The 41,256-nt window shown below is 41.8% G+C and carries 54 protein-coding genes, 1 tRNA gene and 1 pseudogene (1 of these 56 cut by a window edge); 50 read left to right on the forward strand and 6 right to left on the reverse strand.

Annotated elements, in window-relative coordinates:
- Together ODU55_RS03660 and ODU55_RS03665 are read right to left on the reverse strand one after the other, a co-directional pair.
- Positions 1 to 103, reverse strand: a pseudogene (locus ODU55_RS03660) (XRE family transcriptional regulator) (it extends 681 nt beyond the left edge of the window).
- 481 nt (positions 104 to 584) lie between these two features.
- The gene (locus ODU55_RS03665) at positions 585 to 1,199 is read right to left on the reverse strand and encodes a hypothetical protein (RefSeq protein ID WP_029188637.1); all 615 of its coding nucleotides are present in this window, start codon (positions 1,197 to 1,199) and stop codon (positions 585 to 587) included.
- Between the two features lie 58 nt (positions 1,200 to 1,257).
- Between ODU55_RS03665 and ODU55_RS03670 the strand changes: the two genes are divergently transcribed.
- On the forward strand, positions 1,258 to 1,398 hold the full coding sequence (locus ODU55_RS03670; RefSeq protein ID WP_100881860.1) for a hypothetical protein: 141 nt from the start codon (positions 1,258 to 1,260) through the stop codon (positions 1,396 to 1,398).
- On the opposite strand, the gene ODU55_RS03675 is transcribed toward ODU55_RS03670, so the two are convergent.
- Positions 1,395 to 1,619, reverse strand: a complete 225-nt coding sequence (locus ODU55_RS03675; protein ID WP_029188636.1) for a DUF2188 domain-containing protein — start codon at positions 1,617 to 1,619, stop codon at positions 1,395 to 1,397. The two genes, ODU55_RS03670 and ODU55_RS03675, sit on opposite strands and share 4 nt — an antisense overlap.
- 138 nt (positions 1,620 to 1,757) lie before the next feature.
- Here ODU55_RS03675 and ODU55_RS03680 point away from each other — a divergent pair, with 138 nt between their 5' ends.
- Positions 1,758 to 1,940: a helix-turn-helix domain-containing protein gene (locus ODU55_RS03680; RefSeq protein ID WP_029188635.1), complete on the forward strand. Its 183-nt coding sequence runs from the start codon at positions 1,758 to 1,760 to the stop codon at positions 1,938 to 1,940.
- Between the two features lie 6 nt (positions 1,941 to 1,946).
- Positions 1,947 to 2,168 carry a helix-turn-helix transcriptional regulator gene (locus ODU55_RS03685; RefSeq protein WP_029188634.1) on the forward strand — a complete coding sequence of 74 codons (222 nt, stop codon included), beginning with the start codon at positions 1,947 to 1,949 and terminating at the stop codon, positions 2,166 to 2,168.
- A gap of 119 nt (positions 2,169 to 2,287) precedes the next feature.
- Here ODU55_RS03685 and ODU55_RS03690 read toward each other — a convergent pair whose 3' ends face one another.
- The gene (locus tag ODU55_RS03690) at positions 2,288 to 2,542 is read right to left on the reverse strand and encodes a hypothetical protein (protein WP_029188633.1); all 255 of its coding nucleotides are present in this window, start codon (positions 2,540 to 2,542) and stop codon (positions 2,288 to 2,290) included.
- Positions 2,543 to 2,723: 181 nt separating this feature from the next.
- Here ODU55_RS03690 and ODU55_RS03695 point away from each other — a divergent pair, with 181 nt between their 5' ends.
- Entirely contained in the window at positions 2,724 to 2,924 is a 201-nt protein-coding gene (locus tag ODU55_RS03695) for a helix-turn-helix transcriptional regulator (RefSeq protein WP_029188632.1), read from the forward strand.
- A gap of 125 nt (positions 2,925 to 3,049) precedes the next feature.
- Here the strand turns inward: ODU55_RS03695 and ODU55_RS03700 are convergent, their stop codons facing one another.
- Positions 3,050 to 3,271 carry a hypothetical protein gene (locus tag ODU55_RS03700; RefSeq protein WP_029188631.1) on the reverse strand — a complete coding sequence of 74 codons (222 nt, stop codon included), beginning with the start codon at positions 3,269 to 3,271 and terminating at the stop codon, positions 3,050 to 3,052.
- 513 nt (positions 3,272 to 3,784) lie between these two features.
- Between ODU55_RS03700 and ODU55_RS03705 the strand changes: the two genes are divergently transcribed.
- From ODU55_RS03705 to ODU55_RS03930, 46 genes are all read left to right on the forward strand, one after another.
- Positions 3,785 to 3,949, forward strand: coding sequence for a hypothetical protein (locus ODU55_RS03705; RefSeq protein ID WP_153308834.1), 165 nt, complete (start codon positions 3,785 to 3,787; stop codon positions 3,947 to 3,949).
- Positions 3,949 to 4,092 (forward strand): hypothetical protein, encoded by a 144-nt coding sequence (locus tag ODU55_RS03710; RefSeq protein WP_398581910.1) that lies wholly within the window; start codon positions 3,949 to 3,951, stop codon positions 4,090 to 4,092. The genes ODU55_RS03705 and ODU55_RS03710 overlap by 1 nt, the downstream gene beginning before the upstream one ends.
- Positions 4,092 to 4,418 (forward strand): hypothetical protein, encoded by a 327-nt coding sequence (locus ODU55_RS03715; RefSeq protein ID WP_398581911.1) that lies wholly within the window; start codon positions 4,092 to 4,094, stop codon positions 4,416 to 4,418. The genes ODU55_RS03710 and ODU55_RS03715 overlap by 1 nt, the downstream gene beginning before the upstream one ends.
- Positions 4,418 to 4,651, forward strand: a complete 234-nt coding sequence (locus ODU55_RS03720; RefSeq protein ID WP_398581912.1) for a hypothetical protein — start codon at positions 4,418 to 4,420, stop codon at positions 4,649 to 4,651. The genes ODU55_RS03715 and ODU55_RS03720 overlap by 1 nt, the downstream gene beginning before the upstream one ends.
- Positions 4,652 to 4,736: 85 nt before the next feature.
- Complete coding sequence (locus tag ODU55_RS03725) at positions 4,737 to 5,042, forward strand: hypothetical protein (protein WP_398581913.1); 306 nt, start codon at positions 4,737 to 4,739, stop codon at positions 5,040 to 5,042.
- Positions 5,042 to 6,199, forward strand: a complete 1,158-nt coding sequence (locus ODU55_RS03730; RefSeq protein WP_398581914.1) for a DUF2800 domain-containing protein — start codon at positions 5,042 to 5,044, stop codon at positions 6,197 to 6,199. The genes ODU55_RS03725 and ODU55_RS03730 overlap by 1 nt, the downstream gene beginning before the upstream one ends.
- Positions 6,200 to 6,210: 11 nt before the next feature.
- Entirely contained in the window at positions 6,211 to 6,771 is a 561-nt protein-coding gene (locus ODU55_RS03735; RefSeq protein ID WP_024390779.1) for a DUF2815 family protein, read from the forward strand.
- A 353-nt stretch (positions 6,772 to 7,124) separates the two neighbouring features.
- Positions 7,125 to 7,292: a hypothetical protein gene (locus ODU55_RS03740; protein ID WP_398581915.1), complete on the forward strand. Its 168-nt coding sequence runs from the start codon at positions 7,125 to 7,127 to the stop codon at positions 7,290 to 7,292.
- A complete protein-coding gene (locus ODU55_RS03745; RefSeq protein ID WP_398581916.1) occupies positions 7,292 to 7,462 on the forward strand; it encodes a CopG family transcriptional regulator in 171 nt (56 codons plus the stop codon). Before ODU55_RS03740 ends, ODU55_RS03745 begins: the two co-directional genes overlap by 1 nt.
- A gap of 175 nt (positions 7,463 to 7,637) precedes the next feature.
- Positions 7,638 to 7,868 carry a hypothetical protein gene (locus ODU55_RS03750; RefSeq protein WP_398581917.1) on the forward strand — a complete coding sequence of 77 codons (231 nt, stop codon included), beginning with the start codon at positions 7,638 to 7,640 and terminating at the stop codon, positions 7,866 to 7,868.
- The gene (locus ODU55_RS03755) at positions 7,868 to 8,227 is read left to right on the forward strand and encodes a hypothetical protein (RefSeq protein WP_398581918.1); all 360 of its coding nucleotides are present in this window, start codon (positions 7,868 to 7,870) and stop codon (positions 8,225 to 8,227) included. The genes ODU55_RS03750 and ODU55_RS03755 overlap by 1 nt, the downstream gene beginning before the upstream one ends.
- Entirely contained in the window at positions 8,224 to 10,146 is a 1,923-nt protein-coding gene (locus ODU55_RS03760; protein WP_398581919.1) for a DNA polymerase, read from the forward strand. The genes ODU55_RS03755 and ODU55_RS03760 overlap by 4 nt, the downstream gene beginning before the upstream one ends.
- Before the next feature lie 3 nt (positions 10,147 to 10,149).
- Entirely contained in the window at positions 10,150 to 12,528 is a 2,379-nt protein-coding gene (locus ODU55_RS03765; RefSeq protein ID WP_398581920.1) for a phage/plasmid primase, P4 family, read from the forward strand.
- 385 nt (positions 12,529 to 12,913) lie between these two features.
- Positions 12,914 to 13,171 (forward strand): VRR-NUC domain-containing protein, encoded by a 258-nt coding sequence (locus ODU55_RS03770; RefSeq protein WP_398581948.1) that lies wholly within the window; start codon positions 12,914 to 12,916, stop codon positions 13,169 to 13,171.
- On the forward strand, positions 13,158 to 14,507 hold the full coding sequence (locus tag ODU55_RS03775; RefSeq protein WP_398581921.1) for an SNF2-related protein: 1,350 nt from the start codon (positions 13,158 to 13,160) through the stop codon (positions 14,505 to 14,507). The genes ODU55_RS03770 and ODU55_RS03775 overlap by 14 nt, the downstream gene beginning before the upstream one ends.
- 278 nt (positions 14,508 to 14,785) lie before the next feature.
- Positions 14,786 to 15,118, forward strand: coding sequence for a hypothetical protein (locus ODU55_RS03780; protein ID WP_398581922.1), 333 nt, complete (start codon positions 14,786 to 14,788; stop codon positions 15,116 to 15,118).
- Entirely contained in the window at positions 15,111 to 15,623 is a 513-nt protein-coding gene (locus ODU55_RS03785) for a DUF1642 domain-containing protein (RefSeq protein WP_398581923.1), read from the forward strand. The genes ODU55_RS03780 and ODU55_RS03785 overlap by 8 nt, the downstream gene beginning before the upstream one ends.
- Positions 15,624 to 15,833: 210 nt before the next feature.
- On the forward strand, positions 15,834 to 16,022 hold the full coding sequence (locus tag ODU55_RS03790; protein ID WP_398581924.1) for a hypothetical protein: 189 nt from the start codon (positions 15,834 to 15,836) through the stop codon (positions 16,020 to 16,022).
- Positions 16,019 to 16,282, forward strand: a complete 264-nt coding sequence (locus ODU55_RS03795) for a helix-turn-helix domain-containing protein (RefSeq protein WP_398581925.1) — start codon at positions 16,019 to 16,021, stop codon at positions 16,280 to 16,282. Before ODU55_RS03790 ends, ODU55_RS03795 begins: the two co-directional genes overlap by 4 nt.
- Before the next feature lies 1 nt (position 16,283).
- Entirely contained in the window at positions 16,284 to 16,703 is a 420-nt protein-coding gene (locus tag ODU55_RS03800; protein WP_398581926.1) for a DUF1492 domain-containing protein, read from the forward strand.
- Positions 16,704 to 16,824: 121 nt separating this feature from the next.
- A tRNA-Arg gene (locus tag ODU55_RS03805) sits at positions 16,825 to 16,898 on the forward strand.
- An 84-nt stretch (positions 16,899 to 16,982) separates the two neighbouring features.
- Positions 16,983 to 17,417 (forward strand): terminase small subunit, encoded by a 435-nt coding sequence (locus ODU55_RS03810; RefSeq protein ID WP_398581927.1) that lies wholly within the window; start codon positions 16,983 to 16,985, stop codon positions 17,415 to 17,417.
- Complete coding sequence (locus tag ODU55_RS03815; protein WP_398581928.1) at positions 17,401 to 18,687, forward strand: PBSX family phage terminase large subunit; 1,287 nt, start codon at positions 17,401 to 17,403, stop codon at positions 18,685 to 18,687. Before ODU55_RS03810 ends, ODU55_RS03815 begins: the two co-directional genes overlap by 17 nt.
- Positions 18,688 to 18,697: 10 nt before the next feature.
- Complete coding sequence (locus tag ODU55_RS03820) at positions 18,698 to 20,206, forward strand: phage portal protein (protein WP_398581929.1); 1,509 nt, start codon at positions 18,698 to 18,700, stop codon at positions 20,204 to 20,206.
- Complete coding sequence (locus ODU55_RS03825; RefSeq protein ID WP_398581930.1) at positions 20,187 to 21,698, forward strand: minor capsid protein; 1,512 nt, start codon at positions 20,187 to 20,189, stop codon at positions 21,696 to 21,698. The genes ODU55_RS03820 and ODU55_RS03825 overlap by 20 nt, the downstream gene beginning before the upstream one ends.
- Positions 21,685 to 21,831, forward strand: coding sequence for a hypothetical protein (locus ODU55_RS03830; RefSeq protein ID WP_238715949.1), 147 nt, complete (start codon positions 21,685 to 21,687; stop codon positions 21,829 to 21,831). The genes ODU55_RS03825 and ODU55_RS03830 overlap by 14 nt, the downstream gene beginning before the upstream one ends.
- 216 nt (positions 21,832 to 22,047) lie before the next feature.
- Entirely contained in the window at positions 22,048 to 22,251 is a 204-nt protein-coding gene (locus ODU55_RS03835; RefSeq protein WP_228377546.1) for a CopG family transcriptional regulator, read from the forward strand.
- A 115-nt stretch (positions 22,252 to 22,366) separates the two neighbouring features.
- Complete coding sequence (locus ODU55_RS03840) at positions 22,367 to 22,597, forward strand: hypothetical protein (RefSeq protein ID WP_024395064.1); 231 nt, start codon at positions 22,367 to 22,369, stop codon at positions 22,595 to 22,597.
- Position 22,598: 1 nt separating this feature from the next.
- On the forward strand, positions 22,599 to 23,360 hold the full coding sequence (locus ODU55_RS03845; RefSeq protein WP_398581931.1) for a BRO family protein: 762 nt from the start codon (positions 22,599 to 22,601) through the stop codon (positions 23,358 to 23,360).
- Between the two features lie 140 nt (positions 23,361 to 23,500).
- A complete protein-coding gene (locus ODU55_RS03850; protein WP_398581932.1) occupies positions 23,501 to 24,076 on the forward strand; it encodes a DUF4355 domain-containing protein in 576 nt (191 codons plus the stop codon).
- Position 24,077: 1 nt separating this feature from the next.
- Entirely contained in the window at positions 24,078 to 24,962 is an 885-nt protein-coding gene (locus ODU55_RS03855; protein WP_398581933.1) for a phage capsid protein, read from the forward strand.
- A gap of 19 nt (positions 24,963 to 24,981) precedes the next feature.
- Positions 24,982 to 25,338 carry a phage head-tail connector protein gene (locus ODU55_RS03860; protein WP_398581934.1) on the forward strand — a complete coding sequence of 119 codons (357 nt, stop codon included), beginning with the start codon at positions 24,982 to 24,984 and terminating at the stop codon, positions 25,336 to 25,338.
- 9 nt (positions 25,339 to 25,347) lie between these two features.
- Complete coding sequence (locus ODU55_RS03865) at positions 25,348 to 25,626, forward strand: hypothetical protein (protein ID WP_398581935.1); 279 nt, start codon at positions 25,348 to 25,350, stop codon at positions 25,624 to 25,626.
- Positions 25,623 to 25,967 (forward strand): HK97 gp10 family phage protein, encoded by a 345-nt coding sequence (locus ODU55_RS03870; RefSeq protein ID WP_170244246.1) that lies wholly within the window; start codon positions 25,623 to 25,625, stop codon positions 25,965 to 25,967. Before ODU55_RS03865 ends, ODU55_RS03870 begins: the two co-directional genes overlap by 4 nt.
- 6 nt (positions 25,968 to 25,973) lie before the next feature.
- The gene (locus ODU55_RS03875; protein ID WP_398581936.1) at positions 25,974 to 26,333 is read left to right on the forward strand and encodes a hypothetical protein; all 360 of its coding nucleotides are present in this window, start codon (positions 25,974 to 25,976) and stop codon (positions 26,331 to 26,333) included.
- Between the two features lie 12 nt (positions 26,334 to 26,345).
- On the forward strand, positions 26,346 to 26,948 hold the full coding sequence (locus ODU55_RS03880) for a phage major tail protein, TP901-1 family (RefSeq protein ID WP_248050628.1): 603 nt from the start codon (positions 26,346 to 26,348) through the stop codon (positions 26,946 to 26,948).
- 59 nt (positions 26,949 to 27,007) lie between these two features.
- Complete coding sequence (locus tag ODU55_RS03885; RefSeq protein WP_248050630.1) at positions 27,008 to 27,487, forward strand: hypothetical protein; 480 nt, start codon at positions 27,008 to 27,010, stop codon at positions 27,485 to 27,487.
- A gap of 98 nt (positions 27,488 to 27,585) precedes the next feature.
- Positions 27,586 to 27,795, forward strand: a complete 210-nt coding sequence (locus ODU55_RS03890; RefSeq protein ID WP_238715959.1) for a hypothetical protein — start codon at positions 27,586 to 27,588, stop codon at positions 27,793 to 27,795.
- Between the two features lie 9 nt (positions 27,796 to 27,804).
- The gene (locus ODU55_RS03895; RefSeq protein ID WP_398581937.1) at positions 27,805 to 32,760 is read left to right on the forward strand and encodes a phage tail tape measure protein; all 4,956 of its coding nucleotides are present in this window, start codon (positions 27,805 to 27,807) and stop codon (positions 32,758 to 32,760) included.
- 11 nt (positions 32,761 to 32,771) lie between these two features.
- Positions 32,772 to 33,614, forward strand: a complete 843-nt coding sequence (locus ODU55_RS03900; protein WP_398581938.1) for a phage tail protein — start codon at positions 32,772 to 32,774, stop codon at positions 33,612 to 33,614.
- Between the two features lie 9 nt (positions 33,615 to 33,623).
- Positions 33,624 to 38,315, forward strand: a complete 4,692-nt coding sequence (locus ODU55_RS03905) for a phage tail protein (protein ID WP_398581939.1) — start codon at positions 33,624 to 33,626, stop codon at positions 38,313 to 38,315.
- Positions 38,316 to 38,331: 16 nt separating this feature from the next.
- Positions 38,332 to 38,562 (forward strand): hypothetical protein, encoded by a 231-nt coding sequence (locus tag ODU55_RS03910; protein ID WP_398581940.1) that lies wholly within the window; start codon positions 38,332 to 38,334, stop codon positions 38,560 to 38,562.
- 2 nt (positions 38,563 to 38,564) lie between these two features.
- On the forward strand, positions 38,565 to 38,915 hold the full coding sequence (locus tag ODU55_RS03915; protein ID WP_398581941.1) for a hypothetical protein: 351 nt from the start codon (positions 38,565 to 38,567) through the stop codon (positions 38,913 to 38,915).
- Between the two features lie 3 nt (positions 38,916 to 38,918).
- Positions 38,919 to 39,347, forward strand: coding sequence for a hypothetical protein (locus ODU55_RS03920; RefSeq protein ID WP_398581942.1), 429 nt, complete (start codon positions 38,919 to 38,921; stop codon positions 39,345 to 39,347).
- 1 nt (position 39,348) lies between these two features.
- Positions 39,349 to 39,699, forward strand: a complete 351-nt coding sequence (locus ODU55_RS03925) for a phage holin (RefSeq protein ID WP_398581943.1) — start codon at positions 39,349 to 39,351, stop codon at positions 39,697 to 39,699.
- Complete coding sequence (locus ODU55_RS03930; protein ID WP_398581944.1) at positions 39,683 to 40,402, forward strand: CHAP domain-containing protein; 720 nt, start codon at positions 39,683 to 39,685, stop codon at positions 40,400 to 40,402. Before ODU55_RS03925 ends, ODU55_RS03930 begins: the two co-directional genes overlap by 17 nt.
- Positions 40,403 to 40,814: 412 nt before the next feature.
- Here the strand turns inward: ODU55_RS03930 and ODU55_RS03935 are convergent.
- Positions 40,815 to 41,256, reverse strand: a 442-nt coding sequence (locus ODU55_RS03935) for a transposase (RefSeq protein ID WP_398581945.1), incomplete at its 5' end; no start/stop codon positions are given.

Here is a 41,256-nt window from a genome sequence, read left to right on the forward strand (position 1 = left end):
TAATTCCGACCTCTTTAGCAAGTTCTTTTTGAGTGATACCACGCTGTTTTCTATAATAGGTAATATTTTCAGCGATAATTTGCATTCGCTTTTTTTCATCCATATTAATTACCTCTCTATCATTTTATAACCGTATTATATATCATTTTTGATAGCTTATCAAACAAAAATACGAAAAAAACTTATTTTTTTGATATTTGGGGTTGACAATACGAAATTTTCGTATTATAATTAAGTCAAGGTTAAGGAATTAACCGAATCAAAACAAGGAGGAACAGCAAATGGTGGACATACTAAAAAGCCTAAAACCAGAAGAACTCGGCACAGTTCTAATAGTCCTAGGCTTAGTAAGAGAAGCTCGCTTATGGCACAAACAAGTGCTTGAGCACAAGCGGAACTTACAAAATAAAGATTAAGAGCTAGGGGCGAAAGCCCCAACCTCTTATTTGAGTATACCACCATTTGCCAAAGAATGCAATGATCTATTGGTTAGCTGGTTTGTTGGTTTTGTCGTTTGTGATACGGCAGATTGTGAAGTGGAGGAAGAAGAAATAAAGGTGGAAAGGGGGAGAGTAATGTGAGTTTTACAAACTTTCTTCTGGCAATGGTTCTATTTGAACTTTCAGGGGTTTGCTATGCGTTTCTAGTGATAGGTATCTGGGACCGATATAGTTTTTCATATCCTCATCAAAATTTTTCAAAGTGGCTGATGATATGTCTGGCAAGTTTAGCTCTTTTGATAATTTGGCTCCTTCTTGCAATAGCTCTCGTATGATGTATTCGTAGAGTTCTGACGCTCTTTGGGCGAAATGTTCGTAATCGCGATCATACTCTTCGCCGACATACATCATAGTAGCAGTCACTGAATTGTGAGTATAATCAGAATAACACATAGCAACTCGCACTGGTAATTTCTCAAAATTTTCCATCAATAAATCTGACAAAGGGTCTCTTCCGCCCTGAGTGTACGCAGGGAATGCGACTTGCCAATAATAACTTTTTTCCATAAAGTTAGATGCGTGAAACCATTTTAACAGCGGAACGTATAATGAGAGATAAATTTCTTTCTTGTGTTCATAGTTAGCTTGTTTTAACTGAGTTTTCCTACCTAACCAGTTAGATATAAAGATGGAAGTAATTGAGACAACAGCTGATATCCCAGCTGCAATTAGAGGGATTACGAGAGTTAAGTTATTCATATTTTTCTCCAATCGTTTTTACAAACATTATACCAAATTTAGAAAGGGGGGTGGGAAGGTGAATGAAATCCTGAATGCCGAAAAATATACCTCATTGGTCGTAGAGACGGAAGAAGGTAAAAAAATAGCAGAAATCACTTTAACGGAAGCGATTCCTGCTGAAGGCTATGTAGTTCGACTAACGCCAAAATATGATTAACCTTTAGGTGGGTATGGGTCGTTACCATATGAATTGCGTTCACGTATTTGTCCATTTGGACGATGGATAAACAGTTCTGAACCTTGGTTCTTAGCGATGTCACGGGCAATCTTTGCGGCTTCTGCTTGCGTGGCTACGTGTTTGGTTGCACGACTATTGCCAGCGCCTTTGACATCCCAACCACCGTTTTTATTCGGAACGACGTGTTGGTTTTTCGCCATATCTTTCTCCTTTCTATCAAAATTTTATGAATAAAAGATGTTGGGTTATTCATATCAGTATTATACAACAAATGCACAATATGTAGTGTTACAATTTTATTTCATTTCTATATATTGTGCATTACAGAAAGGAAGTTTATGTGGGAAGTGTTAAAAATACATCTGAAAAAAAGGCAGATGACGATAATTGACTTGTCAAAATTGACAGGTATACATAGAAATACAATCCAAAATATCCGAAATGAGCGAATTTCATTTCGGAATATGGTTAAAATCGCTGACGCTTTGGATGTCAGCCTGGATGAATTTAGAAAGGGGTGAGGGGTATTGCAATGGACATTGGAAGCGATGCGAATTAACAAAGGATTGACACAGCTTGAGCTTGCTGAAAAATTCGAAGTCTCAAGTCAGACCATTGCGAGATTGGAAAAAGATAGCTCAGATATTGGCTATCAACTTCTAAAAAAATACATGGATTACTTTAATGTGAAATTTGATGATATTTTTTTAGGTAAAAAATACGAAAATTTCGTAAACCAACCGAACTAGGAAGGAGGAAGACATGAGACCGAAACGGTATCCGTATAGACAAAAATTAAAAGAACCTGCTAATAAGCAAGTTCTGAGTTCCAAGAACGGAAAGCTATCTGTACTTCTGAATCAGGCTGTTATTCAGTTTCAAAAGTAAAAACTTGTTTACCGTTTTCTGTAATTAGAATTGGTTTACGATTTGACCATAACTCTCTTGTTTCAGAGTTTGAAAGCACTACTAAACCATTTTTACAAAAATTTATTGCTTGAACCATACTGTTTTCATCCTCGCCTGCAACGATTGTGTAATCAATTTCAGACCTAAATTCTACTGTTGCTTGACCTGTGATGATTGTACGGTGTTTCAGAAATGTGACTAAGTGTTCAGACATATTATTCTCCTTTCTTTAATATTTGACGCACAGGAGAAAATCACTTGATTTGGTAGTTAAAGTTGGATTTATTTTCCTGATTGTCATGGGTAGATGGTATCAAATATATATAGAAAGGTCTATATATAGAAAAAATATCAGTCTAAAGACGGATATAAGACTATATGTAGTGGTTGTTTAAGTGTGGGGAAAAATTGAAGAGTTGGCCAATCGCAAAGGATTAACTATTTATGCTTTAGCTAAGAAAGCAGGTATCAATTATACGATGCTAGCTGAGTTGAAATCAGGAAGAAAGAAGGACATGATGTTTAGCAATGTTGTTAAAATCGCTGATGCATTGGGTGTCAGCACAGAGGAATTTAAAAAGCAGGAAAAGGGCTGAACAAACTTACCAGCTCTGCTATAGAAAGGGGAATGACATGAGACCAAAACGGTATCCGTATAGACAAAAAGAGCCTACCAAGTTGATGGTAGACCCTAAGTTGAAAGCAAGACTTCTTCGTGATTCTAGTCTTGTAGAGCGTTTACTAGCTGAGCCAGTAATGCGACTGTGGTGTCAACGCTGAACTTGTGTCCAGCAATGACGCTGTTTAGGATAGCTTGTTTGATTTCTCTGTCAATTGGGGAATCTTTCAGAATATCATTCAAGCTATCTTCGATATGAGGAATGCTGTCTTTGAATGTTTCTTTAGCAATTCTAGAAGTGTCCTCAATAGTTAATTTTGCCATACTATTCTCCTTTCCGTGTTGATATGTCAATTATATCACGGAGAGGAGCCCATCCAGTTGCCTTGGGCTTGCCAGGCAACACCAGTTGATTGATGCCTTATACCTCCTAATTTTATTTTATTAACCAAAAAGACCTGGCAGGTCTTGGGGAGCTGGATGGGTGAAAAAAAGCCACTGCGGGAACAGTGGATTACAAAATTATTCGCATAAATTATACCATACGAAAGCGAGGTTTGACAAGATGGATGACATTGCCGAAAGCCTCATATCACGATTTATCAGTCAGCTAAAGGTTCGACTGGTAGAGGTATTTGAGGTATTTAACCTAGAACTAGCAATGCCTTTGCTGCTTAACAGTAAGCAATGTAAGAAGTTGCTAGGGATTATAAACGAATCGGAATTCCAGAGAGTGTCACACTTAAAGGATTTTCCACGAATTGAGAAGAAAGGTTCGCACCCGCGATTTCCACGAGATGCAGTTGTGGCGTGGATGCGGGAGAATTGGAGATTATTATGACAGAACTATTTATTATCGGCTTTATTGCCATGACAATGGTAGCTTTTACAGCTATCGGATATGGGTTTTATTTGACTTATAAACTCAACACATTCAGATATAGTCAAAAGGACGCATATAACTTTCTGAAAGAACAACGTAGAAAGGCAGGATTCATGTAATGAAAGAAACAATGGAAATCAGTGTTGAAGAATATATTCAACTTCGAAACAAGGTAAATGACTTACAGACAGAGAATCGATTTTTAAGAACGATTGTTGATTCTGTGGCAATTGTGATGAAGAATAGTGGGATGGTGAGGTAATGAATAAGTTAGAAGAGGTAAGAAAGTATTTTATTGAACACCCACAGTCGACAATGTCTGACTGTGCTAGGGAGACGGGGCTTGACTATGACACTGTCAAAACTTATGTTTGGCGAGATACCAACAGAGGTGTCCTATTCAAGGATGAAGGTGGAAAAATTAGCTACGCTTATGAATTTCCTGAGAAAGCAACAGACACTCCTGCTAAACAGGTCGCATGGGCTATGGTTGAGATTCTACAAGACCGTGCGAAATCGGCAATTGATGATGAAACGCTTTTGAGATTTTCAAAAGAGATTAGATTATACATTCCGGAGTTGAAGTAATGGAAGAGATGTTGAAGTGTGCAGAAAAGTACCTAGTAGATCAACTCTACATTATTGATAATGAATATCTTAATTATGATCTTGACTTAATTGAACATCCGGATTGGGAAAATCTTAGAGATTGGGTGGTCGTTGATAATCCTCGATATGTAAAAGGGGTTCATGATAACCCATACTATCGGGCAGAGATTGCCAATGATTTAGATTATGTAAGGAAACTTTTAGGGAGGTGATGACATTGCAGGCATTAAAAAAGACGGCCTGAGATAGACCGTCACACACTTACAAACAAATTATAACATAGATAGGAGTAAAAGAATGATTGAATTAACATTTAAGGGCAATTCCCTAGCAGAAGTATTTGAAAGTATGAAGGCGGCACTTGCTGGAGAGCGAGTCGCTGAAAAAGCTGAGAGCGTCCAGCAGACTGAAGTGGTAGAAGAAGTGGTTGAATCAAAGCCCTCAGTTACGCTTGCTGAAATCCAGTCTCTGACCAAGGCTAAGTTGGAAGAAAAGAAATCTGGTGCCATCAAAAAGCTTTTGGGTGAGTTTGGCGTTTCTAAAGTTGGACAAGTGGCTGAAGAGGATTACGCTAGCTTCTATGAACGATTGGGGGAACTGTAATGCCTGTAGAAAATCACGCACTACTTTCCGCATCGAGTGCACATAGGTGGCTTCATTGCCCTATGTTGCCACGATTAGAAGCGGATGAGCCTAGCAGGGACACTGTATATACGCAAGAGGGAACAAGTGCCCATGAGCTTTCAGAAATCAAGCTCAAGTACAAGTCTGGAAAAATCAAGAAACGTGAGTATAACAAGCTCGTCAAAGAGTTTAAGAAAACTGCCAGCTTCTACGATGAAGAGATGGAAGAGATGACAGAATACTACACAGATTTGGTTATGGAGCGGTTCAACGCTTATCCGAACGCTGACATGGAGCTTGAGAAGCGAGTTGATTTCTCGGACTGGGTGCCGAATGGTTTTGGTACATCGGATGTCGTTATTTTAGCGGACGGTGTAATTGAAATCATTGATTTGAAGTATGGCAAGGGCGTTCCTGTTTCTGCCAAGCTCAATCCACAGATGAGCCTGTACGCCTTAGGAGCTTATGCGACTTATGACATGGTATATGATTTTGACAAGATTGTCATGACCATTGTCCAACCACGCTTAGACTCTGTCAGTACGACAGAAATCTTCGTCGAAGAACTGCTTTACTGGGCAGACAACTACGTACTTCCAAGAGCCTCACAGGCGGAGATTGGGATTGGTGATTGGGACCTGAACGCTGAAATCATTAAGTGGTCGCCAGTAGCCGCTAAGCTAGTCCCGTGGGCACAGCAGAACTGGGAGATTATTGATAAGCACGACTTCCAAGAGCCTGTCTATCTGTCTGATGAAGCCTTAAAAGAAATTCTGGATAAGGCTAGCGACATCAAGAAATGGATTGAATCAGTAGAGGCCTACGCCCTCAAACAAGCCCTAGATGGCAAAGAGGTATTGGGCTACAAGCTTGTAGAAGGTCGAAGCAATCGAATGATCACGGATAAAGATAAAGCTGCAGACATCCTACATGACAACGGATTTGACGATGAAATTTATAAACCAAAAGAACTGCTCGCCATGGGAGCACTTGAGAAGCTCATTGGCAAATCGCTCTTCACGGAGCTTCTAGCTGAGGTGATTGATAAACCTCAAGGTAAACCCGTCCTTGTCGCAGAGAGCGATAAGAGACCAGCATTAAATAGTTTAGAACAAGCAATTAAAGATTTTGAATAGGAGAAACAATTATGACAGTAACACCAGCAACTACAAAAATTATCACAGGTAAAGTCCGCCTTAGCTACGTAGCTCTTTTGGAAGCAAAAGCATTCGAAGGACAAGAAGCGAAATACTCAACTGTGATTCTCATTCCGAAAGAAGATACAGAAACAATCAATCGTATTAAGAAGGCTCAAAAGGCAGCCTATGAAGCGGCTAAAAATGACAAGCTCAAGGGCATCAAGTGGGAAAAAGTGAAAACTACTCTTCGTGATGGTGATGAAGAGATGGACACGGACGAACACCCAGAGTATGCAGGGCACATGTTTATGTCTGTATCAAGTCGTACGAAACCACAGATCATTGACAAGTATAAGAACCCTGTTGACTCTGCCGATGAAGTCTACTCGGGGGTATACGCTCGTGTATCTTTGAACGCTTATGCTTACAACACCGCAGGAAACAAGGGTATCTCTTGTGGTCTGAATAACGTTCAAATCTTGGCAAAAGGTGATTACCTCGGAGGTCGTTCGTCTGCGGATGCTGACTTCGATGAGTGGGAAGATGACGAAGACGACGATATCTTGTAAGAAGTAAAATATAGTCCTTTGAAAATTGAATATGGGTGCGTTGGAAAAAGTTTTTTCAAAAAAATAAAAAATGCATTGCAAAACTATTGACAAAAGCAATGCAAAAGTATATAATGAGTATGTAAGGTTGAGATAACCTAACAAATCCAACGGAAAGGAAACGGAGCTATGCGACGTCAGAAGAAGGAACGGAAAAAGCCCTCGTTAACAGATATTATCGCAATTATCACTGTGGTCATTGAGATAATCAAACTGTTAAGAGAGCTGTTCTAAAACAACAACGAAGCCAAGGGGCGAAAGCCCCTGACGGTTTCGTCTACTCTGATTATAGCATAGCTCCAAGAGACTAGCAAATGAAGTTATTGCAAAAGATAGCTATCGCACTGATAGTGTTAGCGACGCTGAATGTCCTGCTTGCTTTTTTCAAGGGCAGAGAAGATATTTGGTATTTTGTAGACCGTATTGCTGATATTGGTATCTACTTCACTTTATTCTTGCTTGCTGGTAAGGACAAGGAGTGATGTCAGCAAAAATGGGGCGACCTGTCAAAGGTTCTGAACCAATGGACAAACAATTAGTTGTCCGAATGACCGAAACAATGCACAACAACATTACTGAATACGCTGAAAAAAATGGTATTGGTAAAATGGAAGTTGTAAGAAAAGCGGTCGAAGAATTTTTTGGCAAATAAAAATAGCCCTAACGTGCTTTAGTTTGGCGACCGAACACGTTAGAGCGAACAACGCACCCATATTCATACGAAAATAGGCACGTTTTGATTATATCATAGCGTACCTGTTTTCAGCAACCCAAAAAAACAACAGGTACGCTTTTTGTGTACTCTCAATTCAAAGGAGTATTTTATTATGACCATTCGGGAAGAATTAGAGATTTACGAACAACTGGACTATCAAGGACACTACGAAGAAGAATACTTTCTATCAATACATCATAACCTTTCGGCAAATGAAAAGCGTGATTTATATTGCTATCTATGCCATGCCATGTCCGAAGGTTTTTCATTGATAGATGCTTGCTCTAGAATTTTCCTTGTTGGGCGAACAGTTGGAATTAGATTGGAAAGGGGGAAACGCTGATGAGTAAGAAAGCATTTGATTTAGTAGACTACTTAGCAGAACATCCGTCTGTTTCAGCAGAAGATATTGAGAAACAGTTTGGGTGGGCGAAGGGGTCTGGGAAGACTGCCCTGCACCGTATGAAGCGAAAAGGTTTTATCGCCTATACTTGCAAGAAAGGCTTGTATGAAGTAGAGATTTTGAAAATGCCTGATACTTCTACGCTTGATTTAGAAAGTCTTCGCAAGGAACAGCAAGACGCTTATTGGGAAATTTATCACTATATGCGAGATTTATTGCTGGCCGATATTGATGCCAACCTGTTGAGGGCTAAAACAGATGCTGCTAGGGTTGCGATGAAGGCGTTAAGTAGAACATGAGACATCTCAACATAGATATTGAAACTTATTCCTCAAATGACATTAAGGACGGTGTCTACAAATACGTAGACGCCCCCGATTTTGAGGTCTTACTCTTTGCCTATTCGCTGGACGGTGGTCCTGTTGAGTGCATTGACTTGACAAGGCAAAACCTGCCAGAAGAAATTAAAAAGGCTATCTTCTCTGATGATGTGCGTAAGTCTGCTTTTAACGCCCAGTTTGAAAGAGTCTGTCTAAGTAAGCACTTTGATGCACCCTACTACCTAGACCCTAGCCAATGGCGGTGTACGATGGTACACGCTCAAGAGTTGGGATTGCCTTCAAGTCTTGAGAAATGTGCCAGCTATCTCAATCTAGCCCAGGAAAAAGATACAGCGGGTAAGAATCTGATTAAGTATTTCTCAGTACCCTGTAAACCTACCAAGGCGAATGGCGGAAGAACTAGGAACCTACCCGAACACGATCCAGAGAAATGGCAGATGTTTATTGACTACTGTAAGCAGGACGTTGTCGTTGAGATGGCGATTGCAGAACGGTTGTCGGTCCTGCCTGTCGCTGATAGAGAATGGGCTTACTACACAGCTGATCAGCGTATTAATGATAGAGGTGTGGCACTTGATACGGAATTGGTAGAGTCGGCTCTCTACTGTAAGGATGTCAAGATGGACATGCTCTTTGAAGAGCTAAGGTCCACAACAGGTCTTGGCAATCCAAACAGTAGGGCCCAGCTTCTACCGTGGTTAAAAACTCACGGATACACTGCTGATGGTCTAACCAAGGCAGATGTGCAGAAAGAGCTTAAAACCGCAAGCGGAGAGCTGAAGCGGGTCTTAGAGCTGAAACTACAAACAGCTATGTCTAGTCTAAAGAAATACGAAGCCATGAAACGTGCCATGTGTTCAGATGGTCGAGTCCATGGGTTACTACAGTTCTACGGCGCAAGCCGAACTGGTCGCTGGGCTGGTCGAGTGGTGCAGGCCCAAAACCTCGCTAGAAACTATCTCAAGGACCTAGATGACGCTAGGAACTATGTCAAGGCTAGGGATATAGACGCTGTTGAAATTCTATACGACAGTCTGAATGATACGTTGAAACAGCTTGTCCGCACGGCTTTTGTGGCAGAAGGAGATAAAGAGTTTTATGTTTCTGACTTCTCTGCTATTGAAGCCCGTGTTATCGCTTGGTATGCAAAGGAACAGTGGCGTTTGGAAGTATTCTCTACCCACGGAAAAATATACGAGGCATCAGCTAGTCAGATGTTTCATATCCCGATAGAAGATGTGGATAAGGAACTGAGGCAGAAAGGAAAAATCGCTGAACTCGCTTTGGGTTACCAAGGTGGTCCTGGGGCCCTTAAACAGATGGGAGCTCTTGAGATGGGAGTGGCTGAGGAAGAACTTCAAAGCTTGGTAGATGACTGGCGAAGAGCTAACCCTGGTATCGTCCAATTTTGGAAGGATGTGCAGACAGCTGCAATCAAAGCCCTTCGGACTAGAGCGGTGATAAAGCTCGGTAGATTACGATTTAAGTATTCAAAAGGCTTTCTACTGATCCAGCTCCCAAGCGGAAGGCAGTTAGCTTACGCTAGGGCGAAGTTAGAAGAAGGGGACTATGGACCTAAGTTAACCTACGAGGGTCAGGGAGATAAGGCTTACTTCACAAAACAGGAAACCTATGGCGGAAAGCTGGTCGAAAACATTGTACAGGCAACCGCAAGAGATATTTTAGCTGAGGCTATCATACGATTAGAGAAGAACGGATATCCAGTTGTCTTTCACGTACACGATGAGTGTATTGTGGAGGCAAGAGATACAACGATTGAAACTATAAATGAACTAATGGCACAGGCTCCTGACTGGGCAGACGGATTACCGCTGAACAGTGAGGGCTACGTGACCAAATACTATAAGAAGGATTGATGAATGGAACAACCAAAAATTAGACATGCCCCGCGAAAAGAACTCCATTTGTCTGTGGGGGCATCACGAACAGCTAAGTCGTGGAAGAATATCACTCTGACATGGGAAGAGCTAATTGAAAGATTAGGCAATCCGACTGTGACACAGGAAACTTTTTCGGACTACCAGAAGATGTCACGTACTGAGAAAGGACGTGTGAAAGATGTCGGTGGCTTTGTTGGCGGCTGGCTCAAGCAAGGAAGACGCAAAAATGAGAACGTGCAAAGCCGTTCACTAGTTGCCCTTGATGCAGATAGTCCCAGTGATGATTTTCTGGATAGATTGGACCTGCTGGCTGACTACGGTTATGTGCTGTATAGCACACATAGCCATAGCCCCAAAGCTCCCAAATACCGTATAATCATTCCGACCGATAGGTTGATGTTGCCAGATGAATATGAGCCAGTAGCTCGCTATTTAGCTAATCAGCTGGGCATGAAAAACTTTGATGACACGACCTATCAAGGTGTGCGACTCATGTACTGGTCTAGTCATGCAAGAGATGCGGACTTTGTTTTTAAGGTCAATGATGAGAAGTTTGCTAGCGTTGATGACATTCTGGCTACTTTTCCAGACTGGAAGGATTCAAGCTTTTGGCCAGAAAGTCCTACTCATGCAGTCCGAAGAAGTAGAGAGGCTAAGAAGCAAGGCGACCCCTTATCTAAGAAAGGGCTTGTCGGTGCATTCTGTAGGACCTACGATATTAAGCAAGCTATTGCTGAGTTCTTGCCAGAGGTTTATGCCGAAGGGTCAACTCCTGACCGATATACCTACATAGAGGGCTCTACCGCAAATGGCCTTGTGTTATATGACGATGTCTTTGCCTATAGCCACCACGGGACTGACCCTGTGGGAGATACTCTGGTTAACAGTTATGACTTGGTAAGAATTCATAAGTTTGGGGACTTGGACGGAGATGCCAAAGACGGCACTCCGACTAACAAACTTCCTTCTAGCAAGGCCATGAATGAGTGGGTGGCAGACTTGCCAAACATCAAAGCTGATTTGATGTCAGAGGCTATCGGAGACTTTGATGAGGAATTGCCTGTAGAAGATGATAGGAGCTGGCTAGAAATTGATGAGCGTGGAGAGGCTGAAGTAAACAGCTATCTTCTAGCTCAGCAGATTTTAAGAGAAGTTCCTGTTTGGTATGATGGGCTGGAGTTCTTACGCTATGAGGCTGAAAAAGGTATCTGGATTCCAAATGCGGAAGACTACCTCAGAAGTTACATCGCAACTAAGAAACTGGTTAAAATCACGAAAATCAGACACATCAATGAGACGATGGCAGCTATTAAAGCCTTGGCCTTTTCCAAAGAAACGTTTGAGGAAAGTGATGTCAATAAGATTGTCTTAGCGAATGGTGTGTATGATTTACAGACCGACAGCTTTGTTGGTCAGTTCGACCCGACCTTACACGCTAGGTCTAGTCATCCTGTCGAATATGACCGCGGGGCTGATTGTCCGACCTTTATCGGTTTTATCGAAGAGGTGGTTGGAGCTGAGAATGTTGATTTTATCTTCGAGTGGTTCGGCTACAATTTCTATCGCGAATACACAATTCAGAAGATGCTATTCGTTCAGGGTGTTGGGGGAACTGGTAAGTCAACGATTATCAATATTCTCCGAGCTATGATTGGGGCGGATAACTATTCAGCTGTCACGCTTCAGTATCTTATGCAGGAGAGATTTGCGAAAATAGGGCTCTATCGGAAAACAGCTAACTTTGATACTGACGCAAAGCCTCAGTATTTGGCAGACGGGGCTACCTTGAAGATGCTAACTGGTGAAGATAGCATCCACGCAGACAGGAAGAACAAGGAGCCGATAACGTTCTACAACTATGCAAAGCTGTCATTTGCCATGAACGAGCTTCCGCCAATGCGAGATTTCAGCGGGGGGCTTAAACGGCGGATGATGATTCTTGAGATGAACAAGGTTTTAACCGAGGAAGTCAAGAAGATGTATCCGCTGGATCAGATTATGGCTGAGGTACCTGGTATCTTCAACAGGGCGATGGAAGGGCTTAGGCAGGCATTAAATAGACGAGATTTTAGCATCAGTGCAACTATGCGAGAAAGCGTCGAGAAGTGGGAAAAAGGCAACGATGTTGTTGCTATGTTCCTTGAAGATGAATGCGAGATTGGTCCTGATAAGAAGTCAGCCGTCTCAGAAGTCTATCCGACCTACAAGCAATATTGCATAGATTCGGGATACAAACCGTTGGCTAAGAACTCCTTTAATCAGAGATTGGTGGAGCTGGGTTATGAAAATAAACTAATAAAAATCGGCAAAAAACCAGTCCGTTCATGGGTAGGGTTTTGTCTAAATGACGGTTTTTAGAGGTAACAAAATGGTAACAAAAATGGACTACATACAGAAAAGGGTAACAAAGTAACAACTTTTTTCAACTGACAAAAATTTTCTGAGTTCAAAATTTCTGTTACTTTGTTACCATTCTAGCGATATTTTAGGAGTTTTAGTTTATCTTTTGTTACTTTGTTACTTTTTCGTTACCTATCTCGTCCCAGTCACACCAAGGGTTTAGGGGGTGCTGGTAACAAAGTAACAACTTTTTTCTATTAACTTAAATATAAATAAAATAAATAATATATATAAAAGACATATATAAGACACACGTATATATAAAAAGAAAAAATAAGTTGAAAAATTTTGTTACCCTAATTAGTGATATTATTTTGAGGTAAAATTAAAAACTGAAAAAGATATTGAAAATTATTTGAAAAAGAAATGCACAGGGCTGTGCTTAAAATTCACGAGCCCAGGAACGATAGGAGTGCCTGACAGGATTGTTGTGTTGTCTGAAGGGATATTTTTCGTAGAAGTCAAAGCCCCTGGGAAGAAACCAAGACCGAGCCAATTGTCAATGTTTAAAAAATTGGAAAGGCTAGGACATAGAGTCTGGGTTGTGGATTCGTACGAGTCCGTGGATAGAGCACTGGAGGAAATGCATGAAGTTACATGAGTATCAGGAATATGCACGGGACTGGATAGTAGAACACCCTTCGTGCGGACTGCTGCTTGACATGGGGCTTGGAAAAACTTTAACAACCTTATCTGCAATTGATGAGTTGAAAAATGTGTTTGGAGAGAATCATAAAATCTTGATTATCGCACCTAAGAAGGTTGCAGAAGAAACGTGGTCGACGGAAATCGAAAAATGGGAGTTTGGGTTGACCTATTCAAAAGTCTTAGGAACAACCAAGCAGCGAATCAGGGCTTTGGAGGTAGAAGCGGATATCTACCTGATTAACCGCGAAAATGTTGTTTGGCTTGTGGACTACTACAAGACAAACTGGCCCTTTACTTTCGTGGTGGTGGATGAGCTTTCCAGCTTTAAGTCCAGTAAGTCGAAACGATTTAGGGCGTTACGAAAGGTCCGTCCAAAAATGGATCGTTTCGTAGGACTGACTGGAACTCCTGCACCAAACAGCCTTGTGGACTTGTGGCCACAAATCTATCTGATGGATAGAGGCGAACGGTTAGAAGTCAGCCAGACAAGATACAAAGAGAAATATTTCATCCCCGACAAATACAACGGTCCGATTGTATACAGCTGGGTCATTCGTCCTGGTGCAGAAGAAGCCATCTATCAGAAGATAGGGGATATCTGCGTCAGTATGAAAGCCAAAGACCACTTGAAACTTCCGCCTAGGACAGACAATATTGTTCCTGTCAAGCTGTCCAACATGAAAGTCTACAAACGGCTAGAAGCTGACTTGGTCTTGGAGTTCAAAGATAAGGAGATTACTGCAGCAAATTCGGCGGTGCTAGCCAACAAGTTATTACAGATGGCTAATGGGGCTATCTACGATGATGAAAAAGCCGTAGTTTCCATTCATGACGATAAGCTGGATGCACTAGAAAGTATCGTGGAGGATAGCCAAGGCCAGCCGATTCTGGTGTTCTATCAATACCAGCATGATCTGGAGAGGATTAAGAAACGCTTTCCACAGGCTGAGGAACTGTCGTCGGTTGATAGGTGGAATCAAGGTAAAATCCCAATTTTGCTTTGCCATCCGCAGTCAGCAGGGCACGGCTTAAATTTGCAAAAAGGTGGGCATATCATCGTTTGGTTTGGGTTGACATGGTCCTTGGAATACTATCAACAAGCAAATGCACGGCTTGATAGGCAGGGGCAAACGGAGCCCGTTATCATCCATCATCTTGTGGCAGAAGGTACAGTTGATGAGAAGGTCTTACGAATTTTGCAAGGCAAAGAGAAAAAACAAAATGCCTTACTGGAAGCAGTGAAGGCACAGATTGGATCGCACGCGCATCCGAACACAAAAAAAGCGTAAGTGAAAATTCTTACGCTTTCCGCCACCATGATTTGGTGACCTTCCAGTTCCCACTCCTTTCTTTGCATTGTACCACGCAAGCGTGGTTTTCCAATGCGAAAGGAGGTGGTAACGTGGAACAACTAATTCTGGTTCTAATTCTACTATATCTTCTCACAAATAGCAAGGAGAAGTAGGCGGAAAGCATAACCGCCCTGAAGGAATCCCTTCAGGGCGGGTCTCAAGGGGGCTAGAAAGCCCGTGCGATAGCAAGAAAATAAATAGAAAGAGGTGACGCTATGAAAGGAATTAAGGTAATTGATGTTGGTAGCAACCCAGAAGAAACACAATTCGGAACGTGTGAGCTTTGTTTTAGTTACGGTGTGGCAAGTGATCCGTACATCGTTTTGGAATTTCCAGATGGAACTCAGGTTACGCATGACACATATTATTGGGATTGGGGATATTATTGGGAGTGCTACGTAGATAATGTCGTTGATTTCTCTGCATGGTTGAGCGAGCAGGATTTGACAGATGAAGAGGTTGAATATTTAAAAGGTGGTGGCACGCATGTGTTGCTTGAATTGATAAATGAGTATAACTACCGAGAAAGGGAGGAAACAGATGAATAAGCAGGAAGCGATTGAAAGGATAGAAAGTAGAGCATTTAACATTGAAGATACTGATTTAGTTGTTGGTTTAAGTTTCACGAAGAATATAATCAATCAGATTAACGAACAACAGAAGGTTGTTATACCGAAGTTTGTGGCAACGTGGATTGAACACTGCAAACAAAGTAACCTAGATTTAGATAATGCTATGAGATACACAAGGGTAAACAATGCAGAAACAGGCGTGGAAGAATGGATTTATGAGAACCAAGAAACCTTCGCCCGTGCTTGGTTAGACGGCTACGAGGTCGAGCAGGAGCGGTTGTATACAGTTGAGATACCGAATCCGCATGCTCCTATTAAGTGTCATTCGAGATTAGCTAAAAATTATAAAGGTAAAGTTGTTCTAGAGGTGCAAGATTGGTTAAATATAACCGAATCATACAAACTCACCGAATCCGAAATCAAACAGGATTTCGAGTGGGCGTGGGATGCAGGGTTCTATGAACCTGTGGAGGTGGAGTGATGGCTGTTTGGGGAGTTTGTTTTTACTGCAGGCAAAAATACCAAGTCTACGGACCACAACTTTTTTGTAGCAAACGATGTCGAAAAAAATATTATCAAGCAAGCTCTAAATTTTGCCCTGTTTGCAATAAAGAATTTCAACCAAAAGGAAATCAAAAATTTTGTTGTAAAGAACACCGAATTTTATATGGTAAAAGGAAGGAGGCAACCGATGACTAACGAAAAACTAGGTGTGCTACTAACAAGTAAGGTAGGTACGTTCGAGTATGTCAGTAGAAGATTTACGATTAAGCAGTCTTATTTTAGTGATTTTGTTAAGGAAAATGCCTACAGATGTACAGAGGAAGAGGCAAGAAAAGATTTCCCACAATTCAGATGGGTAGCGTTGGAGGACCTATGACCACAGCAGATAAAATCAAATACATCCTGCAAAAGACAGGATGGACGAGAGACCAATTTGCGACCGAAATGGGTGTGACGAAGCTGTCTGTCTACAAATGGCTAGACGGACGACCACCGAGACAACGCATGTTGGATAAAATAGACGAGCTATACGAGCAAACTAAAGACACAAAACCTAAAGTACTAGCACAACGTGGCAAGATACGTATTTTGTATCCGTATTATAGCCATCAAAGACAGCTGTGGGAGAGGAGGTAAGATGCGGACGATTAAAGCAAGACTGAAATCATTGAGCTTGGTTGATAGCAAGATTAAATCTAAGCGATTAGAGATTGCTAGTCTACGCTCTGGTATACTGACTGCAGTGCAGTATACTGACGAGCCTAAAAGTGGCTCGCAGAAAAATAGCTCAGAGGAACTAAACGCTCGAATCATTGATCGGACAGAGGAAATCTATCAAGAGATTGAGCGTATCTACGATGATAGAGATAAGCTTGTCAAAGCGATTGATAGTTTAGAGGACCCGCTGCAAAGTCAGATATTACGACTTAAATATGTCAATGGGTATAGTTGGTCGAAAATTAAGCGAGAACTACCCATGTTTGCAGAGAGTACAATATTTGAGTATCATGCCAAAGGTCTCAAAAATTTAGAAAAAGTCACAGAGTTTTCGGAGTAATCCAGAGTTTTACTGTGCTATTATGATAACATCAGATACCGAGAAGAGATAAACGTTAACATTTCAGTCATTGTCAATTGACAGCCAATCTCCTTATACAATCGAACTCGGTATCTAAATCGGGAACATAGCTCAGCTGGATAGAGCATTCGCCTTCTAAGCGAACGGTCGCAGGTTCGAGTCCTGCTGTTCCCATTCACTGAATTGGTAGTTCGGGTTGGAGATTAAGTCACACAATCGTGTGGCTTTTTTGTATTTTCGTAGAAAGGTGGTAGAAAATTGAGCAAATTAACGCTTAAACAACAACGTTTTGCAGATGAGTATATCATCTGTGGAAATGCGACAGAAGCCGCAATTAAGGCTGGGTATGCACCAAAGGCTGCTTATCAAACAGGAGCCGAAAACCTCAAAAAACCTCAAATCAAATCGTATATCGACGAAAGACTTGAGGAACTAAAATCAGAAAAGGTTGCTGATCAACAGGAAGTGCTTGAATACCTCACATCGGTCATGCGGGGTCAGACTCAGGAACAGACCTTGTGTAGTATCGGAGAGCTTGGTCAACAGGTTATTGATATCGACGTTGGAGCCAAGGATAGAATTAAAGCTGCTGAACTGATTGGTAAGCGGTACGGTATCTGGACCGATAAACAAGAAATCACGCAAAAAAATATTGAAATCGTAGTAGGTGATTGGGATGCTGACGAAGACTAGACCTAAATTAAGCATTCAAATCTCAATCCCGTATCCAAGCAGGGTCTTTAACAAGCACATCTACGACAAGCTCTACGACTACTCGACCTTTACCGAAGTTCATTATGGTGGCGCTTCTTCGGGAAAAAGCCACGGGGTCATCCAAAAGGTCGTTTTTAAAGCTTGTCAGGACTGGAAACATCCTCGTAAGATTCTATTCTTGCGCAAGGTCGGGGCCACGGTCTACGATTCGATTTTTGAGGATGTTAAGCAATGTCTTGACTATTTTCAGATTCTAGATAAGTGCAAGGTCAATAATTCAGCCTATCGGATTGAGTTGCCAAACGGTGCTCAATTTATTTTCAAAGGCTTGGATAATCCTGAGAAAATCAAGTCTATCAAAGGCATTTCGGATGTGGTCATGGAAGAAGCGTCTGAGTTTACTTTGGATGACTACACCCAGCTTACACTACGCTTGAGGGATAAGAAACACAAAATGAAACAGATTTTTCTAATGTTCAACCCGGTATCCAAGGTTAACTGGGTCTACAATGCATTCTTTGTCAAAAAACCTAAAAATACCGTTGTCTATCAGACGACTTATAAGGACAATCGTTTCTTGGATAAAATAACTCGTGAGAACATCGAAGAGTTGGCCAACAGAAACGAGGCGTATTACAAGATTTATGCCCTTGGCCAGTTCGCAACACTGGACAAGTTAGTCTTTCCAAAGTACGAGCGTAAGCTACTCAACAAGGATAACATGAGGCATCTGCCGTCCTATTTTGGTCTAGACTATGGATTTATCAATGACCCGTCGGCATTCCTGCACGTCAAGATTGACGATAAAGCTCGCAAGCTCTATATTGTCGAAGAATACGTGCGGAAGAATCTGACAAACGACAAAATCTCTGAAGCAATCAAAGACCTTGGATATGCCAAAGAGGAAATTAGGGCAGACTCAGCCGAAAAGAAATCCAATCAGGAATTAAGAAACTCGGGTATACCTCGGATCATTGATGCTAAGAAAGGTCCTGGGTCAGTCATGCAGGGCATCCAGTATATCTTGCAATACGACATCGTGGTAGACAAACGCTGTGTGAAGACCATCGAGGAGCTTGAGAACTATACTTGGAAGAAAGATAAAGCAACGAATGAGTATATCAATGAGCCTGTTGATAGCTACAACCACTGCTTAGATGCGGTTAGGTATGCAATCCAAGATAGGATTTACAAGCAGAAGAAATCACAAAAAGAAAGATTAAGAAACGCTGTTAGAGCTTTTCGCTAGGAGGTGAGAAATGGAAGTAGACTTTTTGAAAGGCACTCGTTTCGTTCAGTTGGCTAATCAGCAGATAATTATGCTGCAGGAAGATTTTGATGCAATTGAATGGGCCTCACAAGAGTGGATTGAACAACTACAACGGTACGTGTCAACCCACAGAACTAACCAGCTGCCTAGGTTGCAGGAGCTAAAGCGGTATTATCTGGGAGATAACAACATCAATTACCGTCCAGCTAAGACCGATGAGTATGCTGCCGATAATCGTATCTCAAGCGATTTCGCGAAGTATATTACTACTTTTGAACAGGGGTATATGCTTGGTCAACCGGTAGAGTATGAGAACGCAGATGAGGAATTGTTAGCTAAAATCAAGGAATTCAGCGACCAGAACAACGAAGAGTACCACAATGTACTCATCAAGAAAGATTTATCAATCTACGGTCGTGCTTACGAATTGATTATGCCTTACCGGCAGGATGATAAGTCACAGGTCGTGGTGAAATTGTACAAATTTGATCCAGAAAAAACTTTTGTCATTTACGATGACGGATATGATAAGCAGTCTCTCATGGCAGTTAATTACTACAACATTGACTACGGCATGGGTCATAAAAAATCCATTATCAAGGTCTATACGGCAGACAGAATCTACACTTATGTTGACGACAATCAGCAGGTTGTAGGTATGGCGTTGACCAACGAGGAGCCTCATTATTTGAAAGGTGTCCCTATCAATGAGTATAGCAACAATGAGGATAGGACAGGGGCTTTTGAAGCAGTCCTGGACAACATAGACGCTTATGACTTATCGCAGTCAGAACTGGCCAATTTCCAGCAGAATAGCAATGATGCTTTGTTGGTTATCATCGGCAATCCTCACACGGGTAGTGAGGAAGATTTTGATGAAGACGGAAAACTCAATCCCAATGGAGCTTTGGCGGTGACTAAAAGCTTTAAAGAAGCTCAAATCGTGTTACTTGACGACAATCCTAACCCGGACGGAGCTCAACCGAATGCTTTTTATTTGGTCAAGGAATACGATTCGGCAGGGACAGAAGCCTACAAAAAACGGCTTGTCGCTGATATCCTTCGTTTTACATTCACACCAGACACCAACGACGACAACTTCGCTGGCACGCAATCTGGTGTGGCTATGAGATACAAACTCATGGGCTCGGAGAATTACCGAGGGATGTCAGAGAAACTATTCCGCAAGGGATTGATGAGACGACTGCGGCTTGCGGTCAATGTGTGGGCAATCCGTGGCTCAGAAGCAACGAATTACGATGCAATTAACCAAACGAATATCGTATTCACGCCGAACCTACCTGCGAACGATAATGAGTTGATTGAGCAAATCAAGGCTTTGTATGGCGTTATCAGCGATGAGACCTTGTTCAGCCTGCTATCTTCATTCACAGGGGTGGACGCTGAAGAGGAGTTAAAACGGTTGAAATCCCAGGAGCCAGAAGAGGAGTCACAACCACGGATTGTAGGTGAGAAAGATGACCGAGAGTCACAATGATTATTGGCAGAAGCGGGTCGATGATATCTTTAAACATCAGGATATGACTGATGAAGTTTTTTTTAAGGAGCTATCTCGAATCTATTCCGAAGCTTCTACGAGCTTACAAAAGGACTTGTTTGAGTTCTACGGTAAATACGCAGAGGATAGCAAAATAAGTTTGCCAGAGGCACGAGAGAGGCTTTCTCGTGTTGATTTGAGTGACTACCGCGCGAATGTTGAGAGATATCGAAAACAGGCCGAGAAAGACCCAGAACTACTTCGTAGGATCAACGAGCAGTATATGTCGTCAATGGCAACCAGGATGGATGTACTGAACATGGAAGTTGTCTATAAAATGGGTGTACTAATGGGTATTTTGGAGAAGTCGTTCGAAGGCTATCTGCGTTCCTCGGCAGAGTATGCGTATCGGAAAGCCATGGGTGGCAGGTCAGGTAATATAAACGAACCAGCACTTAAGGAAATCGTTAAGACTCCGTTCAACGGATACAACTACTCCCAACAATTGTGGGGGCACGTTGATAACTTGGCCAAAGACTTGAAAGATACTCTCAAGCGGGGCTTCATCCGTGGGGAACATCCGAAGGTGCTTGCAAGAGATTTGAGTGTTCGGTACAAGGTTGCTAATCATCGCGCTGAAACTTTGATAAGGACCGACGGCACCTCGGTCATCAACAGAGCTACCGCTCGTCGCTATTTGGATGCAGGCTTAGAATATTATCGAATACTGGTCCACATGGATCATCGCACGACCGAAATCTGTCGAAAGCATCATGCGGAGGACAAGCGCTACAGGTTGGATGAGATGAAGGTTGGGGTTAACGCTCCGCCTTTTCATTTCAATTGCCGATCTGGTATTGTACCAGATGAGGAGGAATTGGGTGGCGAGAATGGCGAATTTCTGCTTCAGGAAGTGGATATTAAAATTTCGAAGAAAGACTCTGATAATGCCTATTCAGTTAATCGCGAGTTAGTTAATTCCAAAGCATACCATGACAAATTCGAAAAATTACCATTTTCAAAGAGTAGCAGAGAAGCCCTATATTCTAATGGTAAGCGTATTTTAGAACATCGAGATGGCACGTTTGGAGAGGATTTAGTTGTATTGGATTACCGAACTGGTAAAGTCTTGACCGAGAACGTAACGGCAACTGAGGGTGGCAAGGTAGCGTTGAATCGAGAACAATACCAGAGGGTTTTAGATGCTCCGCATGGTGTTGTTCTGTTGCATAACCACCCCGAAGGTCGTCGACTTTCTAAGAGTGATGTTTTTAGTGCGTTCAAAGAGTCTTCGGTTAAAGCTTCGGTTGTTGTAGGACATGATGGAGAAGTCTATTACATTTACGACATTAATCGCTTTATTTCACTTGATTTGGAATTTGAAAAATTATATAATAAATATAAGGAACTCGGATTGCCTGAAGTTGTAGCCAACAGTAGAGCAATGGACGAAATTTACTCCTTAGGAGTGTTCAAATATGGACATGAATAGACAGTTTTTAATCCACGATGATACTCCAGAAGCAAAGTTAGCAAGACTTTGCAAAGAAGGAGTCTATACAAAAGAGATGTTAGTGGCGTGGGGTTTTAGCTTGGAAGCTATTTCGGAGCTATTCCCAGCTTAATTTATATGATTTAATAGCACCTAGAGAAATCTAAGTGCTTTTTTGTTGCTGAAATTTTTTAAATTTTTTCGCATTTTTACCATTTTTGCACTTTTGAAGGTTTACAATCAAGGACATGATAGCTATCAATCACTGTCCTTTGAAAATTGAATAATATTTTGAAGTTTTTTTCAAAAACCTCTTGACTTTTTGTGGCACAAGCTATATTATATTGTTGTGGCACAGAAAGTAGGTGATGAAATGAGCCCACGAACAGGAAGACCTAAGAGTGAAAAACCACTTAATGTTGAAGTTAAGGCAAGAATTGACACAGAGTTAAATAAACAACTGGAAGATTATTGTCTACAAAAAAAGACCACTCGTACCGAGGTGGTCAGAAAAGGCATAAAGTTAGTTTTAGGTCTGGAAGAAAACAAATAACGCATAACTCCTCTCCGCCAAGATTGCAGTTATACGTTATCCCTCGAAAGAAACTCTTTCTGAAATCATTATATCAGAAACGAGCTTCTTTGTCATACCCAAAGGAGTTTTTATTATGACTAAAAGTGATGTATTGGATAACTACGAAGAGTTATTAAACTATACAGAAGAAGTGAGAAATAGCTTGTTTATCTTAGAGAGATGGCTGTCTAAGACGCATGATAATTACGATGCAACAGTGCTTCGTGAGGAGTACAGCGCACTTCTCAATCTTGCAACAAAACGGTTAGATAGTCTTATTTTTGAACATACAACAATTATCGAAAATGCAATGAAAGGAAACTAATATGGAACTACAAATTTTTAAGAATGAACAGTTTGGGCAAGTACAACTTGTGGAGATTAACAATGAACCTTGGTTTGTTGGAAAAGAGATTGCTGAGATTTTAGCATACAAAGAACCTAATAAAGCTATTGCTAGACATGTTGATGAGGATGATAGGATGAAACATCCTATCATAGACAGTCTGGGTAGAAGTCAAGAGACTTATATCATCAACGAGAGCGGTCTATACTCGCTTATCCTGAAATCTAAGTTGCCACAAGCCAAGCAATTCAAACGTTGGGTCACATCAGAAGTCCTGCCAAGCATTCGCAAGCATGGGGCTTATTTGACTGACCAAATGGCATTTAACATCACTCACGACAAACAGGCATTAGCAGACTTGCTGTTGATGGCTGGTAATCAGTTGAAAGAGAAAGAAGCGATTATTCATGGTCTAGAAGCTGAAAAGTCGCGTCTGACGGTTGAAAATACCATTATGCAACCAAAAGCGGAGTATTTCGATGAATTGGTTGACCGTAATCTTTTGACTGGTATTCGAGAAACCGCAAAAGAATTAAAAATCAAACAGAAAGAGTTTGTTCAGTTCTTGCTTGATAAGAAATATCTTTATCGTGACAAGAAAGGGAAACTGCAGCCGTTTGCTGGCAAGTATGAAGACCTTTTTGAACTAAAGGAAAGTCGAAACGAAAAGACTGGTTGGGCAGGTACTCAACTCCTCATCACGCCTAAAGGACGTGAAACTTTTAGACTTCTGTTTATCTAATTACATAACCTAACCGTGTCGAATTCGATGCGGTTTTCTTTTTGTCCAGACCTTTGCCGATGACACTAAAAGCTGCACTGTTTCGCCGCCGGGCGTAAAACGAGATTATCGGTTGGCGGCGTAACCGCTGGAGGACAATTATGTCAGAAGAAATCAAAGAAGAAGTGTCAACAGAAACCGAACAAGTCGACACACAGGAGTCTGTTGATACCAAGCAGGAGCGGACCTTTACGCGTTCGGATTTAAGCAAGATGATTGCAGCTGAGCGTGCGAAGTGGGAGGCTGAACAAGCCCAAGCTCTTGAAAACGCTAAGAGTGAGGGAGAACGCTTAGCCAAGTTGTCGAAAGATGAGCGTGCCAAGGAAGAAGAGCAAAAACGGCTAGATTCCATCGCAGAACGAGAACGTGCGATTGCTGAAAAGGAGATGCGAATTGCTACCTTGGAAATCCTACAAGACGAAGGTTTACCGACAGAATTCTTAGATGTTGTTTTGGCTGATTCCGCGGATCAGGTAAAATCCAACATCTCAAACTTGCGAACAATCTTTGATGCAGAAGTTGAGAAGCGTGTAGATGCACGATTGACTCAACACAAGCCACGCCAGGGGAACACCCAGGGTGGATATACAAAGGCTGAAATCATGGCGATTTCAGATACCGAAAAACGCCAGCAATTAATTGCTGAACACAGACATCTATTTACAAGAGGAGGCTAAAATGGCTGAAACAAATTTGACTAAAATGAATGATCTTGGGGAAATCAAGACGATTGACTTCGTCGAAAAATTCTCCACAAATATCAAAGAATTATTGCAACTTTTGGGCGTGACACGGATGCTGCCACTATCCAGCGACATGAAAATCCAGACTTACAAATGGGATGTGGTAGAAAAGACTGACGCAGTTGGAGAAGGTGAAGACATCCCGTTGTCTAAAGTTACTCGCAAGAAAGCGAAAGAATTTACTGTGGAATGGTTTAAGCGTCGTCGTGCAGTAAGTGCTGAAGCGATTGCTCGTCATGGTGCTTCCCGTGCTATTGACGAAGCGGATTTGAGGTTGATGCGAAACATTCAAAACGGCATCAAGAAGCAATTTGTGACTTTCTTGGGCGCAAATCCAACTCGCATTGAATCTACCAGCTTGCAAAAGGCTCTAGCAGCATCTTGGGGTAAAGCTGCCACCTTTGAAGAATTCGACGGCGCGCCACTCGTTTCTTTGGTTAACCCACTTGATGTCGCTGATTATCTTGGCGATACCAAGGTCCTTGCTGATGCTTCAAATACCTTTGGCATGACCTTGCTCAAGAACTTCTTGGGTACTGAGAATGTTATCGTTTTGAACGCTATCCCACAAGGAAAAGTCTATACGACAGCAGTTGAAAACTTGGTTTGGGCATATTTAAATGTCAACTCATCAGACCTAGGAAATCTCTTTGCAGACTATTCCGATGAAACTGGTTTTATCGCAGCATCTCGTGATCGTCAATTGAAAAACTTGACTTTTGAGTCTGTATTCTTTGGAGCTAACACACTCTTCGCTGAAATCCCAGAAGGTGTCGTAGAAGCTACTATTCAAGCAACTGCACCAGGCGTTGGTGGGTAATTAAGATTAGGAGGATTCAATGGACAAGGCAAAACTCAAGGATGAAATAAAAATCTATAAAGGGATCGCCAGCACAGATACTGCTCAAGACGAATTGATAAATTTGGCTATTGGTGAGTCCATTGAACGCATCCTAGCTAAAATCAATGATTATAGCGAAATGGAAGTTTTGGATATCCCTTCCAACTTGACTTTTGTAGTTCGTGATGTAGCTATTAAACGATACAATCGCTTGAATAGCGAAGGGGCTAAGGCTGATAGCGAGGAAGGGCGGTCGTTTAATTGGGATAGCTATCTTGATGAGTACGATACAACCCTTCGTCGTGTTGCTCTCGGCCGTAGACAGACAGGTCGAGGTGTTGCTAGATTTTTCTAGGAGGTCAATATGATTTACAACGACCGTGTAGTTTTAATTCGAACAACAACCAAGGACGAATTCTTGGGGCAAACGAAAGTCAAGGTTGAATCCAAACCAATCCCTTGCATGAGAGGAACTCTGACGGACAAGGAATTTATTGGGGTGTATGGGAAGTATACTCTCGAAGCTGTGAAATTGCATTTACAAGGCAATCACATGGACATCCAGTCCGTTAAGTATAGAGGTAAAGAAAGAGCTATCGCAGGACTAAAGTATCACAAGAATAGCACGGTAATTTATTTATGAGTGTAACTTACCGCGTCAAAGGTCTAAAACGGTATCTTAACCAAGTCCAACAGATGCCTAAGCGAGCTCAGCAAGCTGTCAATAGGGAGCTTAGTCGGTCAAGTTTGAGGGTTGAATTGAGAGCTAAGGAATTGGCTCCATGGGATACTGGTTGGATGAGTTTGAGTATCTATAGTGCCCAGTATCGCTTTCTGGTGTGGATGGTATCTTCACCGGTTGATTATTCAATCTATGTCGAATTGGGAACTCGCTATCAATCCGCTCAACCGTTTCTCTTTCCTGCTCTCGAAGAGGAGTACCCAATCCTGATGAGAAATCTCAGTAAAATGTTTAGGAGGTAATGGAATTTGGTGTACCAAGTATCCACGGTGTATCTCAAAAGTGTCCAAGACAGACTTTCGAATCTGGAGTTGCCGATTCACTTAGAGCTTCCATCTCCAGATGTGCCCGAACCATTCATTGTCATTGGAACCAATTCCTCAGACTCTGGCAAGACTGCTCAAACAGGGGTACTTATCGAGGATATGACCGTGCAAATTGATTGTTTTTTGCCAGGGGATAGTAGGACCTACGCCGAAGAGATGCGTTCGAAAATAGTCCGTAGCCTTGGCAGAAACAAGCGTATTACAAGCAATGTGTTGCAGGACAAGTCGATTGGCCGTCTTGTCTATCACATTGTTGTCAAAATAACAGAAACTATTTATTAAAGGAGGACTGTAATGTCTGAAGAAAAGAAAAACATTGAAATCACGACTGCTAAGCCGATTACAGGAAATAAGATTTTCTACTTCATCCAATCGGTGGATGCAGAACTTGGCAGCGCTGCTATGTTGCCAGCCTATCGTACAGACGGAAGTACTACTCTGGGTGGTGAGTATCTTGATGAGCAGACTCAACAAGGGCGTCTGGTCGAAAAGTCAACAGATGAGCACTCTGTGGACCTAACACAGTATTTCGCTCCTGCTGATCCATCGATTGGCGTGGTAGAAGAGGCTTCTCGTACTGGTAAGAGCATTAAGGTATGGGAAGTAATTGCAGATGAATCGGTCAAGAAAAATGAAGGCGGCAAAGATTTGTATCCTGCTAAATTTGGATATGCTAAGGTTGCAGATTTTGAGCGAAATAACGCAGTTGGCGAATTCGTCGAAGTAAGTTGGACTGGCAATGTCATCGGAGCATTGAAAGATGGAATGTTCCCGCTTACCAAGGAAGAAATCGAAATGCTGAATAGTGTTTATGAATATCAAAATCCTGGTGAAACAACTGGAGACTATGACAATATTCAAAGTGCTCCGGTTAAGCCAGAACCTTCTAGCTCTTAATGATTGGTATTTTGTTAGGGTTGACTTAGGTCAGCCCTTTTATTTATTGGAGGAATAAAATGGAAATTAAAGTAAAATCAACTGTAGTGAATATTAAATTTGATTACGCATTGATGTTTAGCGTTGACAAAGAATTGGCTACACGAAATAAGGAAACAGGTCAAAGCAATAACGATGGCGTCGGGGCTCTATTCTTAAAAATCCTTAACAAGGAAGATTCTGGTATTGTGGACCTAATTAAAATTTCCATGCCTAAATCTGCTAAGAATGTCGCAGAGAACGATATCATTGCAGCTGTCGGCAATCACATCGAACATTTGGTCGTCGAAGAAGGGATGGAAATTGAGGCAGCATACGATTCTATCTTCAATGAAATCAAGCAAGAAATGGTTGATTCCGGTTTTTTCAAGAGCAAGATTTCGAAGTATTTGAAGAATTTGGAAAAGGCTCGTCGTTACTTCGAAACTCAGGAGGACTCAGAAATGCAACTGGAAGAGTTCGACGAAATTATTGGTACGATGAAAAGCGCTCTGTCTTAACAGAGTGTGCTAGACTCGGTCTGACAGACCTTGATACCATTTATTCTTGCAATAAGTGGGAACTAGATGCCCTACTAGAAGGCTTGAATTATCGGAAGTTGGATGAACAAGAGCATTTAGCAGAGTTAGCTCTGAACTTACGCTACACATTAAATGCTAAAAAAGTGTCTCCAAATAAGCTTTCGAAGAAAAAACAAAAAGAAAAAGTACGTAAAGCGTTCAATGCTTCGAAGAAAATAAAACTAAATGGGCCGACCGATATGTTGGCAAGAATCGAAAAATTAAACGCTCATTTTAGAAATAGATAGAGGTGAGAAATGGCTTTTGACGGAGCTATAAATGCCTATATCGGAGCAGATACGAAGTCATACGAGCAAGCCATGAATGAGATTGCTGCATCTACTCAAAAAGCTTTTCAAAAGGCTCAAGACTCAGCAGTCAACAGTTCAAATCGTTTGGTTCAAATGGTCGGGCAGGTCATGGCTCAATTGGCAAGCAACGGTCAATCTTTGGGTCAGCGTTTAGGCAATGCTTATTCGACCGGATTGAATCTTTCGCTTGGTGAAATTCAACGTATTGCTTCCAGGATAGGCGAAAAGATTCCTGAACCCATACGAAGTAGTTTTCGAAATGTAGCAAAGGATATTGTCTACCCATTCAAAATATCAGCAATGCAAATTAAAAACAATTTGCAATCTGCTTTTAATTTTGACATCTCCAAAGCTATAAAGACCCCGTCTGGGTTACTTAATCAGTTAGTCCACTTAGTTAACAATGTAACGGACAAAGTTACCACAAAGCTCTATAGTATTGGTAGTGTCTTTAATAACACTGCTGGGAACATGACCAGTCATGCAAAAGTTTTTGAAGTAATAGGTAGCGGAGCAAATTCTTTAGCTAAAAAGTTGAGAAATCTTCGAACTGAGATGGTTGCATCTCTTGGAAAATCTGCTCTTTCTGCAAGTGGCAAGGGTTGGACACAGATTTTTCTTGATATTGCCAAAGCAGCAACTGCCCCTAACGCCCCTATCAAAGCGCTAAAAGGGGTGGTAGATGGTACTGCAGCTGGTGTACGTGCGACGCTTGGAAATTTAGGGTTTGCATTTGAGGGGTTGGCGAATAAACTGCCTCAACCTTTCGATCGAGCTACTCGGAGTGTGAAGGAACTATTTAGAGCGACATTTGCAGATCTGTTAAATCCTCTCAGAACTTCACTCGGTGGAGTTGGAAATCTTCTTACAGATTTCTCGGGTCGTTTCACGTTTGTAAGTAAGCAAATTTCGAACACACTTGGCGAAAAGGCAACAAGTCCTATACTACAATCGTGGACAGCTCTGTTTTCAAAATTAAATGCAAAGGCAGATTCTTTTAACAATTCGTTTGCTGGTAAATTAACCAATACTGTTGGGAAGTTGTCAACAAAAGTCAGCCAAGGATTAGGTGCTGGTTTCCAAACTATGGGGAATAAAGCCGTCTCAGCCTTGACTGGCATTGTAAGTCATACGAATAGAGCTGCGAGCGCATCTACCAATTTAATCCAACAGGTTGCTGGTATCTCTCTTGCATACGCCGCATTTAACGGCATCAAGACAGCGATAGGTGGTGCTATTACCAAATCTGCTGACTTTGAAGCGAAATTGAGTAGCATCAAGGCTGTAACTGGCTCTAGTGCCGAAACGATGGCACAATTCAAGGATGCGGCAATTAAAGCTGGTGCTGAGACCGCATTTTCAGCGAGTGAAGCGGCGGATGCGATTGAAGAGTTATCCAAAGCGGGGGTGTCCACTAAGGATATCTTGGCGGGCGGATTAACAGGAGCTCTAAACCTAGCAACTGCTGGGGAACTTGATTTGAAGTCAGCAGCTGAAATTGCTTCGACTGCTTTGAATGCCTTTAAAAATGATAATTTGACAGTAGTAGATGCTGCAAACCAGTTAGCAGGTGCAGCGAACGCATCAGCAACAGATGTTGGTGAGTTGAAGTATGGGCTTTCCATGGTATCTGCAGTAGCGTCAGGACTTGGATTATCATTTAACGATACAACAAATGCTTTGGCTGTGTTTGCTCAAAACGGGCTTAAAGGCTCGGATGCAGGTACGTCACTCAAGACGATGTTGATGAACTTGCAACCGCAGACTAAGAAAGCTCGAAACTTGATGTCAGATTTAGGTCTGATTACAGCAGACGGTGCAAACCAATTCTTTACCGCTGAAGGTAAGATTAAGTCGTTTGCAGAAATTTCGGAGTTGCTGAATACAAAACTTGGTCATTTGACTGACCAAGAGAAACAGTTAGCGCTCAAAACTATGTTCGGCACCGATGCTGTTCGTGCAGCAACCATTGCGATGAACGAAGGTGCTGATGGTGCGAACAAGATGCAAGCCGAAATCAGTAAGGTAACTGCTGCAGATGTAGCTGCCGAGAAGCTGAACAACTTTAAAGGTGCGATAGAAGGACTTAGTGGGTCATTCGAAACGCTTCAAATTAAAGTCGGTAGTGCCATATTGCCGATTTTTACTGTCTTTGTGAAAGCATTAGACCGATTTATTGACAAACTAAGTCAATCTCAAGCGATTGATAACTTTGTCAATATGATGAGCAAGATTCCTCCAGTTCTGGATCATTTTTTGAACGGAACGAAGGTATCAAGCCAACAATTGGATGCTTTCAAGGCTAGCATTAGCAATGTTGCACCGGCTATTGCTTTGTTGGTCGGCTCATTGGCATTTGGTCCAGCTGTGGCAGGGTTGCAAATGCTCACGGCAGGACTAGGCGGTGTAGCTGTCGGAGCTCTGAAATTTGGTGGACTATTTTCTGGCGTGATATCCAGTGCATCGTCGGTTATCAGTTTACTTGCCGGCAAAATGACAGGCTTGCCAGCCACCTTTGGTAATGCTGCCAGCAAAGGACTGTCTGTTTTAGCTATGATGACACAAGGTATGTCTAGTGTCGTAAGCATAGCACTTGCTTCTGTCGGTCCTGCAGCTATCCTTGGAATGGTACTGGTTGGGCTAGGTCTTGTCTATAAAATGTTTGGAGACAAGATTGACGAAGTATTAACAATGGTACAGACCAAGGGGCCTGAAGTCATCCAACGATTTGTGACAGGAATTACAAGCGAGATTCCTCAATTAATCACATTAGGTTCTGAACTAATTGCTAAACTTGCTCAGACTTTTGCAGTCATGTTCCCGGTCATTGTCCAGGCCGGTGTAGATATTATCGGATCGCTAGTAAGTGGGGTTGGGCAAAATGCTGGTTCTCTCATTAGTTCGGCACTTACTGTTTCTACAAGTTTCGTTACAACTATTATCTCTGCCTTGCCTCAATTACTAATTATTGGTCTTGATTTTCTAAACAATCTTGTTTTGGGGATTATACAGAATATTCCTCAGATTAAAGAGTCTGCAACACAAATCATAACTCAGTTTACAAACGGGATTCAAAATGATTTGCCGACAATTATTGCTAAGGGCGCTGAGATTCTAACTAATCTTGTAAATGGTGCGATTCAACTATTACCTGTTGTGATAAGTTTAGCCGGTACAGTTATCACAACGTTGATATCTGGATTTGTTCAAAGCTTGCCGACCTTGCTTGGTACTGGTGTGACTCTCATTGTCACATTTGTATCCGGATTAATCCAAAATCTTCCAATGATTGTTCAAACAGCAATGGACATTGTTCAGTCGCTAATTGGTGGAATCATCCAAGCTTTGCCACAATTGATTGCTGCTGGAATCCAATTGATTGCACAATTGGTTGTGACATTGATTATGGGATTGCCTCAAATTATAGAGGCAGGGGTTAAACTTATCCTCGGACTCGGTCAAGCGATGTTAGAAGCTATCCCAAATGCTTTGTCTGGAGTTTGGGAAGGCATCAAGACAGGCTTTTCTTCAGTTTGGGACTTCTTGACTGGTAAGAGCTCGGAAACGACTGAAAAGGTTTCGACAGATGCTCAAACAATGACTACAAATGTTGCAACGCAAACAAGTCAGATGTCTACGAACACTAACGTAGATATGACAGCGATGTTGAACAGCATTAATCAAAATATGGGGCTTGCAAACATACAGGCTACCAACCAAGCTACTCAAATGGCGACTGGGGTTAATGGACAAACCGGAACGATGAGTTCACAGGCAATTCTTGACTCAATTGCATTAGCTAATGGCGTGACCTCAAACTTAAACACTGCCAACGTGTCCGCAACTTCTGCAGCTCAGACAATGGCTGATGGAGTCAATCAAGCTGCATCATCAATGAATTTGTCGGCAGTAAACGAAGCTTTAGGTCTGTCTGATGGGGTAACATCGAATTTACAAACGGCTCAAGCAAATGCAAATAATGCTGCATCGACCATGAATGCCACGGTCACTTCAAATATGACCTCGATGCAATCAAACGCAAGTAGTGCGACGAGCGGTTTGGCAAGTAATGTTACGGCCGGGTTAAACCAAGCCTCAAGTTCAGCGAATGCTTCAAGTGCGCAAATAGCTAACAATGTGACAACTAACTTTAATAAAGCTAAGTCATCTGTCGATAACTCCATGAAAGGTATTAATCAGACAGTTACAACTAGCTTTAATAAATTAAATGCTGATATTCAATCATTTGGCAATAAATTTAATTCAACATTTACCAATTCATTCCGCAAGGCATCTGACGTAGCTCGAAATGGCATGAACACCGTTCAAAACGCAGTTTCCAACGGCATGAACCAAGCGTTAAACGTTGCAAGAAACGCGGGTAATCAGATGATCAATGTTATGCGAAGTATAAGCGGAGGGATGAATTCTGCCGGCTACTATGCAGGCATCGGCTTTGCCAATGGCCTTGCTAGTTCTTCCGGTTCTATCTATGCTATTGCTAATTCAATTGCAAATAACGTTGTAAGTACTATTCGCAGGGCGTTAGACATCCATTCGCCGTCTCGAGCAACTTTCGCCTTGGGTGGATTTACCGGTGAAGGTATGTACAATGGTATGGCAGATTGGCTAGGGAAAATCGAAAGCATGGGTCAGCAATATGCCCAAGCTGTTACAGATCAAAAGTACGGATTAGAAAGTCACATCACCTCTACAGGTTCGATTTCCTCCAATGGAATTTCAAACTCTTTAGAAAGTTTGAGTAGTGAAATCTTAGAAAGTCAATTATCAGAGCCAGTCTTTGAAATCCACAATGAACTGGTTGGTGATGAGATTTACACCTCTGTCAAAGAAAAAGAATCAAGAGAATACCAAAAGAATGAATATTTTATTTATGAGTAGGAAGGGAAAATATGGATTTATTGATAAATAAAGAGGGTCTGGCAATCAGACTCTCCCAATTAGGTTTATACAACATAACTATCAGTGAGTCTTCTCCTGCTCTTGAACTTGATTCTCGAAAGGTGCGGGGGCGTTCTGGGAAAATACTAGCAGATGCAGTTTTTGTCGAAAAAACAATACGGGTTTCGGCAAGATTATCTTGCATCAGTATTGAAGACTTTGAAGCAAAAAAAGATAGTTTAAATGCCTTGTTAATGGATGATGAGGCATTTTTTATCACAAAATTGGTGCCAGTCAAAGATGATTTGTACAATTTTGAATTGCCTGGGCACACGACCGGGGATATAGTTGTCTCGGATTTGCCACACAAATCATGGCATTACCGATACCAAGTGCTTTCCGAGAATGGATGTTCTTATTCTTTTATAGGAAAATCGTCAGCAGGATTGAAGTATGATGTATCAATGTCTTTTGTCACGACGGGGCTACCGTTTGGACAGACCGTTCCGAGGGAACTTACGGTAACAAACAAGCTCATACCGTATAGCGGAACTGCTAAACTAAGTCAATTAGATTGGCCTTTTGAAGTTGAATTAGTTTCGGCTGGGGGTCAATCTAGTTTTTATTTTGAAATCGATGGAAGGCGATTTACTTTCGAACAGGCATCGAATTTGACGCTTGGTGATAAATTCAGGCTCAAGGGCATCGAAACGATTTTAAATGGTCAAAGCGTGACAGCTAAAACCAACCACGAATATTTCGTGATTAAACCAAGTATTGGAAAACAATCTCAAATTATCACAAATTTCAATGGCACTATTAAGTTTTTGAATTTTGTGGAATTGTATAAATAAGGAGGTGCTATGCTAACATTTTTAGATCACAAAGGAAATGAAATTGGCGCATTAACGACCTTCAAGTATACCAATTCCGTAAATGGCGAAAGGTCGCTTTCGGGGACTGTGCATGGAAACCTAGAGATAGAAAAGGGATGGGGTGTTCGATTTGAAGATGAGTATTACAAAGTCATTTACGCAAAACCAAAAAGTCTTGGAAAATTAAACATCGTTCAGTTCGATGCCGTCCATCAATTCTTCTGGGATTTTGATAAGTCTTCTGTCTATTCGGAATTGGATGGTAGTTATCCATTTCAAACTTTTCTGGATCATATTTTCAACGGCAGTGGCTACCGATACAACCTTGAAGTAGAAGTCGGAAGTTTACGAAAACAGAATTTTGGACTGAAAAAGAGACTTGAACTATTCAACGATTTGATAAAACACGCTGGTGTTGAATTCCATGTTCGCGGAAAAGTGGTTCGAATATTGGAACGGACCGGCACGGATTTATCTACGGTTGTCCGCAAAAAGTTAAACTTGAATGATCTAAGCATCGAAAAAAGAATAGGTGATTTTATCACTTATCAAAAAGGCCTAGGGGCTTGGCATGATGAGAATGACCATTCGAAGGGCAGACTTGAAGTAGAGTATGTCTCTCCGTTAGCAGCAATCTACGGCCGTTTGGAAGGCGAGCCATATGTAGATGAACGATTTTCAATAGCCGAGAACTTCCTGGAAGTGTTGAAAAAATCTGTTGAAGATAGCTATTCTATCTCGGTTCAGTTGACGATGGAGGACTTACACAAGGCTGGTTATCAATACACCAGACCGTTGGCTGGAGATTATATCACGGTCATTGACGAAGATATCAATTTTAAAGAACGTGTACGTATCGTCTCGTTTGAATCCGAATATGATATCAAAGGTCAAGTGATTGATCATACCGTCACTTGTAATGATATCGGGTCGGTTAAGAAACAAAGCGTTGGATATAGTTCGCTAAAGAGTAGTGTGGCTAATGTTTCAAAAGAGACAGAAAGCGCAATTCAAACGGCAAATAAAGCATTGGTATCAGCGGATGGCAAGTCTACTGTGTATTTTGGTACTGAGTTTCCACAGGATGTACCTAAAGGTACTTTGACAAAAGGCGACACTCTTTATCTTAAAGTCGGTGATAAAACCAAAATGTACTACTGGAATGGCGCAGAGTGGTTAGAACCGCCAGTGGTAAATGATGTCGAGGCTTTTAAAGAAAGTATCAATACTGAAATCGCCCAAGTCAATCAATCCATGCAATCCCAAGCCGATGAACATGACAGGCAGGTCGCAGGCATACTGTCCAAGACTCAGTCTGTCGAAGCCCTTGCCAACCGAGCCAAATCGGATGCAGCAAGCGCCATCGCCAGGGCTAACCAGGTCAAGACCGAGGCTATTGCAGATGCAAGGGCGCAGATTGCGACGGTTAGTCAAGCGTTAAATACTGCTAAGTCCGAGCTACAGACGGCAATTGCAAGTGCTGACCAAAAGGCTAGAGATAGCCAAGCAAGTGCCACAGCCTTGCGAAATGACCTTAACTTGCAGGCTGCTAAAATCTTGGAACAAGCACAAGCACAGACGGCTTTGACTAATCGAGTGACGACGGTCGAAACTCTGGCAGATGGTACTAAGACGACTGTTGCAGAGCTGTCTAGAACGGTCAATAAAACGACTGGTGACATAGCAAGTGTATCAAGTCGAACCAAGACTGTTGAGGACACTCTGAGCCAAACAAGGACCCAATACGACGCACTAACGCAGACTGTCAATGCCCAGACAGGGCAGATTGATAGTATCAATCGTAAGACCGCTGACTTGCAAAGCGGGATTGATGGGGTGACAGAGCGGTTCGAGAATTTGCAGGTCGGTGGCGAGAATTTGTTGCTTAACGCAGGGTTTGAGGGGGCTACCAACTCTACTGCATCCTTTACCGTGGGTGGCGTCACTTATATTGCAAAGCGAATTCCAAATTGGCATGACCTATACAATAGTGGTGTTGCAAATCCAACAACATCTTATCATGCTATCTATAGAGAGTCTTTCGAGGGGAAAGGCCCTGTAATAGAATTCAACGAATCTGACGGGTCGCGAAACTGGAAAGCTATTTCAGCTATATTAGACACAAAAAGTTTGACTGTTGGTGGAAACTATATGTTTTCTGCAGATATATATTCTACTGGTACAGGTACTAAAGTTTGGTTTGGTTTTTATTCTTACAATAAAAATGGTGTGCGAAATTTCCACTCAGGTCAAGCCACTATCAATATTAGTACGATAAACAAATGGCATAGAGTTGCTGGACAGATAAAACTCAATGAAGACATTGATCTTTCGAGAGGTACAAATTTCTATATCTATGCTTTCAATTTTACAACTAATTCAATCCTGTATTTAACTAAGCCAAAACTGGAAATCGGGACTGTTGCAACAGCTTTTAGTTTAGCTCAAGAAACCATCCGCTCAGAAATCGCTACCTACAAGCGCACCGCAGAGGAATCTAGTGCAGAGCTGTCCCGCCAAATCCAACTGGTTGACGGTAAAGCAGTAGGTGCCAAGACTTACGCCCAGCAGACGGCTGATGCAATCAAGACAAGGCTGGAAAGTTTAGAAATCTATAAGAATGCGGAAGGGGCTAGAGCTGAGCAGTATCTGACGGCTAGTCGGGAGGAGACAGCGAGACAGTTAACTGCCGAGCGTACCGCGATTGCTACTAACTACGTTGCCAAGTCTACCTATGACGAAAATGTCCGCGGAACAACGTTGAAACTCAATGATATTAAGACGACCGCTGACACTGCCAAGCAAAATCTAGCGACTTATCAAAATACAGTTGACCGCAAATTGACCGAGCTAACATCAACCACGCAGACGCTTGACGGGAAAATCAATACTGCAAGTGCAAAAATCACTCAAAATGCTAACGAAATAAGCAAACGTCTGACAAGTACACAAGTCGATAAAGCAATCACAGATAAAGGGTATCAGACTAAGAGTGATGTTGATAATAACATCACAGGTCGAAGCTACATTACCAGCAGCGCCCTACAACCTTATGCATTATCAACGACTGTGCAGAATCTTGTGCAAGAGACAGCTGGTAGCTTTGAACGTCAGATTACAGAAACAAGAGGTCTGATACCGACGGAAGTCAATCAAAATCTTTTTGATGTTGTTTTTAGTGATTTAAGAGCAACTGGAGGTGCTAGCTTTGTACAATCTGATGATGGTTGGATTGAGGTTACGATTAAAAATAGGTGGTCTGGCTTCTATTGGCTTTATTCGGATAATATAAAACCGTCAGAAAAACAATATGTGTTGAGCTATGAGGCTTACCTAGTGGATACAGTCGCAAATACTGCTTATCTTGAGACGGACTTTGGCAGTCCAGACCAGTCTTTACTTATCGACAAAACACCGAAGCGTTATACAGTTGTATTAAATAGACCTGCTAATATCTATAATTACATCAATTTTGTGTGTAATTCCTCAGAAACTGGTAAAAAATTTAGAATTCGAAATATTAAGCTTGAGGAAGGGATTGTTGCGACTCCTTACATTGCGCCATTTCCAACAACAGTATTGTTTAATACAGTCAAAGACACCGTAGATGCTCACAAGCGCCTCATTGGCAATGGCGATAGCATATCGCAAGCAATCCAATCTGCAAACAAATTTGAGCGGTCTATTTCAAGCGGTGGTGACATTTATCAAGCGATTGAGACGGCTAAAGGACTAGTCACAGAGGTATCTGGTACTAATGGACTTAAGACGCAGGTTAGTCAACTAAATAACTCCTACGCTATCAAGAATCTTACTAGCGCTGGCAACGTATTAGGACAAATCAACCTCAATCCGGACGGTTCTGTCCGAATTAATGAGGGGCTTATCAGCATTGGAACTAAAACCTACATCAAAGACGGTGTTATCGCATCGGCAAAAATTGCAAATTTAGACGCTGGCAAGATTACATCTGGCTATTTGGATGCCGCACGAATTAGAGCGGGTGCTATCGATGGTTCAAAAATTGCATTTGACGAGGCATTCTTCAACGGATTGACCGCAAACCAAGCCTACTTGAAGAAATTGTTTGCCAAGGATGCATTTTTGACGGCAGTCCAAGCTGTAAGCATATCCGCTAGTCAGATTTCAGGCGGAATCCTGACGGCAACAAACAGAGCAATGCAAGTCAACCTAAATGCTGGTCAAATTATGTACTACACAGGCCAAGCAGCACTCAAGCGTGTTTTAACTGGATATCCTACCCAGTTTGTTAAGTTTGCAACAGGTACGGTTTCTGGCAAAGGGAATGCAGGAGTGACCGTAATTGGATCCAACCGTTGGAATTCTGAATCGTCAAATGACGGTGGATTTGTCGGTATTCGTGCTTGGAATGGTGCAAATATAGATTCATTGGACTTAGTTGGAGATGAAATCAGATTGGCAAGCTCTGCTTTTGATAATCCTGATGGTTGGGATGTGAAAACCCTTGATTCTGGTCTAAGAATTGCACCTCACAATAGAGCAGCAGAGCGGAACAGTCGAATTGAGGTTGGAGATGTGTGGCTTATGAAAGGAAATGGAACCTATTCATCATTACGTGACATTCTCAATGCTTTCAATGGAAACTTCTCAAAAGGTCCAAATGCTAATTCTTATACTTACTACCCTAATGGATTCTAAACTAGAAAGGAATAATATGACTCAAGAACAACAACTCATCCAAGCTCTACGCTTGACGATTGATGAATTAACTAGCAAGCTAGCCGAAGAATCAACGACGAAGAATATGCTAGCTGTGCAATTGACAGCTGCTGAACAAGATAAACAGGTCTTGTCTCAACAAAACAATCAATTGCAAGAGCGAGTTTCCGAATTGGAAGCTCTACTCGACGAACAAACTAAACCGGAAATCATTGAAGGAGAATAATCATGACTGAAACTACTAACAACACATTACTTAATTTGGAAGAAACTACACAACCATTTGACCTTGCGACTGCGCTGACCTATATGAAAGAACACGGAGAATTTATCCGATGCAAATCCGCTAATCAAGACTTTTATATGTATCGCGACGTGCAGAAACGTCCTGCAATCGTAAATGGGCGTCGCAAGTTTGTGGATGTGGAAACCATCTGGGCCTTTAATCAGTGGGGCGGTACCGCTGCGACAATTAATATCGCTGATATGCTCAACGAGGAGTATTGGATTATGAAATTTGACGAAAATGGCAACCCAGATTGGACAGACCCACAAGGGGCAGAATCAACAGAGGTCTAGCCTATGCCAGATAACATTTTACACATCATCGGAGCGGTGGCACCTACCATTGGTGTCATCGCTACTGGTGGTTTTGGCTATCTTGCAGCACGTTCTAACAATCTCAACAAGACCCAGTTTGGTGAGCTCAAGCAGGGTATGGAAGACATCAAGGGTGATGTGTCCAACTTAAAGAAAGTTGCAGATGACAACCAAAACAGCCTTAGCGATGTCAAGGAAGAGGTAGGCACGCTTAAAAATAGCAGTCGCAGTAGCCGTCGGTACTTGTTGTATAAGGACTTGGAAACGGCCATCGAGCGAGGATGGACAACTCTTGAAGAACGTCGGGAAATCGCCAAGCTGTTTGAATCGTATAAGGTTTTAGGCGGCAATGGCGAAATTGAAACTATGTATGGCATCTATTGTGAGTTGCCATTGAAGAAGGAGAATTGATATGAATCAACTTACTGAACTTATTATTGGCTCGGCTACAGGTATTTTTGCTATTGTAGCCGGAATGATTGTCCATGAAGTCAAGAAGTATCTGATTGCAAAAGGTGGTAAGCGCGCAGTCGAAATCACAGAGATTTTGGCACGGAACGCTGTCAACGCAGTTGAGCAGATTACAAAACTAGACCAAGATAAACACGTCGATAAGCTAGATATGGCTAAACGTCGTGTAACAGGTCAGTTGGCCAAGTACAATATCTATATGACTGATACACAGTTAGAGACCTTTATTGAATCAGCTGTAAAACAGATGAATGATAGTTGGAAAGGAGAAGACAATGACAACAGTAAATGAAGTAGTCAATTTTGCTAAAGACCTAGCCAATCGTGGTCAAGGCGTAGACTATGATGGCTGGTACGGCAACCAGTGCGTCGATTTGCCTAACTGGATTTGTGGCAAATACTTTGGTAAAGCTCTTTGGGGCAATGCCATTGATTTGATAAAGTCAGCCAAGCAACACGGGTTTGAGGTGCATTACATGCCGACCTCAGAGCGTCCACGCCCGGGAGCTATCTTTGTCAAGAATTATTGGGCTGGCGACGGTATCAACTATGGGCATACGGGTCTGATTATCGGAGTCAGTGGCAATACTGCCCAAACTATCGAGCAGAACCTAGTTGGTAATCTGTCTGTCGGTGGTCCTGCTCAGTATTCTAGTCAGCAAATCAGCAATCTTGTTGGCTGGTTTTATCCACCTTACAGCGACTCTACTGCAGTGGCGACACAGGCAAGTAGTGGCAATCTCGGTAAGGTCAAAGACGAGCAGGGGACAATGACCGTTAAAGTATCTCTGCTCAATGTCCGAGACAAGCCTGGTCTAGACGGTAAAGTTGTAGCCACTTACACTTATGACGAGCAATTTAACTATGATTCGGTCTATATTGCCGATGGATACATTTGGGTATCGTATGTTAGCCGTAGCGGTGTACGTCGCTATGTAGCAGCAGGAGAGGAGTCGAATCGGCGTAACGTGGTGCCTTATGGTACGTTTAAATAGATTTTCAGCCCAGCGGTTTGCTGGGCTTTTTTTGTTTGACAAAATCGCAAATTTGACAATAATGGTTACAAGATTTGGTTTCTATTTTGACAAAATGGGCAAAATGACAGAATATGAGTCAGGAGTAAAGGGTTTTATTTTGCTAATGAAATGACATGTAACTCGCCCCAAATCTGCCCCAAAAGTTTAAAAAAATGAGTATAGATAAGTTGATAATGCCATAAAAAATGGCGAATATCAAGGTGTTTTTTAGATATGCAACAACTTGTATTGCTATAAAATTCCTGCAGGGGAGATAAAAACACGACAAAAACCCTTGATGCACGAGCCCACTGAAAAAGTCTCCAGTTACTCCGACCCTTATAAAAAAAAATAGGAATTCTCCTAAATGATTGGGAGAATTCCTATTTTTCTATTCTTCCTTTTGGTCTATTAAGGTCATAATTCGCTTCATATTGACTACAAATATGGTGGTGGCTGCTTGTAATTCCATGTTGAAAAGACCTGATGCTCTGGCGACATCAAGACCGTGTCTTTGTTTCAATTCCGCATTTTTAGCTTCAATCTTGTAACGGTTTCTTGCCATTTCTTTGAAGTAAGGTGTTTCCTGGAATCGTTTTTGAAAAAGATGCTCATGACTCTTAATCGTAACGGAATAGGTCTTAGTCTGTGCACCTTCTTTATAACAGCCCTCTTTACTAGGGCAAATCTTACATTTTTCCACATCAAAGTAATGGGTAATAACCTGATTACTATTTTGATTTTTCTTACCCGTCCGAGCTTTTCGAACAGCCATATGTCCTTGAGGGCAGACAAAAAGCCCCGCATCCTTGTTGTATTCAAAGCAATCGCCT

Origin of the sequence: Streptococcus sp. 2022WUSS037, from assembly GCF_044427225.1 — a bacterium.
Lineage (GTDB): Bacteria > Bacillota > Bacilli > Lactobacillales > Streptococcaceae > Streptococcus.

What these genes read in the sequence shown, in the direction of transcription:
- ODU55_RS03780 (WP_398581922.1), top strand. Translation starts at nt 14,786, where the DNA reads ATGAAAGGAATTAAGGTAATTGATGTTGGTAGCAACCCAGAAGAAACA.
- ODU55_RS03705 (WP_153308834.1), top strand. Translation starts at nt 3,785, where the DNA reads ATGACAGAACTATTTATTATCGGCTTTATTGCCATGACAATGGTAGCT.
- ODU55_RS03885 (WP_248050630.1), top strand. Translation starts at nt 27,008, where the DNA reads ATGGAAATTAAAGTAAAATCAACTGTAGTGAATATTAAATTTGATTAC.
- ODU55_RS03795 (WP_398581925.1), top strand. Translation starts at nt 16,019, where the DNA reads ATGACCACAGCAGATAAAATCAAATACATCCTGCAAAAGACAGGATGG.
- ODU55_RS03700 (WP_029188631.1), bottom strand. Translation starts at nt 3,271, where the DNA reads ATGGCAAAATTAACTATTGAGGACACTTCTAGAATTGCTAAAGAAACA.
- ODU55_RS03850 (WP_398581932.1), top strand. Translation starts at nt 23,501, where the DNA reads ATGTCAGAAGAAATCAAAGAAGAAGTGTCAACAGAAACCGAACAAGTC.
- ODU55_RS03870 (WP_170244246.1), top strand. Translation starts at nt 25,623, where the DNA reads ATGAGTGTAACTTACCGCGTCAAAGGTCTAAAACGGTATCTTAACCAA.
- ODU55_RS03865 (WP_398581935.1), top strand. Translation starts at nt 25,348, where the DNA reads ATGATTTACAACGACCGTGTAGTTTTAATTCGAACAACAACCAAGGAC.
- ODU55_RS03860 (WP_398581934.1), top strand. Translation starts at nt 24,982, where the DNA reads ATGGACAAGGCAAAACTCAAGGATGAAATAAAAATCTATAAAGGGATC.
- ODU55_RS03730 (WP_398581914.1), top strand. Translation starts at nt 5,042, where the DNA reads ATGCCTGTAGAAAATCACGCACTACTTTCCGCATCGAGTGCACATAGG.
- ODU55_RS03840 (WP_024395064.1), top strand. Translation starts at nt 22,367, where the DNA reads ATGACTAAAAGTGATGTATTGGATAACTACGAAGAGTTATTAAACTAT.
- ODU55_RS03900 (WP_398581938.1), top strand. Translation starts at nt 32,772, where the DNA reads ATGGATTTATTGATAAATAAAGAGGGTCTGGCAATCAGACTCTCCCAA.
- ODU55_RS03760 (WP_398581919.1), top strand. Translation starts at nt 8,224, where the DNA reads ATGAGACATCTCAACATAGATATTGAAACTTATTCCTCAAATGACATT.
- ODU55_RS03715 (WP_398581911.1), top strand. Translation starts at nt 4,092, where the DNA reads ATGAATAAGTTAGAAGAGGTAAGAAAGTATTTTATTGAACACCCACAG.
- ODU55_RS03720 (WP_398581912.1), top strand. Translation starts at nt 4,418, where the DNA reads ATGGAAGAGATGTTGAAGTGTGCAGAAAAGTACCTAGTAGATCAACTC.
- ODU55_RS03785 (WP_398581923.1), top strand. Translation starts at nt 15,111, where the DNA reads ATGAATAAGCAGGAAGCGATTGAAAGGATAGAAAGTAGAGCATTTAAC.
- ODU55_RS03855 (WP_398581933.1), top strand. Translation starts at nt 24,078, where the DNA reads ATGGCTGAAACAAATTTGACTAAAATGAATGATCTTGGGGAAATCAAG.
- ODU55_RS03905 (WP_398581939.1), top strand. Translation starts at nt 33,624, where the DNA reads ATGCTAACATTTTTAGATCACAAAGGAAATGAAATTGGCGCATTAACG.
- ODU55_RS03830 (WP_238715949.1), top strand. Translation starts at nt 21,685, where the DNA reads ATGGACATGAATAGACAGTTTTTAATCCACGATGATACTCCAGAAGCA.
- ODU55_RS03815 (WP_398581928.1), top strand. Translation starts at nt 17,401, where the DNA reads ATGCTGACGAAGACTAGACCTAAATTAAGCATTCAAATCTCAATCCCG.
- ODU55_RS03925 (WP_398581943.1), top strand. Translation starts at nt 39,349, where the DNA reads ATGAATCAACTTACTGAACTTATTATTGGCTCGGCTACAGGTATTTTT.
- ODU55_RS03895 (WP_398581937.1), top strand. Translation starts at nt 27,805, where the DNA reads ATGGCTTTTGACGGAGCTATAAATGCCTATATCGGAGCAGATACGAAG.
- ODU55_RS03915 (WP_398581941.1), top strand. Translation starts at nt 38,565, where the DNA reads ATGACTGAAACTACTAACAACACATTACTTAATTTGGAAGAAACTACA.
- ODU55_RS03920 (WP_398581942.1), top strand. Translation starts at nt 38,919, where the DNA reads ATGCCAGATAACATTTTACACATCATCGGAGCGGTGGCACCTACCATT.
- ODU55_RS03790 (WP_398581924.1), top strand. Translation starts at nt 15,834, where the DNA reads ATGACTAACGAAAAACTAGGTGTGCTACTAACAAGTAAGGTAGGTACG.
- ODU55_RS03910 (WP_398581940.1), top strand. Translation starts at nt 38,332, where the DNA reads ATGACTCAAGAACAACAACTCATCCAAGCTCTACGCTTGACGATTGAT.
- ODU55_RS03825 (WP_398581930.1), top strand. Translation starts at nt 20,187, where the DNA reads ATGACCGAGAGTCACAATGATTATTGGCAGAAGCGGGTCGATGATATC.
- ODU55_RS03740 (WP_398581915.1), top strand. Translation starts at nt 7,125, where the DNA reads ATGAAGTTATTGCAAAAGATAGCTATCGCACTGATAGTGTTAGCGACG.
- ODU55_RS03745 (WP_398581916.1), top strand. Translation starts at nt 7,292, where the DNA reads ATGTCAGCAAAAATGGGGCGACCTGTCAAAGGTTCTGAACCAATGGAC.
- ODU55_RS03845 (WP_398581931.1), top strand. Translation starts at nt 22,599, where the DNA reads ATGGAACTACAAATTTTTAAGAATGAACAGTTTGGGCAAGTACAACTT.
- ODU55_RS03800 (WP_398581926.1), top strand. Translation starts at nt 16,284, where the DNA reads ATGCGGACGATTAAAGCAAGACTGAAATCATTGAGCTTGGTTGATAGC.
- ODU55_RS03765 (WP_398581920.1), top strand. Translation starts at nt 10,150, where the DNA reads ATGGAACAACCAAAAATTAGACATGCCCCGCGAAAAGAACTCCATTTG.
- ODU55_RS03675 (WP_029188636.1), bottom strand. Translation starts at nt 1,619, where the DNA reads ATGGCGAAAAACCAACACGTCGTTCCGAATAAAAACGGTGGTTGGGAT.
- ODU55_RS03680 (WP_029188635.1), top strand. Translation starts at nt 1,758, where the DNA reads ATGTGGGAAGTGTTAAAAATACATCTGAAAAAAAGGCAGATGACGATA.
- ODU55_RS03880 (WP_248050628.1), top strand. Translation starts at nt 26,346, where the DNA reads ATGTCTGAAGAAAAGAAAAACATTGAAATCACGACTGCTAAGCCGATT.
- ODU55_RS03820 (WP_398581929.1), top strand. Translation starts at nt 18,698, where the DNA reads ATGGAAGTAGACTTTTTGAAAGGCACTCGTTTCGTTCAGTTGGCTAAT.
- ODU55_RS03690 (WP_029188633.1), bottom strand. Translation starts at nt 2,542, where the DNA reads ATGTCTGAACACTTAGTCACATTTCTGAAACACCGTACAATCATCACA.
- ODU55_RS03930 (WP_398581944.1), top strand. Translation starts at nt 39,683, where the DNA reads ATGACAACAGTAAATGAAGTAGTCAATTTTGCTAAAGACCTAGCCAAT.
- ODU55_RS03775 (WP_398581921.1), top strand. Translation starts at nt 13,158, where the DNA reads ATGAAGTTACATGAGTATCAGGAATATGCACGGGACTGGATAGTAGAA.
- ODU55_RS03735 (WP_024390779.1), top strand. Translation starts at nt 6,211, where the DNA reads ATGACAGTAACACCAGCAACTACAAAAATTATCACAGGTAAAGTCCGC.
- ODU55_RS03710 (WP_398581910.1), top strand. Translation starts at nt 3,949, where the DNA reads ATGAAAGAAACAATGGAAATCAGTGTTGAAGAATATATTCAACTTCGA.
- ODU55_RS03725 (WP_398581913.1), top strand. Translation starts at nt 4,737, where the DNA reads ATGATTGAATTAACATTTAAGGGCAATTCCCTAGCAGAAGTATTTGAA.
- ODU55_RS03755 (WP_398581918.1), top strand. Translation starts at nt 7,868, where the DNA reads ATGAGTAAGAAAGCATTTGATTTAGTAGACTACTTAGCAGAACATCCG.
- ODU55_RS03750 (WP_398581917.1), top strand. Translation starts at nt 7,638, where the DNA reads ATGACCATTCGGGAAGAATTAGAGATTTACGAACAACTGGACTATCAA.
- ODU55_RS03665 (WP_029188637.1), bottom strand. Translation starts at nt 1,199, where the DNA reads ATGAATAACTTAACTCTCGTAATCCCTCTAATTGCAGCTGGGATATCA.